Below are 56,925 nucleotides of genomic sequence, written 5' to 3'. Positions count from 1 at the left end.
AGGGCATGGTTTTTTAAAGTTTACTTGATTCTAGCCAGTGCACGATAGAGTTGTAAATTTATCTAATAGCAAAATCAACACACTGGATCATGATCGACAGGTAGACCAGCGCATCTTCGAGCTTGATGTCTTGGCGCACGCAAAACCGGGGAGTGTGATTGCCGTGGCAACACACGGGGCAGCGCCTGTCGCTGGAGCATACCCCCCGGACAAGCCGTATGGCCTTACTGGCCGAACGCCTACCGGTTATCCGCCAGGCCTCGATGGCCAGTGGTGTGCGGGCCTCGCGCCACGGCGCGCAGGGTGTTCGCCAGCATGTCTTCAGCGCTGCGCTCACCGTCGACTCGCAGGACGGGCGCTGTCTGCCTTGAAAGCCACGCCTCGTGCCGCACACGGCTTCGGCTGGAAAACGCCGGGTCGTCATACTGGGAAGCCCATTCGCGAAAGGCCAGGTGAATGGCATGCATGTCACCACCGGGCGCGATGCGATTGCCAAAGCGCTGCTGTTCTCGTGCTGCCAGTCGTTTCAGGCGAACAGGTGTCGGCGTGATCACGAACACGATCAGGTCGACATGCGCGATCAGCGCATCACCCCAGCCATCGAACGAGCCGGTCAGTACCCAGCCCTGATCACCGAGTGCCTGTTCGATCAGGCAGACGCGTTCGGCGGGTGGTCGCTTGGTAGTGAAGGGCGGGTTGGTGGGCAGCCAGTAGAAGTCATCGACATCGACATGCCGCAGGTTCAGCGAGCAGGCCAGGTTGTGACCCAGGGTGGTCACGCCGGCACAGGAGGCGCCGGTAATGTAGATACGCATTGTTCTGTTCATGCGCCATCCTACCCCGGCGGTCTGTCAGGGCGAAGCGCTCCGGCGCGTCAGCCCGGGTGGCGTTGGTGCGGGTCACGACACGGCGCATCCCTGCGCCACTTCACATCAGAAACTGTACTTGGCCGTGAGCATCATGTTGCGCGGTGTGCCGTAGGTGTCGCCGCCGTAGCTGGTCGAGTTGGAGATGGACGAGTAGTACTTGCGGTCGAACACGTTGTTGGCGTTCAGCTGCAGGTCCAGGTTGCGGGTCAGCCGGTAGCCGGCCATCAGATCGGTGACGGCGTAGCCACCCTGTTCCAGGCGATAGCTGCCACCGTTGGCCAGCGCCACGTCGTTGTACAGGCGGCTCTGCCACGACACGTTGCCACCCACGCGCAGTTTCTCCAGCGGGCCCTGGAAGCGGTAGGTGGTGGTCAGCTTGAACAGGTGCTCGGGCGTGTCGGTGTCAAAGCGCTGGTTGACGTTCTGCGGGTTGGCGGCGTCCTTGAGGGTGTGCACGCGGGCATAGGTGTAGCCACCGCCCACCTGCCAGTTCTCGGTCAGCGCACCCTGCAGCTCGAAGTCGATACCCTGGCTGCGGATCTCGCCCGAGGCCTCGTAGCATTCGGTCTGCGGGCAGTTCGGCACGAACACCTGCACCGCGCGGTTTTCCTGGTCGATGCGAAACAGCGCCAGGCTGGCGTTGAGCGCACCCTCGAAGTACTCGCCCTTGATGCCCACCTCGTAGTTCTTGCCCACGATCGGCTTGACCGGGGTGCCGGAGGTGCCCTTGCTGCTCTGCGGGGTGAAGATGTCGCTGTAGCTGACGTAGACCGAGTGATGCTCGTCCAGGTCGTAGACCAGCCCGGCATAGCGGGTGACGTTGCGGGTGACCTTGTAGTCGCCGTCGCCATCGCGGTTGTCGTAGTCATACCAGTCCAGGCGCCCGCCCAGGATCAGCTTGAGCGGGTCGGCCAGGCTCAGGCGGGTGGTCAGGTACACGCCATCCTGGGTGGTCACTTCGCGGCTGTTGCCGGTGTGGGTGAAGTTCGGCTTGCCGGCATTGATCGGCCAGTTGGGGTCGTAGGGGGCATAGTTGTGGGTGGTCATGTCGTAGATGCGCTTGCTGGCACCCACCACCAGTTCATGGGTGCGCCCCAGCGCCTCGAAGGGCCCGCTGACAAAGGCATCCACGCCGGCCTGGTTTTCATCGTGGGCCGACTGGTACACGGTGCGTGCCAGCGTGTTGTTGACCCAGCGCGACTGGTACGAGCCGGAGAACAGCGCGTTCTGCTCGGAATAGTTGGCGTTGACCTGCAGCTTCCAGTCGTTGGCCAGGCGCTGGCGTACCTCGGCAAAGACGGTGTTGATCTCCTGGTCCTTGTTCTCCCAGGGGGTACCTGGGTTGTACGAGCGCGGCAGGTTCAGGTGATGGCCGTCCAGGCCGATCATCGAGGCGCCCCAGAAGTAGTTGGTCTTGTCCTTCTGGTTGGAGAAGCCGAGGGTCAGGGTGGTGGCGTCGCTCAGGTCCGCCTCGGTGATGGCGTAGAACAGGCCGTGGGTCTCGTCCACGCCATCGACGAAGCTGTTGCTGTCGCGGTAGGACGTCACCACCCGACCGCGCAGGGTGCCGCTGTCGTTGAGCGGGCTGGAGGCATCGACCTCGCCGCGGTAGTCGTCCCAGCTGCCGGCCGCACCGGTGAGGGTGACCTTCTGTTCGGCCAGCGGGCGCTTGCGCACCAGGTTGATGGCAGCCGAAGGGTTGCCCGCACCGGTCACCAGCCCGGTGGCGCCGCGCACCACCTCCACCCGGTCGAACATCGCCAGGTTCGGCTGGGCGCCCACGGTCCAGCCCTGGTAGCCACTGGGGATGCCGTCGTACATCAGGTTGTCGATATCGAAACCGCGCGCCGAATACGTCTGCCGGCCAGGGCCGCTGGAGAAGTCGAGGAACAGCCCCGGGGTGGCCTTGACCACGTCGTTGATGCTGGTCATGGCCTGGTCGTCCATGCGCTGGCGGGTAATCACGGTAACGGCCTGGGGCGTTTCGCGCAGGGTCAGCGGCAGCTTGGTCGCCGTCGACATGGCGCCGGTGGTGTATGACTGGGTGCCTTCGGTGGTGCTGCCCAGTTGAGTGTTGACGATTTCGGTGGCGCCCAGCTCCAGGGTCGCAGCCTTGGCTGGCTGCGGTGTCGCAGAGCTGTCATCGGCCAGGGCGGGGGTCAGGGTGGCCATGCAGATGGCCATGGCCAACAGATTGCGGGGCAGGCCGGAGCAATGCGGCGGGGTAGGGCGCGACATGAAGGGTTCCAGTGGTAGTGATAAATATAATACATATGAGAATCGTTACCAAATGATGTGTCAAGGTGTGTCGCAATAAATAGCGGCGTTCTGGCCGATGCCGCGTCCTCTGCTAGGTTTCTAACCACCACCTTTTGTCACCCCACCCCCAGGCATACAGGCAAGGAAGCACCCGATGAACAAGACACCCCTGTTTTTCAGTGGATTGCTCGCTACCGCGGTACTGTTCGGTAGCGCAGCGGCCCAGGCACATACCCAGCCGGTAGTGCAGGTTTCCGGGCCCGAAGCGGATGTGAAGGTCACGGAAACCTACGTGCGGATGATGGCCAGGGAGGCGTACTTCTGGGGTTGGCCCATGGCCAACATCTTCAACCGCCGGCAGAAGTTCAAGGACCTGCCCGAGGCGGGGTTGATGGGCGGCATCGTGCCTGTGGCGCCGATCAACCACCTGTCGATGCTCACCGACTACATCTCGCCCGGGGAACGGCTCGTGGCCTGCCCCAACCAGGATGTGGTGTATGGCGCAGGCAGCATCGCCCTGGACATCGAACCCGTGGTGATCCAGGTACCGGACTTCGGTGACCGTTTCTGGGTGTACCAGATGGTGGACCTGCGCTCCGACAGCTTCGCCGAGCTGGGCAAGATGTACGGCACCAAGCCCGGCTTCTACCTGCTGGTGGGCCCGGACTGGAACGGCAAGGTGCCGCAGGGCATCACCCAGGTGTTCCGCGCCAGCACCAACACCGGGTTCGTGATTCCACGGGTGTTCCAGGACGATACCGACGACGATCGCAAGGCCATCCAGCACTATCTGTCGGGCATCGACATGTACCCCTTGTCCAAGTACGACGGCAAGCCCAAGCAGCGTGACTGGAGCCAGTCGCCGAAATTCCCGGCCGAGGCGGCGGGTGAAGAGGAAACCCGCTGGGTGTTCCCGGAAACCTTCTTCGACGAGCTGCCGGCGATTCTCAAGGATGCCAGGCCGCTGCCCGGCGAAGAGGCGCGCTATGCGCAACTGACGGTGCTGGCGCAGATCGCCCAGCGCGATCCCGAGCTGAAGAAAGCCATGATCGACGAGGCGCAGAAGGCTGACAGCGAGGTGGTCAAGCCGTTGCTGCAGTTTCGCAACTACGGCCAGCAGTTGCCCCACCACTGGAGCACCATCAGCAACGGCGCGGCGTTCGGCACCGATTATTTCCTGCGCACCGCGGTGGCCCGTTCGAACATCTTCGTCAACAAGCAGATCGAGACCAAGTACTTCTACCAAGACCTGGATGCCTCCGGCACCCGGCTCAACGGCGGCCAGCGCTACAGCGTGACCTTCCCCAAGGGCGCGCTGCCGCCGGTCAAGGGGTTCTGGTCGTTGACGCTGTACAACCAGCAGCACTTCTTCGCCGAAAACCCCTTGGGGCGCTACTCCCTGGGTACCAAGAACACGTCGCTCAAGACCAACCCCGATGGCTCGCTGACGCTCTACGTACAAAGCGATTCGCCCGGCGCGGACAAGGAAAGCAACTGGCTGCCCGCGCCCAAGGGGGCCGACTTCTCGCTCTACGTGCGGGCCTACTGGCCACAGGCGGCGGCGATGAACGGCCAGTGGACGCCGCCGGCAGTGGTCAAGGTCAACTGAACGGATTACCCCATCGCGCCACGAGGACACCTCATGAACCGTTTGAGCAGCACCGTGACGGCCCTGGCCGTAGCCATTTCCCTGAGCAGCGTGGCCAATGCCGCCACCCGTTACGAAGAACTGGCCAACCAGCCCTTCGAAAAGGGCTTCCCGACCGAAGCAACCGCACGCAGCCTCATCGACGAGCTGGTGTTCCAGCGCGCCGTGCAGTCGTACCTGTGGGCGTTGCCGGCGATCAACATCTGGTCGATGAAGGAGGCCTCCGAGAAGCACTTCGGCGCCGGCTACAACATCCTGCCCACCTGGAAGAAACGCATCAACGCCAAGACACTGGTGACCACGCCCAACTCCGACCTGGTCTACGCCATGAGCTACCTGGACCTGGCCAAGTACGGCCCGCTGGTGGTCGAAGCCCCGCCTGGGGTGCAGGGCATGTTCGACGACTTCTTCCAGCGCCCCATCGTCGGCCCGACCATCGACGGCAAGACCTGGCGCGGCGACGTGGGCCTGGCCGGCCCTGACAAGGGCAAGGGTGGCACCTACGTGCTGTTGCCGCCGGGCTACAATGGCCCGGAGCCGACCGAGGGTTACGTCTATCGCTCGCGCACCAACAACGTGTTCCTGTTCTGGCGCACCTTCTTCAAGGACCCCAACGACCTCAGCGTGCCGGTGGCCGAGGTCGAGCGCACCAGGATCTATCCGCTGGGCAAGAAGGACTCGGCACTGGCGATGCAGTTTCCCGATGCCACCGGCGCACCGATCAACATGCTGTTCCCCGAGGACGGTCGCTACTTCGACATGCTGTCGCGCTTCATCGACGCCGAAGCGGTGGACCCGGCCGACATGGACATGCGCGGGTTCCTGCACACCCTGGGCATCGAGAAGGGCAAGCCCTTCGCCCCGGATGCCGAACGGCGCAAATTGCTCGATGAAGCGGCGCGCACCGCGTTCAAGATGAGCAAGGTGGTCACCAGCCACCTGCTGCCCAAAGAGCCTGGCGGCCTGTACTACAAGGATCGCCAGTTCGTGAACACCTTTGCCGGGGAGAACACCGAGTTCCAGGCCAGTGGCACCTTCACCAACCTGGAGCAGCGCGTGGCGTTCTTCACCTCGGCCTATTCGGACAGCCCGGGCATGGTGATGAACCTGGTCGGCGCCGGTGCCAAATACCCGGCCACCACCCGCGATGCCGAGGGCAAGTTCCTCGACGGTGCCCACACCTACAAGCTCAACCTGCCGGCGAATGTGCCGGCGGCCTTGTTCTGGTCGGTTACCGCCTACGACAACCTCACGGCATCGGGCCTGGACAACGGCCAGCCGTTCCCGTCGCTCAACCAGATGGACAAGCCGACGCCCAACAGCGACGGCTCCACCGACATCTACTTCGGCCCCACCTCGCCGGGCGAGGGCAAGAACTGGATCAAGACCCTGCCAGACAAGGGCTTTCTGGTGATCGTGCGGTTGTATGGGCCCAAACAGGCGTTCTTCGACCAGAGCTGGAAGCCGAGCGACCTAGTCAAGCAGTGAGGGTAGTCCAGCCGGCCTGGAACAACTAGTACCTAGGGCTCTTCTTCTGAAGAGCCCTAGGTCGATTTCAAATACCGATATAACGTCTGGCGACTGATATCGAAATCACGCGCCAGCCGGGATTTACTTTCTCCCGCGCGGGCGCGCTCAATTAAACTTACAACCTGATTGTCGGACAGTTTCTTCTTTCGACCTCGGTAGGAACCCCGATTTCTTGCAGTTGCAATACCGGCGGCCTGTTTTTCGCGCAGTGCCGCGCGCTCGAACTCTGCAAGCAACTCCATGGCCGCGACGATGGGGCCCGCAACTTCACGGCCGTCATCTCGGAATGTCAGGTTTTCATCCACAAACTTGAGCGTGACCTGTTTTTCGATCAAGCGGCGAATGAAGTTGCACAACTGCTCGGTATTGGCCGAAAGCGAGGCCATGCTGTCCACGATCACGGTATCCCCGCACTGCAGGTAACGCAGCAGCTTTTCAAAGCCTGCGCGGTGGGTGGCCGTGTCTGCAGGGGCATCGTAAAACACCGCGTCGAAGGCATCGGGGCTGGCTGGGCTGGGTACGCTGGCATCGGGTTTCGGTGAGGCGAGCCGGCAATATCTGATGCGATGCAATCTCATGGTGCCTCCTTGGCAATACTTGTACGGCGTCGTTTTATAACTGTACAACCTGTAACTAAATTAAAAATCCTTACACGTAACTGTCACGCTGAACCCACCCAAAATACACAGTTGCAAAGACTTTTACTTGCCTTATCATTTTGAAGCTTGAAAGGATCTTAACAAGCTTCACGCAAACAGTCGATTTGCGTTTATATAATGCGCGCATGCATTCACCTACCCGTTGTATAGCCCGAACAATTGACGCGGCCGGTTTAACCTGGCGGGGGATTGTCCGACACAAACAGAGGATGAGGTATGAAAGTCTTGGAGGCAGAAATGGAACTTGAACGCCCCACTACCGATCAGCAAAAGATTGATCATGTTACCCGGCGTATTACCGAACATGGTAATTACCTGCGCCAGCGCTATCCGATCCTGCAACATCAGAATGCGCTGGGCGCAGGTGTCATGGCGGTGTCGCTGATCGGCATGGTGGTGAGTGGGGGGCTCTACCTGCAGGGGTCCATTCCTGCCTGGGGCTGCATTCTGATCAACGCGCTGCTGACCTCGTTCATTCATGAAATAGAACACGATCTGATTCATCGTCTTTATTTCAGAAAACAGCCGCTGGCGCACAATGCCATGATGTTTTTATGCTGGTTGGCTCGGCCGGGAATGCCCAGCCCCTGGTTAAGGCGAAGTTTGCACTTTCATCACCATAAAGAGTCAGGCACCGAGACGGATGTGGAAGCCTGGATCACCACCAGTGGCAGCCCCTGGGGTGTACTGCGGTTGTTGAAACTGGTGGACGGGTTCATCTTCGGTTTTCTCAATGCGGTATTTGCCCCAGGCTGGCGGGAGAAAGTCCGCTTGCTGGTCAAGATCGTCCGGCTCAATACACCCTTCGGGCTGTTGTACTGGGGTTGCTGGTATGTGTTTCTCGGCTACCACCTGTATGCCTGGCTTGGCGCGGTCAGCGGGCACGAGGTGCACAGTTCCGCGACCACACTGGCGGTGATGGACGTGGTCAACAGTGTGGTCGTGATTCTGGTCGCGCCCAACCTGATCCGGCAGTTCTGCCTGTTTTTCATCAGTTCGAACATGCACTATTACGGTGATGTGGCACCGCGCAATGCGCTGCAGCAAACTCAGGTCATGAACGCCTGGTGGCTATGGCCGTTTCAATTGTTCTGCTTCAACTTCGGCAGCACCCACAGTATTCACCACTTCGTTGTCAGGGACCCGTTCTACCTGCGCCAGATGACCGCGCCTTATGCGCATCAAGTCATGGCCGAGGCCGGTGTTCGGTTCAATGACTTCGGCACCTATAAACGCGCGAACCGTTATTCCCTGGCACACACGCACACGCGCTCGCGTGGATGAACGTTCCATCAACCTGTGTGTTTGAGGGGGCGCCCCAGGGGGCGCAGTCGGTAGTCAGGTTCACGAGCCAACAGTAATGCGTTCGGGTCTGTCAGGCGCCGAGACAATCATTGTCGCCTGGCAGGTCTGCTACGCAGCAACGTCGCTCGGTTACAGGGCAACACTTCAACGACGAGGAAGACGAGGCATGAAAGCGCAAGGGATATGTGCCCAGCCCTTCGAGGCGGTCCGGCAGGCCTTCGAAGCGATGTTCGATGATCCGCAGGAGCGGGGTGCCGGGCTCTGTGTGCAGGTGGACGGGGAGCGGGTCGTCGACCTGTGGGCCGGTGTGGCGGACCAGGAGGGCGGCAGGCCCTGGACGCACGACACGCTGGCCAACACCTTCTGTGTTGTAAAACCCTATGTGGCAGTGGCCATCCTGATGCTGGTCGAGGCGGGCCGGCTGGAACTGGATGCGCCGGTGGCCCGCTACTGGCCCGAGTTCGCCCGCAACGGCAAGGCCAGGGTCAGTGTGCGTCAGGTGATGAACCACACCGCCGGCCTGCCGGCGCTGCGAGGCCCCGACCATAACCCGATGATGTATGACTGGGAGCACATGGTGCGGGTGCTGGAAGACGAGCCGCTGTGGTGGGAACCGGGCACCGACCTGGGCTACGGCACCACCACCTTTGGCTGGATTCTGGGCGAGCTGATTCGTCGGGTGGACGGGCGCGACCCCTGCGCCTTCATCCATGAACAGATGCTGGACCCCCACGGCCTGGACGTGCACCTTGGCGTGGACGAGACGCAGTTTCACCGTATCGCTCGCTTCGACAGTGCCTCCGGGCGCGTTGGCGACCCCTACTCGCAAGCGCTGCGCACGGTGGTGAAGAGCGAGCCCTCGCATATCGCCACATTCGCCTTCACCAACCCCGGCATGGTGCCCCGGCGCACCAGTGACCCGCGCTGGTGGGCCTATCGGCAACCCGGGGTGTGTGGCCATGCCACTGCTCACGGCCTGGCCGGTTTCTACAGTGCGCTGCTGGCGGGCCACTTCATCGGCCCTGAACTGCTCGACGAATTCACCCGAGAGCACAGTCATGGCATGGATCGGGTATGGATGCGGCCGATGCGCTACGGGCTGGGCTGCATGCTGGAGCAGCAGGTCGACCCGGCGGCTACCCACGCCATGGGCCCGGACACCTTCGGCCACATCGGGCTTGGCGGCCCGATCAGCTTTGCCGACCCCGAGCGGCGCGTGAGTTTTGGTTTCGTCACCACGACCTCGGGCGGCCACAGCATGATCGATCCGCGCCCCGGCCGGCTGTCAGCCCTTGTCTATGCGGCGCTTTGAGCAAGGCGCCAGCGTGCAGCGGCAGTTGCGTGCGGGTGGCGTCGCTCACCTCGAGCCAGCCGGGATGTCCCGCAGCTGATCCACATCCCTGAGGACGCCCGCATCTTCCACCGGCACCTGGACGCAGGCGTCGTGCGCGCCGCGCACGATGTCCTTGCCGCCCTGATCGCCCTGCAGGCATGCCAGGGCCGGCCAGAACTGTCGACCGAAGATCACCGGATGCCCACGCACCCCGTGATGCAGCGGCAGCACGATCTGCCGGGCGTTGCACAGGGCCTTCAACTGCTTGAGCGTCTGCCCCTGCACCCAGGGCATATCGCCCAGCAACACCGCCACGGCCGGGGCCGGTGACTGTTCCAGCGCACGCACCCCGGCTGCCAGGCTGCTGCCCATGCCCTGGTCGGCCTGCTCGGCCCACAGGACCCGTACCCGCCCGTCAATTGCCAGGTTCGCGGGATCGTCCCCGGGCCTGAGTACCACCCGGACGTCGTCGAACGCCTCCAATGCCCGTGCCAGCGTGGCTGCCAGCAGCGTTTGCCCCGACGCCAGCCGTGCCAGGCGTTTGTCGCTGCCAAAGCGCCTGGCACGGCCTGCAGCTAGCACCAGGGCGATGCAGTCACCCTGGGTGCGCACAACACGATGCCTGAGTCAGTGGCGGGTGCTCCACCTGGGGCTGGGTCGGCCCCGCGCCGACAGCGCCGGGCAGGGGCACGCCGTTCTTCACCGCCAGCACCTCGGCCATCACGCTCACCGCAATCTCCCCTGGGGTCTTGCTGGCGATGTAGAGCCCGATGGGCCCATGCAGGCGCCGCAGCGATTCCGGCGTCTGGCCAAAATGCCCGATCAAGCGCTGGCGGCGGCTCTCGCTGTTGCGCCGCGAGCCAATCGCCCCGATGTACATCGCCGGCCCGCGCAGCGCTTCGATCAGCGCCAGGTCATCCAGCCTGGGGTCATGGCTCAGGGCAATCACGCAGGTGCGAACATCCACCGCAAACGCGCGCACCACGTCGTCCGGCATGCCCATCAGCTTCTCTACTCCGGCGACCGTCCACACGTCCATGTGCTCGGGCCGCGGATCACACACCGACACCTTGAACCCGTTGAACAGCGCCATCACCGCCACGTACTCGGCCAGCACACCGGCGCCGATCAGCAGCATCCGGTAAGCCGGCCCCAGCGGGTTGCTCATGCGCTGCCCATCGAAGCTGAACGGTGCATGGGGCTGGTCGGCCTGCACCGTCACCTCGCCCGAGGCCAGGTCAAGCTCGCGGCGCATCAGTACTCCCTCATCGAGCAGCGCCAGCAAACGGCCCAGCGCCTGCGCGCAGGGTGCGAACTCCAGCACCAGTTCCAGGGCGCCGCCACATGGCAGGCCGAACCGGTGCGCCTCGTCCGCACTCACGCCGTAGCGCACCACCTGTGGCGCGCCGCCGGGTATCCCCGGCCCGCCATGGAGGCTGCTGTACCGGTCAATCAGGTCGTCCTCGATGCACCCGCCCGACACACTGCCCACCGCGCGCCCGTCCTGCCTGAGCACCATCATCGAGCCCACCGGTCGCGGCGACGAGCCCCAGGTGCGCACCACGGTGGCCAGCAGGCAGCGCTCGCCGCCGGCAAGCCACTCCCGGGCAGTTCGCAGCACCAGCAGGTCAATGCTTTCCATGGGGTGTCCTCGACAGGCGTTGCAATGGCATGGGGGCTTCCTGGTGGTGATGCTCAACGCATCTGCAAGATGATCGGGTTGCTGCTGGCCGGCCCGGTGTGCTCGCGCAGCTTGCCCACCGCCTTGGCCTCTACCGCGCCACCATGATTGCCCCAGGTGCTGCGCACAAAACTCAGCACCTCGGCAATTTCCCGGTCCGACAGCTGTTCGCGAAATGCCGGCATGCGGTAGGCGTCCGGCACGCCCGCGGCGACGATGCGCTGCGAGCCGTTCAGGGTGATGTTGATGGCCGATGCGTCCTCCCCGGCCAGTGCCGAGGTGGCGCCGGCCAGGGGTGGCATCCACTCGGCCTGGCCGCGCCCGTCCAGGCCATGGCAGGTCGCGCAGCGGCTCACGTAGGTATGCGCGCCGGGGGCCGTGGATGCGGCCGACAGCTCGCTCGCCTGGTACTGCCATGCCGGCCCGTCGCGGCTGGGGTCGCCGGGCAGCGACTTGAGGTAGTGCGCGATCGCGCCCAGGTCTTCGTCGCTCATGAACTGCGTGGAGTTGTTGAACGCCTCGGTCATCGAGCCGTACACCACCGCGTGCCGGTTGCGCCCGTGCTTGAGGAAGCTGACGATATCCGCCTCGTTCCAGCGCCCAAGCCCGGTGTTGGGGTCGTTGCGCAGGCTCGGCGCATACCAGCCATCCAGCAGCCCGCCGGCCAGGTACGTCTTGCTGGCCTCGTTCAGGCCCTTCTCGTTGAAGGCCAGGCCGCGCGGCGTATGGCAACTGCCGCAGTGGCCCGGCCCCTGCACGATGTAGGCGCCGCGGTTCCACTGCGCGTCCTGGTCCGGCTTGGCCGGGTAGGGCGCGGGGTCGGTGAACAGGCCGTTCCACAGCGCAATCGGCCAGCGCAGGTTCAGTGGCCAGGGGATTTCGCTGGGCTTGTTGGCCTGCGCCGCCGGGCTCACCCCGTGCATGAAGAAGGCATACAGCGCGCGGATATCGTCGTCACTGAGCTTGGCGTACGAGGGGTAGGGCATGGCCGGGTACAGCCGGCGACCGTCCGGGGTCACCCCATGGCGCACGGCGCGGTCGAAGTCGGCCAGGCTGTAGGCGCCGATGCCGGTGGCGCGGTCGGCCGTGATGTTGGTGGCGTAGATCGCGCCCAGCGGGGTGGCCATCTTCAGCCCGCCGGTAAACGGCGCCGCCTCTGGCAGGCTGTGGCAGGCCACGCAGTCGCCCAGCCGCGCCACGTACTCGCCGCGTTGCACCAGGGCCGGGTCTGGCGGTGCGGCACTGGCCTGGGCTGCAAAGGGCGAGGCCGGTGTGCGGGTGACGTACCAGGCCATTGCGGCGGCCACCACTAGGCACAGCAGCGCGAAACAGCCCAGCGTTGTTGCGAGTCGACTCTTGGTCATGTGCGCGGTGTCCCTGATCGAGGCCTAGCTGAAGGTGTAGCGCGACAGCGGCATGCTGCGGATGCGCTGGCCGGTCAGGTGCGCCACCGCATTGGCCACCGCCGGGGCCACCGCCGGCAATGGCGGCTCGCCGATACCGCCCATCTTCGCGCCGCTCTCGACGATGCGTACATGCACCCGCGCCATACGCTGCGCCGACAGGATCGGGTACAGGTCATAGTTGCGCGCGCGCGGCTGGCCGTTCACGTACACCGCTTCCTCCACCAGTGCCTGCGACAGCCCCAGCGACACCGCGCCATTGACCTGCGCCTCGATGATCGCCGGGTTGACGATGCTGCCGGGGTCGATGGCCTCCCAGATATCGTGCACCTTCACCTGGCCCTGCTCGATGGACACCTCGGCGATCACCGCCGCCTCCGAGCCGAACGGCGAGGCCATGGCCACACCCCGAGCGCGCCGCGAGCCGTCCTCGGCGGTGAACGGGCCACGCTTCCAGCCACCGGACAGATCGCCCACCGCCTGCAGCAGGTTGGTCAGGCGCTGGTTGTCGCGCAGCAGGTGCAGGCGCAGTTCGAACGGGTCCTGCTTGCCCTTGTCGGCCAGCTCATCGAGGAACGCCTCATAGAAGAAGTCATTCAGCGAGTTGCCCACCGAACGCCAGTAACCGAGCATCGCCGGGCCTTTCACATAGACCTGGGCGATACGTTTGCTGGGGATGGCGTAGGCCTTGCCCGACAGCCCTTCGAGTGCCGTGGGGTCGATTTTCTCGCCCTGCTTGCCGGCGATGGCTTCGGTGGGGCCTTCGGTGGCGCTGACTGCCTCGATGGCCACCGGCAGGCCCTGGGCGTCGAGTGCGGCGCGGAACTTGACCACGGCCATGGGGCGCAGCGCGTCACGCAGAAACTCCTCTTCGCGGCTCCAGATCAGCTTGACCGGGCGCCCGACTGCCTTGGCCAGCAGGATCGCCTGCGGGTAGGGGTTGGCGCTGTCGTACAGGAAGTGGCGGCCGAAAAAGCCGCCCAGCAGCGGCGAGTGCAGGGTGATCTGTGACGGGTCCAGGCCGGTGCGCTTGGCCATGTCGGCGCGGAACATGTCGGGCGCCTGGTTGGGCAGCCACACCTCCAGCGTGCCGTCGGGGTTGAAGCGCGCCAGGGCCGAAGGCGGCTCCAGCTGTGCATGGTTGAGGAACTGGTTGTGGTAGGTGGCCTCCACCTGGGTGGCGGCGTCGGCAAAGGCTTTGCCGAAGTCGCCTTCATTCTCTTCGTCGCGGGCCGGGCCGGTGGCCGCGGCCAACTGGTCGCGAAAGGCGTCACTGGAAAAGTCCGCAGGCATCTGGCGCACCTTCGCGTCGGCCGATGCCTCCAGCCACTGCACCTGCACGGCCTCCACCGCGCGCTTGGCGTGCCACCAGCGCTCGGCCACCACGGCCACCGCACCGGGCAGCCGATGCACCGAATGCACGCCCTTCATGGCTTTCACCTGCGCCTCGTTGCGCAGCTCGCCCACGCGCATGCCCAGGCGTGGTGCATGCTGCACCGCGGCATGCAGCATGCCATCGACCTTCACGTCGATGCTGTACACGGCCTTGCCGGTGGACTTGTCATAGGCGTCCACCCGTTGCACCGGCTTGCCGATCCAGCGGAACTGGCTGGGGTCGCGCAGCGTCACGCTGGCAGGGTCTGGCACGGGCAGGTCCATGGCCTGGGCTGCCAGTTCGCCATAGCCCAGCGTGCGCCCCGACGCGGCGTGTATCACCCGGCCGGGCTCGGTGCTCAGGTCGCCCACCGGCACACCCAGGCGCTCGGCAGCGGCCTGCAGCAGCATGGCGCGGGCCAGGGCGCCGAGGCGGCGCATGGTCGGGTAGCTGGTGCGCACCGACATGCTGCCGCCGGTGATACGCATGCCGTTGTCCATCACCACGTACTGCTCGCCGGGCGGTGCGCTGTCGATCAAAAAGGTGGCGGGGTCGGCATCGAGCTCTTCGCCCACGATCTGCGCCATGGCCGTGAAGATGCCCTGGCCGCCCTCCATGAACGGGCTGAGCAGGCGGATGCGGCCGTCCGGGCGGATCTCCAGGAAGGCCGGCACCTGAGTGCCGGGCGCCGCTGCGTTGCCCGTGGCGGCCTGCACACGGCTCAGGCCCAGGGGCAGGCCGAAGCCCAGCACCAGTGCGCCCACTGCCGTGCCGGCGCTTGCCAGCAGAAAGCTGCGGCGCGAGATATTGACCGGCTCGCCCACAGGGAAGGGCTGGGCCACGCCGGTAACGCGCAGGCTGTCGTTCATCAGGCGTTCTCCTGCGCGGCGGCCACGTCGTGCACGGCGGCATGGATGGCGTTGTAGGTGCCGCAACGGCACAGGTTGACCATTGCGGCAGCAATCTGGGCATCGCTCGGGTGCGGGGTGTGCTTGAGCAGGGCGGTGGCCGCCATCACCTGGCCCGACTGGCAGTAACCGCACTGGGCCACTTGGTGCTTGACCCAGGCGCTGACCACGCGCTTGCCCACGGCGTCGGCCTCCACGGCTTCGATGGTGGTGATTTCGCGCCCCACCACGCCGGCCACCGGGGTCACGCAGGCACGCACCACGGCGCCGTCCACCAGCACCGAGCAGGCGCCGCACTGGGCCAGGCCGCAGCCGTACTTGGTACCGGTCAGGCCCAGGTCATCGCGGATTACCCACAGCAGGGGCGTGTCCGCGTCAGCATCGACCTCGTAGGTCGTCTGGTTGATTCGCAGTTGCATGGCTCACCCGTCATCAGTCGGTCAGGTCTTGATTTCTTATGGGCGTGGCCGTGCGCAAGGCGCAGGCCACCCATAGACGCTAGCACACGGGGCGGCGGGGGCCGTTGAAGGGGCGGGTCAGGTGACGATCAGCAGGGGCTGGCCAGGTCCAGCTTGGCCACGATGGCGCCGGTGAAGAAGTCCACCAACTCGCCACGATGGCTCAGCACGTGGTCGCCAAACCAGTCAGCGGCCAGTCGCGCCTTGGGCATGATGGTGGTCTCGGTATGGCCGGTGGCGGTTGCGATGATGAGATTGCCGGCGAGCGTGGAGCTGTCGGTGGGCGAGGTCGGCAGGCACAGGTGGCTGCCGGATTCGTTGAACAGGATCCGGCCCGAGCCGACATGGCCATACGCACTGACGTCCTTGGTCCAAACCGTTGCGCCCTCGCGGTCGCAGCACAGCAGCCGGTTGTTTTCCCCGGTCACGAACAGGTACTGCCCGTCGCGGGAAAAGCGCAGGCTGCGCACCTTTGCCTCCAGCGGCACGCTGACCCTGCCGATTTCGCCGCTGGCGCAATCGACCGTCAATACGCCATTGCGGGCACGCTCGTCGGGGGCCCAGAGCCTGCCCTGCAGCGGGTCGATGCTGCCGAACCTGGCGTCCACGTCACGCTCCACAGGGTCGCTGTGTTCACCGCTGTCCAGGTCGATGATCACCGGGCGTTTCTTGCCATTGGCCACGCTGACCAGCGCGTAGCGGGCGCTGGGGTCGAAGCGTGCCCAGTACGACAGCAGGTTCTGGGTTGCATGCAGCGGCGCGCCGTCGTGCACAAGGTTCAGCCGCGAGCGACTTGCCCCGCGCACCACCAGCCACTTGACCCCGCTCAGCGCGATGCGGCGTTGGTCGCGTGCGATGTCCCACACGCTGTCGTCGGGCTGGGCGAAAGTCGGCCGGCTCAGGGTGCCGGTGTCGGGATGGTACTGCACGAGGCAGGGCGGGCGAACGGTGTCGTCCTTGTCGAAGAACACCAGGCGGCGCGGTACATCGATGTACATTGGAACTCCCAGGGCCAGCGTGCGAAACGATGCAGGATAAAGCCTGATTGCGCTGGGCAAAAGCACTTGCTCATGACAGTTCTGCCAGGCAGCGCTCCAGGATATCCAGCCCACGCTCCAGCACGTCTGCCTCGGCGGTCAATGGCGCCAGCAACCTGATGATGTGCCGCGCCTTGCCCGCCGGCATCAGCAGCAGCCCGGCCGCGCGTGCCTTCTCCAGCACCTCGGCCAGCTGCGCGGTGGCCGGCTTGCCTTGTGGCGTGACCAGCTCGATGCCGCGCATGGCGCCCACACCGGTCAGGCGCCCGAGGTACGGCGTCAACCCGCGGGCCTTCCACGCTTCATACCGCCCGACGATGGCGCGCTCCTGCAGCTCGCCCCAGGTCGCCAGGTTGGCATCGCTCATCAGTTCCAGGGTCGCCAACCCTGCCGCACAGGCCAGCGGGTTGCCCGAATAGGTGCCGCCCAGGCCACCCTTGGGCAGGCTGGCCATCAGCTCGCGCCGGCCTACCACCGCTCCCAGCGGCACGCCGCCGGCAATGCTCTTGCCCAACAGCAGCAGGTCCGGCTCGATGCCCAGCCGCGGGAAGCCGAAGCGCTGGCCGGTGCGGCCAAAGCCCGACTGGATCTCGTCGATGATGATCAGGATGCCGTGTGCATCGCAGAACGTGCGCAGGGCCTGGGCAAAGGTGGGGTCCATTGCCAGGAAGCCGGCTTCGCCCTGCACCGGCTCAAAGATGAAGCAGGCCACTTCGTTGACGTCGATCTCGACGCTGAACAGGCGCTCCAGCGCCTGCATCGCCTGCTCGCCGGTCACGCCGTTGTCGGCGCTGGGGTAGGGCAGGTGGAACACCGGGCCGGGCAGCACGCCGACCTTCTGCTTGTAGGGTGCCACCTTGCCATTGAGGTTGAGCGTGGCCAGGGTACGTCCGTGGAAGCCGCCATCGAAGGCCACCACCGCCGTGCGCCCGGTGGCGGCGCGGGCCACTTTCAAGGCGTTCTCCGCCGCCTCGGCGCCACTGTTGGTGAGCATGCCTGCCATCGGGTAGCTCAGTGGCACGAACGCTTCCAGGCGTTGCATGAACTGCACATAGGGCCCGTGCGGGACGGCGTTGAACGCCGCATGGGTCAGTTGCGTGGCCTGGTGCTGGATGGCGCTGACGATCGCCGGGTTGCAATGCCCCAGGTTGAGTACGCCGATACCGCCCACGAAGTCGATGTAGTGCTTGCCATCGGTATCCCACACCTGGGCATTGCGCCCGTGTGAAAGTGTAATGGGATGCACAATGGAAAGAGATCGGCTGATTGTTTCGTGCGTCATGGGCAAGTACCTGGGTGACGGAAGTTTTTATATATCTAAGCCAACATCCGGCAAACGCCACAAGCGAAATAAAGTCGAGCAATCATTCCGTCAAATCGTGATCCTGCCCTGTATCCACTCGACGAACGCCTTCACCTTCGGCACCTGCGCCGCATGCTCGGCATGGGCGATGAAGTGCGCGCCCTCGCTGGGCATGGTGTGCGCCCAGGCCACCACCAGCTTGCCCTCGGCCAGTTCTTCGGCCACCAGGTAGCGTGGCACCAGGGCGATGCCGCAGCCGGCCTGGGCCGCGCGGATGCACAGGTAGAAGGTGTCGAAGCGCGGCCCGTGGTAGCTGTGCTGGGACTGCAGGTCCTGCTGCAGGAACCACTCGTGCCAGGCCTCCGGGCGCGAGGTGCATTGCAGCAAGGGGTGGCGGGCGAGGTCTTCGGCGCTGCGTGGCAGCGCTGCCGCGATCAGCTCGGGGTGACACACCGGCACCACCTCTTCATGGAACAGCTCGATGCAGGTGGCCCCCGGCCAAGTGCCCTGGCCGAAGAAAAACGCGATGTCGGCCTTGTTGTTGAGCAGGTCGAAGGGTTCCAGCTCGCTCTTGATGTCCAGATGGATGTTCGGGTGCTGCCGGCTGAAACCGTGCAGGTTGGGCACCAGCCAGCGTGCGCCGAAGGTGGGCTGGGTGGCCACGGTCAGCACCTGGGTCTCGCCGCCGTAGGTCAGGATGTAGCGGCTGGAGATGTCCAGCTGGGTGAGGATCTTGTTCACCTCGGCCAGGTACAGCGAGCCTGCAGGGGTCAGGTGCAGGCGCCGGCGCACGCGCTGGAACAGGTTGTGGCAGAGCATCTCCTCGAGTTGCGCCACCTGCTTGCTCACCGCGCTCTGGGTCAGGTGCAGCTCCTGCGCGGCGCGGGTGAAGCTCAGGTGGCGGGCCGCCGCTTCGAAGCATTGCAGGGTGGTGGTGGAGGGCATCAAACGCTTGGACATCGAGGGCACCGGGCAGATGAAAAGGACTGAGTTCATTCCATGGAGGAATCATGTGGTGATAAAAGGTCGTTTGTAAGCAGCCTGTTCGCAGATTAATACTGACCTGCGTCAATCATTTCAACTGCTAGTTTCGATGCCCCGAGGGACCGGGAAAAGTGCGTCCGAAACTTATCGAAAAGAGGCCGATCAGTACCCGTTACATTACGTTCGATGCCCAAAAAACAATAACGGCTCCTTACATTTCTGCTGCCGCACACTTTCCATGAAGACCTTGGCCTGACCTGCGCGGTCATCGCGCAACCAGGTGCAGCAGGCATTGGCCAGAGAGGCAACCATGTCGTCCCTACAAGAAAAACCGCAACGCTCGCTCAAGCACGGCCTGACCTCGCGTCAGGTCTCGATGATCTCCATCGCCGGCATCATCGGCGCCGGGTTGTTCATCGGTTCGTCCAACGCCATCGCCAAGGCCGGTCCGGCCATCCTCATCTCCTACATGATTACCGGCCTGCTGGTGCTGCTGGTGATGCGCATGCTCGGCGAAATGGCCATCGCCGACCCCAACAGCGGCTCGTTCTCCACCTACGCCGGGCGGGCCATCGGGCCATGGGCAGGCTTCACCATCGGCTGGCTGTACTGGTGGTTCTGGGTACTGATCATTCCGGTCGAGGCAATCGCCGGTGCCGACATCCTGCACGCCTGGTACCCCGACGTGCCGTCCTGGGCCTTTGCCTTCCTGATCATGATCGTGCTGTCGTGCAGCAACCTGATCAGCGTGAAGAACTTCGGCAAGTTCGAGTACTGGTTCGCCCTGGTCAAGGTGGTGGCGATCATCGGCTTTTTGGTGGTGTGCCTGATGGGGGTGAGCGGTGTATGGCCGCTGGCGCAGACCTCGGGCGTCGAGAACCTGTGGTCCAATGGCGGCTTCATGCCCAACGGCTTCGGCGCCGTGCTGGCCGGCGTGCTGGTGACCATCTTCTCGTTCTTCGGTGCCGAGATCGTCACCATTGCCGCCGACGAAACCGCCAACCCGAAAGACAAGATCCGCCGCGCCACCAACCTGGTGGTGTACCGCATCGCGATCTTCTACGTGTTCTCGATCTTCTTCATCGTCGCGCTGGTGCCGTGGAATGACCCGCGCCTGCTGCAGGTGGGTTCGTTCCAGCGCGCGCTGGAAATCCTCAACGTGCCGGGCGCCAAGTTCCTGATCGATGTGGTGGTGCTGGTGGCGGTCACCAGCTGCATGAACTCGGGGCTGTATACCGCTTCGCGCATGCTCTATTCGCTGGGCGCGCGCGGTGAGGCGCACCCGCTGACCAAGCGTATTTCCGGTAGTGGCGTGCCCACCGTGGCGGTGCTGCTGTCGACCCTGGCCGGGTTTGTCGGTTGCTTCGTGAACTTCGCCTTCCCGGGCAAGGTGTTCGGCTTCCTGCTGTCGACCACCGGGGCCATCGCGCTGCTGGTGTACCTGGTGATTGCCGTGTCGCAACTGCGCATGCGTGCCATCGTCGAGCGCGAGGGCACCGAGCTGGCGTTCAAGATGTGGCTGTTCCCGTGGCTGACCTGGCTGGTGATCGTGGTGATTTCGCTGGTGCTGGGCTACATGCTGTTCAGCCCCGACTACCGCTACGAGACCTTGATGACGGCGGCGGTGACGGCGTTGATCCTGGGCATCGCGTTCTACCGCAAGCGGGCGCGTATCGAGCATCAGCCGCAGGCGATGACCGAGCAGGGTTAGCGAGCGCTGCGCACTCGATCGCCGGCAAGGCCGGCTCCTGCAGGATCATCGTGACTCCTGCAGGCGCCGGCGAAGACGTCGCTACAGGCCTCAGCCGAAAATGTCGCGCACGCTGCTGCGATAGAACTCGAACGCCGCCAGCGCCCCATCCACCGCCTGGCGCTCCTGTTCCTCACTCAGCACCAGTGCATCGATCAACCCCACGAACTGGCGCCACTGCAGCGCACGCCCGTCCGGGTGCGGCGCCAGATGCCGGGCGCCACGCTGCGCGCCCAGCCCCAGTTGCTGGGTCTGCCTGAACAGAAACGCCGCCCCCAGGTTCGAGCCCTCGCTGCAGTACAGCCAGCCCATTGCTTCAGCTGGCGCAGACAGCTGCACAGGTGCCGGTACACCGGGCACCGGCAGGCCAAGGTCGCGCAGGTCGGCCTGCACTGCCTCGAACCGCGACAGCGCCGCCAGCCCGGGCAATGTGCGGTTCAACTGCACATCGCCATACAAGGCTTGAAGGCTGCCATGAAAGCGGTGCTGCACTTGCAGAAACAATGCATAGCGCTCGCGGCTCTCGAACGGTCGAACGCCCAGCACCAGCGTATCGACACTGTCGTGCTCGCGGCGGCTGGCGGCCTTGAGGCGTTGGCAGCGGCCGGGTTCGGGCGCAGGGGAGGCGGGGGCATTCATGGTCGGGGTCTCATGTCGGCAGTGAGCAGGCATTGGTAATGCCAATGCCTAGACTCTCTCGCGCCATCGTCGTTCCGTGCAGCACCCGGCCTGCCAGGCGAGCGTCTTCAATGCGTGGATCTGCAATGGCATCTTCATCCCGGGGCATTCGTCTCTGAACTGCATTCGTGGGCGTCATGGCCGGCGGATGCTTGCATGCGCTCCAGGTACGGTCAAGCGCCGCGCAGGGCGGGTAGATGCGGGGTTGAGCAGGGATGTCGAGCAGGCCCCTGCACCCGCAGCGCGGGCGCAGGGGCTGGCAGGTTCATGCCGGTGCGGCGGCTGTCTTGACTGCCCGCGGCTTGCGCAGCTGTTCCAGGCGTGAACCGCTGTAGGTGGTCTCGCGGAAGAACTTCCAGCGCCCGAACAGGCAGTACACGTGCGCCACGCGCCCCTGTTCGTGATAACCCATGCGCAGGTGCAGCTTCATGGCCGGTACGTTGTGCGTCTCGACCACGTCCACCACCTTGTTGCAGCCCTGGGCCTGCATGGCCGCCCACAGGTTGACCTGGGCATCCACCGACAGGCTGGTGCCGAAGTACGACGGGGTCATCTCGCCGCCGAACTCGAAGAACTCGCCCTCCTTGACCGGGAAGGTGCAGCCGTAATAGTGACGGTCCAGGTAGTCGCGCTTGCTGCCCCAGATGAACGCCACCGCATTGTCGGCATCGTCCAGGTACATGTGCCCGGTGTGGCCTTCGCGGGCAAGCTCGGCCATGGTTTGCACACGGTCGCCGAAGTGGCGGGCAAAGGCGACGGCGTTGTCCTCGGTGATGGTCACCAGTCGCACCGGCTTGTGCGGTCGCAGGTTGTGCGGCGGTACCGCACTGACCAGGTCGCGCTCCATCCACAGCAGTTCCCAGTGATAGAACACATGGCGTTCCCAGAGGGTTCTGGCGACGCGGCGAAGGCCTTTTCTTCTGATCTTGTCGCGCACGTTCTGCAAAGCACCCATGGTGCCTCCTTGCCGGATAGGGCGGATGAAACGGTGGGTTTGATGAAATCTTTTTCATGGTATAGCCCAGCGTTTTGACGGCGTGTCAAAAAGCCATCGCAGCGGTTGTTTCAAAATATGTGTAACAAGGGTGAACCGCTCTACACCGGAGGTTACCGGCATAGAGCAGTTGATCGGAAAGGTCTGACGCTTTTTTGACGATTTAATGGCGCCTGAATCAAGGCGCGGTTCTGCTCAGGCGATGAAGGTGTCAGGGGCCCGTGGCCGGGCCCGCGGCGCCAGGTGAGCGAGGCGCTTGCCGCTGTAGTGGGTGGTGCGCGAGAACCGCCAGCAACCGAACACTCTGTAGGCGTGGGTGATGCGACCCTGTTCCTGATAATCCAGCTGCAGGTGCATCTTCACCGCCTGCACGTTGTCCAGCGCCACCACATTGACGATGCGCGTACACCCCTTGGCCAGCATGGCGGACCACAGGTCGAGCTGGGCCTGGGTCGACAGGCCTGTACCGAAGTAGGCGCGGTCGACTTCCCCGGCAAACTGGAAGTATTCGCCTGGCTGCACCGGGAAGGTGCAGCCGTAGTAATGGCGGTCGTGGTAATCGCGGGTGCTGGCCCACACCATCGCCACCGCGTTGCCGTGGCTGTCCACGTACATGTGGCCGGTGTGGCCCTGTTCGGCGAGGTCGGTCATGGCCTGCACCTGGCCAGGGAAGTAACGGCTGAAGGCCTCGGTATTGTGGGGTGTTATCGCTACCAGGTGCACTGGCGGGCAGGTGCGCCTGCGTTGCGCGGCGACGGGCGCAAGGGGGCTGCGCTGCAACCACACCAGTTGCCAGTGCGAGAAGATGTAGCGGCGCCACAGCGGGCGAAGCGCACGCAGCAAGCCTTTTTGTCTGATGCGCTGGTGGGCGATTTCGATCAATTGCATGAGAACTCCGACAGGTTTTATTCCAGGAGCTCCGATTAGGCGTCCACCGGCAGTTGCATGCCATCGGCCTTCTCTACAGCCCTGGTAAGCTGAAGGTCATGCGCGCTGCATGACCTTGCAACCCGGGGCGTAGGCGCTCAGGCGTCGGTGTCGTGCAGCTGCGGCGCCGGCTCGCTGTCGGCCTTGCGTCTGGCCCGCGGGGCCAGGTGGGCCAGGCGCGAGCCGCTGTAGTGGGTCACGCGGGAGAAGTACCAGCGCCCGAAGAACCTGTACGCGTGGGTGATGCGACCCTGTTCGTGGTAGTCCAGGTGCAGATGCATCTTGACTGCCTGTGCGTTGTCCAGCGCCACCACCACCACGATGCGCGTGCAGCCTTTGGCGAGCATGGCCTCCCACAGCTCGGTCTGTACCCGCGTGGACAGGCCGGTGCCGAAGTAGGCGCGCTCGACTTCGCCGGCGAACTGGAAGTATTCGCCGGGCTGTACCGGGAAGGTGCAGCCGTAGTAGTGCCGGTCGTGATAGTCACGGGTGCTGGCCCACACCATCGCCACCGCGTCACCGGCTTCGTCCAGGTACATGTGGCCGGTGTGGCCTTCGCGTGCAAGGTCGTTCATGGCCTGCAACTGGCCGGGGAAATGGCGCGCGAACGCGTCGGTATTGCTCGGGGTGATCTGGACGAGCCGCACGGGAGGGCAGGGGCGGGTGCGTTGTCGAGGCACCCTGGCCAACGGGTCGCGGTCCAGCCACACCAGTTGCCAGTGCTGGAACACGTGGCGTTGCCACAGCGGGCGCAAGGCGCGACGCAGGCCTTTTTGTCTGAGACGTTGGAGCAGTTGCGAAACTAGGCGCATACGGCCTCCTGGCAGATCCGGTACTCAAGGGACCCCGATTAGGCGTGTGTCGGTAAACCCTGACCATCGGACAATGCTGCAGCCCTTGTCAGGCTTTGCACTACTACGGGCTCATGACAAAGACACTGCATGTCCGTGGCAAGTTTCATCGGTGGGGCCGGCGCGGCGCGGCGAGCGTTATTGTCGCCCCCCCGACGCATGACGTACCATCGGGCCTGCGACCCGCACCTACCTATAACAACCTTCTGCAGCGCAACACCCAGGCCGCCGGCCCAGGGGTGGCTTTTGCCTGCGCGCCTTTTGCCGCGCAGGTTTCATTGAACCCAGGGTCGCGTCTGACGCGCCCGCCCCGGAGCCTTGCCCCGTCCGATGAACAACCCCGCAGATACCCGTAATGGCAGCTGGCTCAGCGTTTTCGCGCTGGCCCTGGCTGCATTCATCTTCAACACCACCGAGTTCGTGCCGGTGGCCCTGCTCAGCGATATCGGCCGCAGCTTCGACATGCCCACCGCCCAGGTCGGGCTGATGCTGACCATCTATGCCTGGGTGGTGTCGCTGGCCTCGCTGCCGATGATGCTGATGACCCGCAACATCGAGCGACGCAAGCTGCTGGCGTTCCTGTTCGTGCTGTTCATTGCCAGCCATGTGCTGTCGAGCATGGCCACCAGCTTCGGCATGCTGCTGTTCAGCCGCATCGGTATCGCACTGGCCCACGCGGTGTTCTGGGCCATCACCGCGTCGCTGGCGGTGCGGGTGGCGCCGCCGGGCAAGCAGGCCAAGGCCCTCGGGGTGCTGGCCACCGGCACCACCCTGGCCATGGTGCTGGGCATTCCGCTGGGGCGAGTGGTGGGCGAGGCGCTGGGCTGGCGCACCACCTTCATGGGCATCGCCGGGGTCTCGGTACTGACGTTGCTTTGGCTGATGCGCTCGCTGCCGCGCCTGCCCAGCCAGAACTCCGGTTCGCTGCGCAGCCTGCCGATGCTGCTCAAGCGGCCGGCGCTGCTCTCGGTGTATGCGTTGGTGGTGCTGGGCATCACCGCGCAGTTCACCGCCTACAGCTACATCGAGCCGTTCAGCCAGCAGGTCGCGGCGATGAGCGGCGAGATGACCACCATCCTACTGTTGCTGTATGGCGGGGCGGGCATCTTCGGCTCGATCCTGTTCAGTCGCTACAGCGAGCGTTTCCCGCGGGGGTTCGCGATTGGCGCCATCGGCGCCATCGCCCTGAGCCTGTTGCTGCTGGCCCCGCTGGCAGTCAACCCGACCCTGCTCTGCGCGCTGAGCATGGTGTGGGGCATGGCGATCATGTGTTTCAGCCTGGCCCTGCAATCGAAGGTGCTGGTGCTGGCTTCCGATGCCACCGACGTGGCCATGGCCATGTTCTCGGGGCTGTACAACGTGGGCATCGGTGGCGGGGCGTTGCTGGGCAGCCTGGTCAGCACCCACATGGGCCTTGGCGACATCGGCCTGGTGGGCGGCGCGGTCGCGGTCAGCGGCCTGGTGCTGTGTTGCGTGACCACCTACCGCTATGCCGGGGTGCTGGGCGCCGACAAACCGGCGTAAGCACCTCACCAGGGGCGCAGGCCCCGCTCGCTGAAGTAGCGCTCCACGGCGGCGGTGGAGGCCGAGGGTTCGGCCAGCGCCACGTAGCTGTCGGGGCGCAGCAGGTACAGCGCGTTGCGTGCCAGGCCGGCGGCCGTGCAGGCGGCCGACCAGGGGTAAACCTGCAGTGGCAGCTGGCGTGCGGCGCACCAGGCGCTCAGTTCCTTGCTGGCCAGGCCGTACACGTGCACCTGCCAGCCCAGGTGCGACAGCGCGCTGAAATTGTCGTGTTCCTGCGTCACCACCCAGGGCAGGCGGTCGCCGCCCTGCACATGGCCGGCGCTGCCGAAGCTCAGCGGCATCAGGCGGTAGTTCAGGCCCAGTTGCGAGACCGTGCGAAACAGCAGGCTGCGCGCCTTGGCGAATGCCGCCATGCGCGGTATCAGCACCGGTGCCAGGCGCGTACGCAACAGGTTGGCGATGCTGCCATCGGCGGTAGCGAAGGTGAACACCTGGTCGGTGGTGGCCACCAGGCGCCGGGCGAAGGCCATGCGCTCGACCGGGTAGCTGTCGAGCAGGTCGTCGTGGGCCTTGCCCTTGAGTACGCTGCACAGCTTCCAGGCCAGGTTGATTGCATCGCCGATGCCGGTGTTCATGCCCTGGCCGCCGGCCGGGCTGTGCACGTGCGCGGCGTCGCCGAGCAGGAAGGCGCGCTGCTGGCGGAAATGCCCGGCCACGCGATGGTGTACGCGGTAGGTGGAAAACCAGTTGACCTTGAGCACCTGCAAGTGCAGGTGCTCGATGGCACGTTGGCTGACATCCTCGAAACGCAGTTGCTCGGGGTGTTCGGCGCGTGCGTCGCGCACCGTGCCGATCAACCGCGCGCGGCCTGCGCCGGCCAGCGGGAACACCGCCAGAAAGTCCGCCTCGTCCAGGTCCACGTGCAGCTCGCCGTTCATGGGCGGGCCGCTGGCATCCACGTCGGCCACGTAGAACAACTGCTGGTAGGTGCCGCCGGGGAAGTCGACATGCAGGCCGTTGCGCACGGCCGAATGGGCGCCGTCGCAGCCGGCCAGGTAATGCGCCTCGCAGTCTTGCTCGCTGCCGTCGGGCAGGCGCAGGCGTGCGCTGACGGTGGTGTCGTGCTGGGTGAAACCGAGCAGTTCGGTGCTGCGTTCGACCTCCACGCCAAGGCCGCGCAGGCGCTCGATCAGCAGGTTCTCGTGCTGGTCCTGCGGGTAGATTTCGAGAAAGGGGTAGGGCGTGAGGTTGGCGCCGATGCTGTCCAAAGGCAGGCGTGCGGCGGGCTCGCCCTTGACCCAGAGGTTGGCGGCGGGCACCTGGTGGCCGGCGCCAACGACCGCGTCGGCCAGGTCCAGCTGGCGGTACAGCTCCAGGGTGCGGGCTTGCACGGCGAGCGCGCGGGAGGTGGTGCCGGCGGCGCTGGTCCTGTCGAGGATGCGTACCGAGATGCCCAGCTTGCTCAGCCACAGGGCCAGGACCAGGCCGGTGGGCCCGGCGCCGATGATCACGACGTCAGAGTGGGGCATGGCGCGGTCCTCCGGGAAGGTGCGGTGGCACTGACAAGTGTAGATGCAGGTGGCCACACCCCTCATCCAATTCGGTGTACCTTTGCATCCCCCCAACGCCCAGAGCACACCCATGATCGACTGGCTCAGCAACCACCCACACCACAGCGATACCCTGGCCCGCTGGCTGCACGAGCAGTTCGCCTACGAATACGCCGATGTACCGCTGGCCCAATGGCAACAGGAATTCGCCCATGGCCAGACTGACGGCAGCCTGTACAGCCTGTTGGCGCTGGATGACGACAACCTGCTGGGCAGCGCTTCACTGGCGCGCGACGACCTGCCCCTGCGGCCCGACCTGAGCCCCTGGCTGGCCTGCGTGTTCGTCAGCCCGCAAGCCCGCGGCCAAGGCCTGGCCGAAAAGCTGATCGAGGGCATCTGCACCAAGGCCAGGGCCCTGGGGCACACGCACCTCTACCTGCACACCCACGACCGCGCCGAGTACTACCACAAGCGGGGGTGGCAGTACCTCGAGCAGTTCCAGGCCTGGGGCAAATCACACTGGCTGATGCAGTACCCGCTCTAGCCCGGGAACAGAAACGGGTTCACGCCGCTGCGATCGAACCCCTGGCGCTCCACCTCGGCATCCAGCGCGATCGAGGCCAGGTCATCGGCCACCAGCTCAAGGTCGCGCTCGTGCTCGGGGTAGAACACCTTCAGGTAGCTGTGGCAGTCGTCGCAGCTCTCGGCCTTGATCGCGGTTTCATGGGTATCCAGCGACCAGTAGTCCAGGCTGCCGGTCTCTTCGCAGTTGCTGCACTTGAGCCGCACCATGTGCCAGCGGCTCTCGCACAACCCGCAGTGCAGGTAGCGCAGCCCGGCCTGGGCACCGGTCATGATCACGCTGGCCACCGGCGCCCCGGTGCACACCGGGCAATGCTGGCGCTGCTCGCCCACGCCGGCATTGCCGATGGCGGGCAGGTGCGCCGCCAGCTGGGTGAAGTACAGCGACAGGGCCGCCCACAGGAACAGCGCCTGACCGCTGTCGATCTCGCTGAAGCGGCCTGCCAGCAATGCATCGGCCGCCACGTCCAGGGCGGCCTCGCCCTGCGCGCACAGGCCCTGCAGGGTGGCGTGTTCGATGTGTTCGCCAAGCCCGCGCAACAGTTGCTGCCAGTAGGCATCGCGCGGCAGGCTGGCCCAGGCCAGCGGCGCCTTGCCGGCGGCTACCCGCCCGGCCAGGCTGCTCACCAGCGTTGCCGGCAGCGGCAGGCGTTCGAGCAATTGCTGCTGGGCATCGACCACCTGTGCCACGAACCGCAGGTAGTCGGCCATCGGGTGCCCCTCGGCCAGCTGACGCAGGCGCGTGGCGCGCTGGCGGTAGCGCTCGCCCAGGGTCGGCAGCAGCACGGCAGGTATTTCGCCAACGCCGGCGCTACGCTGCTCGGCAGGGGTCATCTGGATGCTGTTCATTGCTGCTTGCCACTCCCGCTCTGCTTGTTGCTGATCTGCCGGTACCAGCGGTCATGGTGGGTCTTGGCCCAGCTGCGGCTCACATACCCGGTGACCATGCCGCGAATCGAACCCTTGACCCAGAACGCCAGGTACGCATGGCCGATGATCAGCAGGATCAGGCAGATGCCGGCAATGGCGTGTACCAGCAGGCCGATGCGAATCGACGGGATGCTGAACCACGGCGCGAAGTACGGCCGCCAGATCACCACGCCACTGACCAGCAGCACGCTGATCAGGCCCATGATTCCCCAGAACAGGATCTTCTGCCCGGCGTTGTACTTGCCGATCTGCAGCGCCGGCTCGTGCTCGCCGGCCAGCACCTGGCGCACGTTCCTGAACCACGCGAGGTCTTCACGCTCGGGCAGGTTGTACTTGACGAAGCGCACGAACAGGAACGCCAGCAGCAGGAACACCACCACCCCGAAGAACGGGTGCAGGATGCGCGCCAGCTGCGGGGTGCCGAACACGGCGTTGAGCCCGTTGAGCGACGGGAAGAACCACGACAGCCCCGACAGGGCCACGGCAAGGAAGCACAGCACCATTACCCAGTGGCTGGCACGCTCGATGAAGCGGGTGCGCAGGATCAGTTTGTCCTTGTTCATGCGTGGGTGTCCTCCTCGTGTTTCTCGTCGGCTTCCTCGACCTCGTTCGGCCCCACGCCCACGTAGTGGAACAGGGTGCCGGCCAGGGTAGCGAAGAAGGCCACGGCCGCCACCGGCTTGAGCCAGCCCTTCCAGCCATGGATGGCGCTGCTGATGCGCGGGTCGGTGGGCAGCTTGTGGTACAGGTGCGGCTTGTCGGCGTGCTGCAGCACGTACACCACGTGGGTGCCGCCCACGCCCTGCGGGTCGTAGATGCCGGCGCCGGCAAAGCCGCGGCCCTGCAGCTCGGTCACGCGCTCGCTGGCCTGGTGCAGCATGTCCTGCTTGCTGCCGAAGTTGATCGCCCCGGTGGGGCAGGTCTTGACGCAGGCCGGCTCCTGGCCGACCGACACGCGGTCCACGCACAGGGTGCACTTGTAGGCCTTGTTGTCCTTCTTGCTGATGCGCGGCACATCGAACGGGCAGCCGGCGATGCAGTAGCCGCAGCCGATGCAGTAGTCGGACTGGAAGTCGACGATGCCGTTGGCGTACTGGATGATCGCCCCCGGTTGCGGGCAGGCCTTCAGGCAGCCCGGGTCGGCGCAGTGCATGCAGCCGTCCTTGCGGATCAGCCACTCGAGCTTGCCGCTTTCATCTTCGACTTCATCGAAGCGCATCAGCGTCCAGGTTTCGGCCGACAGGTCGGCCGGGTTGTCGTACACGCCGACGTTGTGGCCGACCTCGTCGCGCAGGTCGTTCCACTCGTTGCAGGCCACCTGGCAGGCCTTGCAGCCGATGCAGATGCTCACGTCGATCAGCTTGGCCACTTCGGCCTGGTGGTCGCGCGCACGCGGCGCCGGGGTCAGCACGTTGGTGGCCGAGCGCTTGATGATGTCTTGGGATTGCATGGACATGAAGTTCGCTCCCTCAGGCCTTTTCGATGTTCACGAGAAACGCCTTGTATTCCGGCGTGTGGGTATTGGAATCGCCCACCCCCGGGGTCAGGGTATTGGCCAGAAAGCCCTTGCGCGTGGTGCCTTCATAGCCCCAGTGGCAGGGGATGCCGATGGTGTCGACGTCCTGCCCGTCGATGGCCAGGCGGCGGATGCGCTTGGTCACCACGGCCTTGGCCTTGATGTAGCCACGCTGGGTGCTGACGCGCACCAGGTCGCCCTGCACGATGCCCTTGTCGGCGGCCAGCTTCTCGCCGATCTCGATGAACTGCTCGGGCTGCACGATGGCGTTGAGCCGCGCATGCTTGGTCCAGTGGCGGAACAGCTCGGTGATCGAGTAGGTGGTGGCCACATACGGGAACTGCTCGCGGCTGCCCATGCGCTTGCGATCGCTTTCGTACACCCGCGCGGTGGGGCTGTAGGTCACGTTCGGGTGCAGCGGGTTGTTCGCCAGCGGGCTTTCGGTGGGCTCGTAGTGTTCGGGGAACGGCCCGTCGTTCATCGCGCCCACCGAGAACAGCCGGCCCAGGCCTTCAGGCAGCATGATGAACGGGTTGGTGTTGCTGCCCGGTGCAGCGGTGACGGCGAAGTCCGGCACGTCCACGCCGCTCCAGCGCGCCCCGTCCCAGCCGATCAGCTTGCGCTTGGGGTCCCACGGCTTGCCCTGGGGGTCGGCCGAGGCGCGGTTGTAGAGAATGCGCCGGTTCTGCGGCCACGCCCAGGCCCAGCCCGGGGTGCAACCCAGGCCGCTGTCGGCGTTGTCGCGCCGTGCCATCTGGTTGCCCTTTTCGGTCCAGGAGCCGGCGAAGATCCAGTTGAAGCTGGCAGTGGTGCCGTCGTCGCGCAGCTGCGAGAAGTCGTCGAGCAACTGGCCCTTGCGCAGAATCAGGTTGCCCTGTTCGTCGTGCAGGTCGGCCAGGGCGCGGCCGTTGGATTCCTTGGCCACTTCCTCGGGCTTGGGGTCGAACGGGTCGGCGTAGTCCCAGGCCATGTTGAGAATCGGCGCGGGGTTGGCACCGCCTTCCTTCTCGTACAGCTCGCGTATCTTCAGGAACAGGTGGCCGAGGATCTTGCCGTCGTGCCAGGCCTCGCCGGGCGGCGCAGCGCCGGCCCAGTGCCATTGCAGCCAGCGCCCGGAGTTGACGATCGAGCCGTCTTCCTCGGCAAAGCAGGAGGAGGGCAGGCGGAACACTTCGGTCTGGATCGCCGCGGTGTCCACGTCGTGCTCCTCGCCGTGGTTCTGCCAGAAGCTCGAGGTCTCGGTGGCCAGCGGGTCGATGATCACCAGGAACTTGAGCTTCTCCAGCGCGGCCTGGGCCTTGTTCTTGTCCGGGAACGCCGCCACCGGGTTGAAGCCCTGGGCGATGTAGCCGTTGACCTTGCCCTCGTACATGCGGTTGCTGTAGTTGAGCACGTCGTAGCTGTCGTCCCACTTGGGCAGCCAGTCGAAGCCCCAGTCGTTGTCCTTGGTGGCCTTGTCGCCCCACAGGCTCTTCATCAGGCTGACGAAGAACTTGGGGGTGTGCTTGTAGTAGTTGACCTGGTCGGGCAGCACCGCGCTGGGCGTGGTCTGCTTGAGGTAGGTGGCCAGGTCGGTCTGCGCATCCGATGGCAGGTTCATGTAGCCGGGCAGGCGCAGCGAGAGCAGGCCCAGGTCGGTGTAGCCCTGGATGTTGGAGTGGCCGCGCAGGGCGTTGACCCCGCCACCGGCCATGCCGATGTTGCCCAGCAGCAGCTGGATCATGCCCGAGCCTCTGATCATCTGCGCGCCGTTGGTGTGGTGGGTCCAGCCCAGGGCGTAGAGGAAGGTGGCGGTCTTGTCCGGGGCACTGGTGGTGCCGAGGATCTCGCAGATCTGCAGGAAGTCGGCCTTGGGCGTGCCGCAGATGTTGGTGACCATGTCCGGGGTGTAGCGGCTGACGTGGGCCTTGAGCAGGTTCCACACGCAGCGCGGGTGGCTCAGGGTCATGTCGCGCCTGGCGAAGCCGTCGGCGTCCAGCTCGTAGGTCCAGGAGCTGCGGTCGTAGCTGCGCTTGGCCGGGTCGTAGCCGCTGAACAGGCCGTCGTCGAAGCTGTAGTCCTCGCGCACGATCAGGCTGGCGTTGGTGTAGGCGCGCACGTAGTCGTGCTGGATCTTGTCGTGGGTGATCAGGTAGTTGACCACGCCCATCAGGAAGGTCACGTCGGAGCCGGCGCGAATCGGCGAGTAGATGTCGGCCACGGCGGCGCTGCGGTTGAAGCGCGGGTCCACCACGATGACCTTGGCGCCATTGCGGATCTTGGCCTCGATCACCCACTTGAAGCCCACCGGGTGCGCCTCGGCGGGATTGCCACCCATGATCAGCACCACGTTGGCGTTCTTGATGTCGACCCAGTTGTTGGTCATGGCGCCGCGCCCGAAGGTCGGCGCCAGGGCCGAGACGGTAGGGGCGTGGCACACACGGGCCTGGCTGTCGGTGCCCAGGATGCCCAGGGCGCGGGTGAAGCGCTGGTCCAGCGAGCCGGTTTCGCTGCTGGCGGCCGAGCTGCACAGCATGCCGGTGCTCAGCCAGCGGTTGACCGTGGTGCCCTTGTCGTTCTTCTCGATGAAGTTGGCGTCACGGTCGTCCTTCATCAGGCGTGCGATGCGCTCGATGGCGTGATCCCAGCTGATGCGCTGCCATTTGTCCGAGCCAGGGGCGCGGTATTCGGGGTAGAGCAGGCGTTGTTCGCTGTGGATGTAGTCCACCAGGCCCGCGCCCTTGGGGCACAGCGAGCCGCGGCTGACTGGGTGATCGGGGTCGCCTTCGATGTGGAAGATACGCGCCTTGGCGTTCTTGGCGCCGTCGCCCAGGCTGTACATCAGCACGCCGCAACCCACCGAGCAGTAGGTGCAGTTGTTGCGGGTTTCCTTGGCGCGCAGCAGCTTGTACTGGCGTGATTGGGTGGCCTGGGCCATGCCCGGGGCGAAGCCCAGGCTGGCCGCAGTGGCGGTGGCAGCGCCGACGGTGCACAGCTTGAAGAACTGTCTTCTGCCCAGTCCCATGGTTATCTCCTTGTACAAACGAGCTCCAGAATCGGCCGCGCACGCGCAGGCCCGCCGAGATCAGCGTCAGGATCGGTAAGTGGTATGCAGGCTAGTCACAGAGGGTGCGCGCCAAGACCCTTTCTATCGTGGGTGTATTGCGCGCAATCGGGGGCAGTTTATGCCCTTACTTAATTTGTGACTAATCGACCTTGTCGATGAACCTATAGAGGGATTCGATTGTTTGGCACTCAGCGCGAGAGGTCGGCGGGGATCATCGCGGTATCGATCACGATATCCACGGGCGCGGTGACGATAAACGCCAGCGGGCACACGATCAGCGGCCAGCAGAACTGCGCCGAGGTGGCGCTGAACAGGAACGAGAAGTTGTTGCGCACGCCCCGGTACATGCCTGGGGATGCACATTCGGCGCAGTACCCACCGCGCATCATGGTGCCGCAGCTGGTGAGGGCGAGGGTAGAGACGATGAGGGCGAGCGAGAGGATTCGGATGGTGCTGTTCCTTGGCACAGGGGGGGAGGGTCCGTTTTTCTGCGCGGCATTCTCTCACCGGGGGCTGGGGCAATGCTACAGTCGCTCCTTTTTCAATCAGCAGGCCAGGCCTCTTCGCTGGCAAGGCCAGCTTCTGCAGGGCCAGCGAAGAGCCCGGTACTGCCGACACACAACCAACGGGAGAGACAACCATGCGCGCAGCAATGCTATTGGGTACGGCACTGGTGCTGGCCGGATGCGCCTCGTCGACGATGAACCAGGCTCGCCTGGGCGCACCGCACAAGACCTTCACCTCGGCCAAGGCCGAGCCGCTGGTGGCCGAGTGCATCCAGTTCGGTTGGCAGGACGAAGCCGTCTTCGGCGTGGATGCCAGCGGCTACCTCGACGCCGGCCCCAACGGCGGGGCCACGGTGTCGACACGCGATGCCGAATACTTCGCCGATGTGCGCGCCGAAGCCGGCGGCACGGTGGTCAAGTTCTACACCCTCAAGGACGATGCATTGGCCCAGCGGCGCATGGCGGCATTGGCCACCTGCCTCTAGCCACGCCCCTCGAAACGCCCGGTGATGCGCTCGCGCCAGCTCAGCGGGCGCGCAACGTGTTCATGCGCGCCGATCTCAACCAGGGTGAAGGCGCAGCGCACGATATCGCTCACTTCCTGATCGGCCAACCGTGCGCAGGCTTCGCGGTGCGCCTGTGCCTGATCGCGACCTGCCAGGCTGTGCACCTCGAAGCCAAGGTTGCGTTTGGTGATATGCCAGTGGTGAAACACAGCGACAAAGCGGCTCATGTGCGCCCCGCAGTCAGATCAGGGATGGGGTCATGCATGCAGCTTGCCCGTGATGCGCTCCAGCCAGCTCAGGCGCCGGGGCGCCTGGGCAGTGCTGGCAATCTCGATCACGGTGAAGTCGCAGGTCTGATCGTCCTGGTAGCCCTGTTCATTGCGTATGTCGCCCGCTTCAAGGTGCGCATCGGCATGATTGTCGCTGTGTAGCGCGTGCACCTTGAAGCCCCTGTCCACGGCATGCCGGCTTCGCAAGTGAAACACCCCCACGAAGCGGCTCATGCCTGCGAAGCCCCGCGCTGTGCTTCAAGCGCCTCGATACGTGCCTGCAGGCGTTCGCGTTCCTGGCGTTCGGCGCCGATGTCCTCGAACACGCTGATCAGATGCTGCGGCTGGCCGTCCTGGCGGCGCTGCAGGGCGGTACGTGCACGTACCCAGATGTAGTGGCCCTGCTTGTGGCGTACGCGCTTTTCCACTTCGTAGCGCTCGATCTCGCCGGCCAGCAGGCGCTGCAGCAACTGCAGGTTGGCGGCCAGGTCGTCGGGGTGGGTCAGTTGCTGGAAGGTCATGCCGTACAGCGTTTCGGCGCTGTAGCCCAGCAGCTCGCAGAAGCTGCCGTTGACCCGCTGCCAGGTGCCGTCCGGGTCGATGTAGGCCAGCGCGCCCCAGGCCAGTTCGAAGATGGCGCGAAAACGTTCCTCGCTGTTGCGCAGTTGCTCTTCGGCGACCTTGCGCTCGGTGTTGTCCATGCTGATGCCGACCATCTTCACCGCGCGCCCGGCGCTGTCGCGCACCACCGTGGCGCGGGAGGCGATCCAGCGCATCTCGCCGTCGGGGCGATAGATGCGAAAGTCGCACTCGCAGCCTTCGCCTTCGAGCAGGGTCTTGCTGTACAGCGCCTGCAGCATCTCGACGTCTTCGGGGGGCAGGTGCACCCAGAAGTCTTCGTTGCGGATCACCTGCCAGCCGTACACGGCCTCGACGTTGGGCGAGTAGGTGAGTTCGTCGCTGATCAGGTTCCATTCCCAGGTCACGATGCGGGCGCCTTCCTGGGCCAGCTTCATGCGGGTTTCGCTCTCCATGATCTCGGCGGTGTAGCGCCGGCGCAGGTCGGTCATCGGCAGCTCCACCACCTGGGTCTGCTGCACGTCCTGCAGGGCTTCTTCGCCGTAGCGCAGCCAGATCCAGTTGACCTTGAGAAAGTCGGCCAGCTTGCGCAGGTTGGCGTAGTCGATCTCGCCGCCGCGGGTCCATTTGTGCACGGCGGTGCGCGAGATCCCCAGGGCCGTGCCTACCGCCTGCAGCGTCAGCTTGTGGTGTTCGAGCAGTTCCTTGAGGCGAAAGGCGAAGCTGTTTTCGGTCATGCGCTGGGGTGTCCTTGGCGAGGGCATGGCCGGCCAGTATACATAAGCTGTCAACCTCAGGTTGACGGGGGTATGCGTGTCGCATCGCGGGCCTGACCCGCGATGCATTCAGCGCCGCTCACCAGCGCACACGCACCCCCAGGTTGCCGATCAACCCGTTCAAGTCGTTGTCGTCCACGTCGCTGCTGTAATCGGCACTGACAAACAGCGCCACCTTGGGCGTCACCCGTGCCACCAGGCCCAGGCCCACCTCCACGGTGGTGGCGTTGCGTGCGCTGCTGATCTTGTCGACCTTGTCCAGGCTCACCGTGTCGGCGTTCGAGAAGTCGTACCACACGTTGGTGCGCACATAGGGTTCGATGGGCATGCCACGCACCTCGTAGCGGGCCGACAGCTTCGCCCCCACCCGGCCGGTCCAGCTCGGCTGGCTGTCATAGGCCTGCAGGGTCTGGGCCTGGGCGTCGTTGCCGGGGTAGTACTGCTGGTTGATCAACTGCGCCTGGGGCTCGATCACCCAGTGCTTGCCCAGGCCGATGGGGAAGCCGCCCTCCACCGAGAAGGTCAGCGCGTGGCCGTTGCCATCGAGCCGTTCGCCGTCGCTGCCGCGCCCGCTGGCGTCGAAACGGGTGCCCATGGCCACCGCATCCACATGCCAGCCCTGGTCATGCTGCAGGCTCCAGTACATGCCCAGGCTTTGCCCTTCCAGGCGCACGGCGTTCTGCTTGTCGCCCAGCTGTGGCCGGCGATTGTCCAGGCCGCCCTGCAGGTTGCTGTGGCCCATGAAGATCCCGGCGCGGTGGGTGTTGCCGCCGGCGGTTTCCCGCACGAACAGGTCGGGGGCGATCTGCAGGTTCTGGTTGGGGGCATCCAGGCGTTGCGGGGCAGTCCTGACCGGCGTGGGAAAGAACTGCGCCCACTGGCTGGCAATGCCTTCGTCGCCGAACACCGCCGTGCGCTCTGCCAGGCGTTCGGAAAACGCCCCCAGCGTACCCAGGCTCAGCCCCGACACGCTGGCCGGGACCAGCGACGGCAGCGCCAGGCCGTGTGCCGGGTTGAACATCGGGTCGTCGTCTTCCAGCCCCGCCGCCAGGCTTTCCAGCGGGGTTGCCAGCAGCAGCGACGTCGACAGTGCGTAGAAAACATACTCGAGCCCCGAAGGGCAGGGTGCGCTTTTCATGGCCGATCTCCTCTGTGTGTTACAGCCAAAGGTCTGGCCTGATGTCACGGGCTGTAAGGCAGGAACAGAGAGCGACCCAAACCAGCAAACCTGCCCCATGGCGCGCGCAAAGCCGCGTGCCAGAGGCCCGGAATGAAGTTGAACACGGTGGTTCTAGGTGTAGCTAAGGAGAGTCGCAGGCAGGCGTCAAGATAGTGTGATTATTTTGTGATGGCTGTGTTGGAGGGGGTAAGCGGTTGAAAAATAGCGGTTACTGAATGGGCATAGCCGCGTTGCGAATGACAACGCGGCTGGCTATTTCGAATGATTGCTAAAGCGTCAGGCGTCCTCGTCCCGTTGCAGTTCCAACAGCAGCAACGAGCGTCCGGTGACGTTGAACACGCTGCCGAATTCCAGGCGCTGGGCCTTGCGCAGCTGCGGCCGGTCGGTGTCGATCAGGCAGTTCCAGTACTCGCCCTCGGGCACGTCGGGCAGGGTGAAGTCCACGCCGTCGTGGTGCGCGTTGACGATCAGCAGCAAGGTGGCGTCTGCCCCCGGGCGCAGGATGCCGCTGACCTGCGCGCGCCCGTCCATGAGCATGCCCAGGCAACGCCCTTGCGGGTCTTCCCACTGTTCCACGCTCATCTCGCTGGCGTCCGGCGCCAGCCAGGTCACGTCCTTGACCCCGATCGCCTCGTTGTAGTCGCCCACCAGGAAGCGGCTGCGGCGCAGGATCGGGTAGGCCAGGCGCAGCTTGGTCAGGCGCTTGACGAACTTGAGCAGGGCGCTGCCTTGCTCGTCCAGGTCCCAGTTGATCCAGCCGATCTCGCTGTCCTGGCAGTAGGCGTTGTTGTTGCCGTGCTGGGTGCGGCTGAACTCGTCGCCGGCCACGATCATCGGCGTGCCCTGGGCCAGCAGCAGGGTGGCGAAGAAGTTGCGCATCTGGCGCTGGCGCAGGCTGTTGATCTCGGGGTCGTCGGTGGGCCCCTCGACCCCGTGGTTCCAGGAGATGTTGTTGTTGCTGCCGTCCTGGTTGTTCTCGTCGTTGTCCTCGTTGTGCTTGTCGTTGTACGACACCAGGTCGCGCAGGGTGAAGCCGTCGTGGGCGGTGATGAAGTTGACCGAGGCATAGGGGCGCCGGCCGCGGCGGTTGAACAGCTCGCCGGAGGCGGTCATGCGCGCTGCAAAGTCGGCCAGCTGGCCTTCGTCGCCTTTCCAGAAGGCGCGCACGGTGTCGCGAAAGCGGTCGTTCCATTCGGCCCAGCCCGGCGCGAAGTTGCCCACCTGGTAGCCACCGGGGCCGCAGTCCCAGGGTTCGGCAATCAGCTTGACCTGGCTCAGCAGCGGGTCCTGGCGACAGGCCACCAGAAAGCTGTGCCGCTCGTCGAAGCCTTCGTGGTAGCGGCCCAGGATGGTCGCCAGGTCGAAGCGAAAGCCATCAACGTGCATCTCGCCTGCCCAGTAGCGCAGCGAGTCGGTGACCAGTTGCAGTACGCAGGGGTGGCTCAGGTCCAGGGTGTTGCCGGTGCCCGAGTCGTTGATGTAGTAGCGCTTGTCGTCGGGCATCAGGCGGTAGTACGAGGCGTTGTCGATACCGCGCATCGACAGCGTGGGGCCCTGCTCGTTGCCTTCGGCGGTGTGGTTGTAGACCACGTCCAGAATCACCTCCAGGCCGGCGTCGTGCAGGTGCGCGACCATCTCCTTGAACTCGGCGATCTTGCCGTTGGCCAGGTAGCGCGGGTGGGGCGCGAAGAAGGCGATGCTGTTGTAGCCCCAGTAGTTGTTCAGGCCCTTTTGCAGCAGGTGCTGGTCGTTGACGAAGGCGTGGATCGGCAGCAGCTCGATGGAGCTGACGCCCAGGCCTTTGATGTGCCCCAGCAGCTCGTCGTTCATCAGCCCGGCGAAGGTACCGCGCGCCGCTTCCGGCACCGCCGGGTGACGCATGCTGATGCCGCGCACGTGCGCTTCGTAGAACACGGTACGGTCCCACGGCACGCCCACGCGCTGGTCGCGGCCCCAGGTGTAGGCCGGGTCGATGACCTTGCACTTGGGCACGAACGGCGCACTGTCGCGCTCGTCGAAACTGAGGTCGCCATCGGGGTGGCCGATGGTGTAGCCGAACAACGCCTCGGACCAGCGCAGCTCGCCGACCAGCTGCTTGGCATACGGGTCGATCAGCAGCTTGTTGGGGTTGAAACGGTGCCCGTTCTGCGGCTCGTAGGGGCCGTACACGCGATAGCCGTAGATCTGCCCCGGGTGCGCGTCGGGCAGGTAGCCGTGGTAGATCTCGTCGGTGTACTCGGGCAGTTCGATGCGCTCGAGCTCATGTTCGCCGCTGGCGTCGAACAGGCACAGTTCGACCTTGGTGGCGTTGGCCGAAAACAGTGCGAAGTTCACACCCAGGCCGTCCCAGGTGGCGCCCAGGGGGAAGGGCAGGCCCTCGCGGATGCGCGAAGGTTCAATGGCGTCGGGCTGGGTGTTGTGTTTGGACTTGGGCTGGGTCATGGCAATCCTTGTAGCGATCCTTGGGGGGCGAAAGGCGACGCACTGGGCGCCGGGGCAGCGTTGCGCTGCCCCGGGGCGGTAGTGACGCAAGGTACGGCGGCGTCAGGGCGTGGCGGGCTTCTTCGCGGTACGCGGCTTCTTTGCCGGGTCGGGCTTGGCCGCAGGGGCCGGTGGCTTGGCCTTGGACGCGGCGGCGCCGGGCTTTGGCTTGGCGCCAGGGGCTACCGGCGGTGCGCCTGGCGGGGTGGTACGGGGCTTGCGCGGGGCGGCCTTGGGCGCAATGGCCTCGGCTTCGGCCAACTTGCGCGCCATCTCCCAGTGGCGCTCCTCCTGGCCTTCGGGTTTACCTTCCGACTCCCAGATCTGGTAGGCGAATTCGCGGATACGTTTTTCCTCAGCACTCATCTCGACGCTCCTGATGACTCAGTCTGTTCTATGAAGAGATTGACGGGGAAGGCTTTGAGCGCAGTGCTCAGCCACAGCTCGTTAGAGGGTGTGACTGCGCCCTGGGCGAAAAGTCCCGTGCAATTGGCAGCGCACAAGGCGAACGGTAAAAGCACACGGGTATCGTCCCAGTTCTGTGCCGGGATCAAGGGTTGCGTGGCGTTGCCCAGCAGGCCCGAGGCCAGCCGCGGCACCACCACCACCGCGCGTTGCGCCTCGCCGATACGGGCAAAGGCGAGCACCCGCTCGGCGTGTTTGCCGCGTACCTCCAGGGGTTGGTAGCGGCCGTGGCGAAACAGCTCTGGGTAGGCCCGGCGCTGCTCCAGCACCTGGGCGATCAGGGCCTGCTTGACCCGCCCGTCCTGCCAGTGCCCGAGCAGTTCGGCGGGGGGCAGGCTGTCGTCCAAGGCCTGGCGGCGCGCGGCGTAGTCCACCGCGCGGCGGTTGTCCGGGTCGACCAGGCTCAGGTCCCAGAATTCGTTGCCCTGGTACAGGTCGGGCACCCCCGGCACGGTCATGCGCAGCAGGCTCTGCACCAGGCTGTTGAGCGCGCCCGGGCAGGCCAGGGCCTGCGCCGCCTCGGCCACCGACTGGCGCAGCTGCTGGCATTGCGGCTCCAGCAGCAGGGCGTCGATGAAGCGTGCGCAGGCCTGCTCGTAGGCCTCGTTGGGGGCGCTCCAGCTGCTGCGCAGCTTGGCCTCGCGCAGGGCTTTGCGCTGCCATTGGCGCAGGCGTTCGGCGTAGCCGCGCAAGGCCTGGGTGTCATCGCAGCGCAGCGTCATCGGCCAACTGCCGAGCAGGGTCTGGTACAGCAGCAGTTCATCGCCGGCACTCGGTGCCACGCCATCGGCCAGTTGTGTGCGCAGGGGCGAGGCCAGTTCACGCCACAGCTCCACGCGCTGGCAGAACCAGTGGCTGCGTTCGCTGATCACCGCCAGGCGTGCGCGGCAATCTTCGCCACGCTTGTGGTCATGGGTGGCGGTGGCCAGCAGGTTGTCGGGGAAGTGCGCCAGGCGTTGCTGGCAGCTGGCATGGAAGGCCTCGGCCGGCGCGCTGAAGCGCTCGGCGTCGAAGCCCACGTCGTTGCGCGACAACAGCACCGCCGAGCGATAGAAGGCGGTGTCTTCGACGGCCTTGGCAGCGGTGGGCGAGGTCAGCTGCTGGAAGCGCACGCAGGCGTGGCGCAACTGCTTGCGCGCCCGCCCCGGGCCCAGCTCGCGCCAGGGCTGGCCGCCCAGCCAGCGCTGCAGGTGGTCCAGCAGCGGCCAGTCGGCTTCGCCCAGGCTCGAACGCGCATCGGCCAGGGCCTGCTGGAAGAACCCCTCGTCCATCGCCGGGCGCCCGCAGGCATTGATGTAGGTGCGGTACACCGGGTAGTGCTCCACCAGCGCCTGCAACGCGCGGCGGATGGCGCCCAGGGTCAGGTCGCGGCTCATGATGTCGTTGCGCGCCACCTGCAGCAGGGCCTGGGCCACCGATTCGAAGTCGCCGGCCAGGCTGGCATTGAGCACCAGCTGGCGGGCCAGGCGCAGTTCCTCGACGAACGCCGGGCGCTCGCTCAGGTCGTGCCACAGCGCGGTCAGTTCGGCTTCGCCCTGCGGGTCATGCTGCAGCAGCGAGACCTGGTTCATGAATTCGTAGCCGGTGCTGCCGTCCACCCGCCAGTCGTCGTGCAGGCGCTCGCCGGGGCCGAGGATCTTCTCCACGTAGATCGGAAAGTGCTCGAGCGCAGCGCTCAGCGGCCGGCGTGGGAGCAGGCCGTCGACGCGTCGGCGCAGCTTGCGGCAGTAACCGCGTGGGTCGGCCAGGCCGTCGATGTGGTCGATGCGCAGGCCGTCGACCAGGCCGCGCTCGATCAGCTCGAACACCTTGGCATGGGTGGCCTCGAACACCGCCGGGCGCTCCACGCGCAGGCCGCCCAGCTCGTTGACGTCGAAAAAGCGCCGCCAGTTGATGTCGTCACCGGCGGTGCGCCAGCTGGCCAGGCGGTAGTGCTGCTGTTCGAGCAGTTGATGCAGGTGCTCGAAACCGCTGGGGGTGCGCCCGTCGAAGGCGGCCAGCACCTGTTCGATGGCCTGGCCGATGCGCGGCTCGCGGGCCAGTTCGGCCAGGGCCTGGTGCACCGCCTCGACGTTGGCCGGGGCGTGGCGCTGGCCCTCGAAGGCGGCAAAGCGTGCCCCCAGCTCGCTCAGCTCGGGGTGGCCGCTGACGCACAGGATGCGCGCATAGTCCGGCGGGCTGATCGGGAAGCGGTGTTCGTGGTGCTCGATGTGAAAGCGCCCGTGGCGGGCGTCGAAACGCAGCGGGATTTCCCCGGCCTGCAGCACTGCGCCATAGTCGCTGGCCAGGAACGGCAACAGCAACTGGCCTTTGAGCAACGGGTCGGGCGAATGCCACTGGATGTCGAAGAACTCGGCGTAGGGGCTGCGCCGGCCCCAGGCCAGCAGGTCCTGCCACCAGGGGTTGTGTGCGCCGCCCACGGCCATGTGGTTGGACACGATGTCCAGGATCAGGCCCATGCCGTGCTGGCGCAGCGCGGCCACCAGGCGTTCCAGCGCCGCCTCGCCACCCAGTTCGGGGCTGACCCGGGTCGGGTCGACCACGTCGTAGCCGTGGCGCGAACCGGGCCGCGCCTGCAACAGGGGCGAGGCGTACAGGTGGCTGATGCCCAGCCGGGCGAAGTAGGGCACCAGCGGCACCGCATCGTCGAGGCTGAAGTCGGCATGAAATTGCAGGCGCAGTGTGGCGGTGAGGCTGTTCATCGGTCACGCTCGAAGGCTTGTTCACGGGCCTGGGCCAGCAGCTCGAGGCGTCGCGCCGCATCGCTGTCGTCCAGCAGCTGTGCGGCGGGCAACGCGAAACGGCGGCGCCAGTTGGGGTGGGTGTCGACGGTGCCGGGCAGGTTGGGTTGTTCGTCCACGCCCAGCAGGTCTTCCAGCGGTACCAGCACCAGCGGCGCGCGGGTATGCCCGAGCAGGCGCAGGCTGGCGTCGATCAGGGTGTCGGCTTCGCTGCTGGTGTCGCCGTAGCTGCTGTGCAGCAGGCGACGCAGGCCCTGGATTTCATGCTGGCGGCTGTCGCGCCAGTCGCGCTCGGTGATCGCGTCGATCGCCCCCAGGCGCTGGCCCCAGTCGATGTCGCGGGCCTGCAGCCAGCCTGCCAGCGGGGGCAGGTCGTGGGTGCTGGTGGTGGCCAGGGCGTTGTCGGGCCAGTCGAGGATGGGGGTGAACTGCCCGGGCGGGTCCTGCTCGAACAGCAGCACACGCATGCCCAGGATCGCGCGGGCCGCGAGCTTTTCGCGCAGGCCTTCGGGCACCGTGCCCAGGTCTTCGCCGAGCACGATGGCCTTGTGGCGCACCGACTCCAGGGCCAGCAGGCGCAGCAGGTCGTCCAGTGGGTAGTGCAGGTAGGCGCCTTCGCTGGGGGCGGCGCCCTGGGGGATCAGCCACAGGCGCTGCAGGCCCATCACATGGTCGATGCGCAGGCCCCCGGCGTGGGCGAAGTTGGCCCGCAGCATCTCGATGAAGGCGCGGTAGCCGTTGCGGCGCAGGCCCTCGGGGGAGAACGCGCAGATGCCCCAGCTTTGCCCCGATCGGTTGAGGATGTCGGGCGGGGCGCCGACGTGCAGCTCGGCCAGCAGCTCGTCCTGGCGGCTCCAGGCCTGGCTGCCGGTGCCGTCGGCCCCCACCGCCAGGTCGGCGATCAGGCCCACCGCCATGCCGCTGCCGCGCGCCGCTTCCTGGGCACGCTCCAGGCTGCGCGCGATCAGCCACTGGCAGAAGGCATAGAAGCCGATCTGCTCGACGTGGTCGGCGGCAAACGCGGCAATCTCGGCGCTGCGCGGGTCGAGCCAGGCGGCCGGCCACTGGCGCCAGTCCTGGCTTTCGCCGCGTTCGGCGGCGGCATCGAGCAGCGCTTCGAAGCGGCAGTGGTCTTCCAGCGCCTGGCCGCCGGCGTGGCGAAAGCTGTCGAAGTCGGCGCGCTGCGGTTGCTCGCCCTTGATAAAGCCCTGGTACAGCGCCTGCAGTATCTGCTGGCGTGCCCCGGCCGCCCGTGGCCAGTCGATCAACGGCAGGCCTTCGAGCTGTTCGAGCTGGGCCTCAAGGCCCAGGGCCTGGACCGTGATACGCACCGTGCGCTCGTCGATCACTGCCTGGGGGCTGGCATACAGGCTGTTCAGAAACAGCCGGCTGGATGGCGAATACGGGCTGTAGCTGGGGTGGTTGCGGGTGAACATGGCGTGCACCGGGCTGATGGCCAGGGCCGTGGCGCCACGCTCGGCGGCGCTGCGTGCCAGGCCCTCCAGTGCCAGGCAGTCGCCCAGCCCGCCGTCGCCCGGGCGGCGCAGGCTGTACAGCTGGGCACTCAGGCCCCAGCACCGTGGGTGCGGGGTGCCCAGCGCATCGGCCAGGCTGTAGCACTGCGCCGGGGCCACGGCCAGGGTGAAGGTGGTGGCGTCGATATGCAGCTGGTGATACCCCAGTGGCAGCCCTGGCGGCAGCAGGGCCTGGGCATCCAGCTGCAGCTGCTGGCGGGTGCCGTCCTCGTGCTGCACCTCGCAGCGGCTGTTGGCCGCGAAGTAGCGCGACAGGTCCAGCGGCTGGTGCTGGTCGACCGTCAGCAGTGGCGGCAGGTGACGGGAATCGTGGGCTTTTTCCAGGGCCTTGAGGCTGTTGGCGATGGCGATGTCGTCGGCGGCCGGGTGGCCAAGGGCGGCCAGGATGCGCCGCAGGACCGGTTCGCTGACACGCTGGGCGCGCCCGTTGGCGTCGATCCAGTCCACCGCCAGGCCAGCGCGTTCGGCCAGTTGCAGCAAGGGTAGGTCAGGCATGCACAGGCTCCGTGGGGCAGGAAGGGGTCAGGCTCACCACGCAGCTCAACGGCGGCAGGCAGGGTGGGCCCGGGGGCAGTTCGCAACTTTCGAACAGGTGCCGCTCGCGGGCCGGCAGGTCCAGGGCCAGTGGCTGCTGGCCGAGGTTGAGGTCGATGCGCAGCTCGCTGCCATCGCCCAGTTGCCAGCGGGCGCTCACGCCCTGGCCGTCGACCACCTGGGCGCCCAGGGCGCGGGTGCCCGGCAGGCGCGGGATGATGTGCTGGTGGCGCAGGTACAGCAGGCGACGGTACAGCGCCACCCATTGCTCGCTGTCCTCGCCCCATTGCGGTTGCGAGTCGAGGAAGGTCTGGGCGGCGTTCGGGTCGGGGATGCGCGCCCGTTGCTCGGGGTCGGCGAAGGCCTTGAACCCCTTGAACTCGGCGCGTCGGCCTTCGCGCACGGCGGTGGCAAGGTCGTCGTGGTGATCGGTGAAGAACAGGAAGGGCTGGCGGCACCCCCAGTCATCGCCCATGAACAGCAGCGGGATCATCGGTGCCAGCAACAGCAGCCCGGTGGCGGCGCGCAGGGCCTGGGGCGGGCACAGGCGCTCGAGCCGCTCGCCCAGCGCGCGGTTGCCGATCTGGTCATGGTTCTGCAGAAACAGCACGAAGGCACTGGGCGGCAGGTGGCCGCTGGCTTCGCCACGCGGTTCACCGTTGCGGTCCGGCTGGCCCTGGAACACGAACCCCTGGCTCAGGCAGCGCGCCAGCTTGTTCAGCGGCGCCTCGCGGTAATCGACGTAGTAGCCTTCCTGCTCGCCTGTCAGCAGCACGTGCAGGGCGTTGTGGCCATCGTCGTTCCACTGCGCGTCGTAGCCCTCCTGGAGCAGGTGCGCCTGGTTGCGCTCGTTCTCGAGGGTGAGCCACACCTGCCGGCCCGGTGCGGTGCTGGCGCGCACGCGGCGGGCCAGCTCATGCAGAAAGTCAGGGTCGTCGATGGCGTGCACCGCATCCAGGCGCAGGCCGTCGAAGCGGTAGTCGTGCAGCCACATCAGGGCGTTCTCGATGAAGAAGTCGCGCACCTGGCGGCGACGAAAATCGATGGCCGCGCCCCAGGGCGTATGCCGGTCTTCGCGAAAGAAGCCCTGGGCATAACGGTGCAGGTAATTGCCGTCGGGGCCGAAGTGGTTGTACACCACATCCAGCAGCACCATCAGCCCCAGCGCGTGGGCCTGGTCGATCAGCGCCTTGAGTTGCTGCGCAGTGCCATAGCTCGCTTGCGGGGCGAACGGCAGCACGCCGTCATAGCCCCAGTTGCGCTGGCCGGGAAACTGCCCGATGGGCATCAGTTCGATGGCGGTCACGCCCAGTGCGGCCAGGCGCGGCAGGTGCCTGGCCACGCCGGCGTAACCGCCCAGCAGGCCCACGTGCACTTCATAGATGACTGCCTCGTGCCAGGGGCGGCCCTGCCAGTCGGGGTGTTGCCAGGCATATTCGGTGCCCAGCACCTGGCTGGGGCCGTGCACGCCGTCGGGCTGGGCACGGCTGGCCGGGTCGGCGACCGACAGGTCGCCGTCGATACGGTAGCGATAGCGCGTACCGGCCGGGCAGGGCAGGCGCAGCACGAACCAGCCGTCGTCACTGCGCTGCATGGGTTGCGGGGCGGCGTTTTCACATTCCACCTCCACCTGCCGGGCATCGGGCGCCCAGAGGGCGAAGCGGGTGGTGTGGCTGTCCAGCATCACGGCCCCGTGGGTCGCGTGTTCCTGTGACCTGAAGGGCATACGGCAGTTCTCCTCAGCCTGCGTTGAGCGTGGCGCGCGTCACCAGTTCCTCGTACAGGTGGGCATAGGGTTCCACGGCCTGACACCAGTTGAATGGCTGGGTCATGGCCAGGCAGCGCATGGCATTGAGCAGGTGTTTCTTGCCGTATACGTAGAAGGCCCGCGAGAGTGCTTCGCGGTAGCTCTCCACGTTCGATTCGTCGAACAGAAAGCCGGTGACGCCATTCTCGATGGTGTCGGCCAGGCCGCCGGTGTTGCGCGCCACCGGCAGCGAGCCGAAGCGCTGCGCGTACATCTGGCTCAGGCCGCAGGGCTCGTAGCGCGAGGGCATCAGCAGAAAGTCGCTGCCGGCGAACATGCGCCGTGCGTCGGTCTCGTTGAAGCCGATGCGCACCCCCACGCGGCCCGGGAAGCGGCTGGCCAGCTCGCGCATGGCTTGCTCTTCCTCCGGTTCGCCGCGGCCGATGATGGCGATCTGGCCGCCCTGTTCGACGATGTACTCGGCCACCCCCAGGGTCAGGTCCAGGCCCTTCTGGTACACCAGGCGCGAGACCACGGCGAAAAGCGGGCCGGTGGAGGGCTCCAGCTCGAACAGCTCGCGCACCTGGCTGCTGTTGGCCGCCTTGCCTTCCCAGTCGTTGATGCTGAAGCGGTGGGTCAGGTGGGTGTCGGTGGCCGAATCCCAGCTTTCGTCGATGCCGTTGGGGATGCCGCTGAGCAGGCCCTGCTGCGCCTTGCTGCCAAGAAAACCGTCGAGCCCGCAGCCGAAGGCCGGGGTGGTGATTTCCCGGGCATAGGTGGCGCTGACCGTGGTGATGTGGCTGGAGTAGGCCAGGCCGGCCTTGAGAAACGACAGCTTGCCGTAGAACTCCATGCCTTCCTGTTGCAGGGCGTGTTCGGGAATCGCCAGTTCCGGGCAGCAGCCGCGGCTGACCACACCCTGGTAGGCCAGGTTGTGGATGGTGAACAGGGTGGGGGTGTTCAGGCCGCGCCAGTGCATGTAGGCCGGGGCCAGGCCGGCAGGCCAGTCGTGGGCGTGCACCAGATCGGGCTTCCAGTGCACCATGCCCTCGCCCGCGGCGATTTCGGCGGCGGCCAGGCCCAGGCGGGCGAAACGGATATGGTTGTCGGGCCAGTCACGGCCATTGTTGGCGCCGTAGGGGGTGCCTTCGCGCTGGTACAGCTCGGGGCAGATCAGTACATAGATGACCAGGCCGTCGGCCAGGTCCATGCGCCCGATCTTGCACGGGGGCAGTGCGGCATGGCCGCCCAGCTCGCCCACCAGGTGGATCGGGTTGTCGCTTTCGAGTACCTGCGGGTAGCCGGGGATCAGCACGCGTACATCGTGCAGGTGGCGCATGGCGCGGGGCAGGGCGGCGGAGACGTCGCCCAGGCCGCCGGTCTTGACCAGGTCGGCGATTTCCGAGGTCACGAACAGCACCTTGCGCTTGTTCGGGTTGCGCCGGGTATCGAGGGCAGGGGCCTTGGCTGTCGTGACGATCTGGGCAGCACGCACCTGCGCGCTGGTATCCGGGTTGAAATGCTCTGCATGAGGTTCGACAGCGGCGCTGATCATACTTGTCTCCGTCCCTTGTTCTGCGGGCGTATCCCACCCGCTGCATGTCTGTACTGTTGTTCTCGCTATGTCATGTGATGCGGTGAAACGCCCCGGACACACGTGCAAGCGCTACGCCAGGCGGCGCTCCTGCCGATGGCGTGCTGACGAGTGGGGGGTGGGCTGCGCCTGGGTAACCAGAGTCGTTGGCCTACTTAGTTGCTGACCTACCGGGTTTGCAGAAGTTTCGACTATTTTCGATCGAGTTTTCCGGACGGTATCAGGTCGATTGAACAGTGTAGGAGAGGGGCGGGATAAATGTGACCCGTTGGTCATGTTTTGTGAATTGGCCGGCTCAGGGGTGCACCGACAGCGAGCGTGCACCGCTCGAAGGTGACTCCCGATGGTGCACGTGCCAGCCTGGCTGGCGAAACCGGCGCGGTGGGTGGCTTCAGCCGCTCATCTGCGCAATCAGTTGCCACAGGCGCTCATCGTCGAAGTTCCTCACCACCAGCTGCGCACCGGCCTCCAGCAGCACCTGCGGCGCCTGGCTGGTCGACAGGCCCACGGTAAGGATCCCCGCGCGGCTCGCTGCCGTCACGCCCGGCACCGAATCCTCGAACGCCAACGCATGGTCTGCCCTGGCCCCCAGGCGTTCCAGGCCGGTGAGGTAGGGCAGGGGATCGGGCTTGGCCCGTGCCAGTTCCTCGGCCACCAGCACATGCTCGAAGCGCTCGGCCAGGCCCATGGCTGCCAGCATGTGCTGCGCATTGGCCCGTGGCGCATTGGTGACCACGGCCATGCCGATGCCGCGGCGCTCGGCATGCACCAGCAGGCGTTCGAGGCCGGCAGTGGGCTGCAAGGTCGGCGACAGCGCACGAAAGCGCGCCTCCTTGCGGTCGGCGAATGCCTCATGCTCGGCCACCGGGCGCCCGGGGAACAGGTAGCGGCACATGTCGGCGTTGGCCCGGCCACTGACGTGGGTGTCGAACTCGGCCTCGCTCAGTTCGCGACCCTGCTCACGCAGCAACTGCTGCAGTGCCTGCAAATGCAGGGTATCGGTGTCGGTCAGGGTGCCATCGAGGTCGAACAGCAGGGCTTCAAGCATGGGGCGCGGTTTCCATTGCACGGCGGGCCATCATAACCATTTTGCCGTGGCGATCAGCGGGGCTGGTCAGATAAACCCGAAAAGAGTACAAATGTGCTCCATGAACAGACTATCGCCCAAACGTGCCGCCATCCTGACCTTCATCCGCGACCGCATCGCGCAGCAAGGGCAGCCCCCGAGCCTGGCCGACATCGCCCAGGCCTTCGGTTTTGCCTCGCGCAGCGTGGCGCGCAAGCACATCCAGGCGCTGTGCGAGGCCGGCTTCATCGAGGTCACCCCCAACCAGGCGCGCAGCATCCGCCTGGCCGGTGCGCTGCGCCGCCCCGAGGTGCTGGAGATCCCGGTACTGGGCCAGGTGGCCGCCGGCCGCCCGATCGGGCCCGACGTGGACATCCACGAACAGCTGATGCTCGATGCGCACCTGTTCAGCCGTACCCCCACCTACCTGCTGAAGGTGCGCGGCGACTCGATGATCGACGACGGTATCTTCGACGGCGACCTGGTGGGCATTCACCAGCAGCCCGATGCCCGCGACGGGCAGATCGTGGTGGCCCGGCTCGATGGCGAGGTCACCATCAAGCGCTTCCAGCGCGCAGGCACGCACTACCGCCTGCTGCCGCGCAACCCGGCCTATGCACCGATAGACGTGGGGCCAGAACGCGACTTCGTGATCGAAGGGGTGTTCTGCGGCCTGTTGAGGCGCGACTGATGGGCGCGGTGGTCAGCCTCGACGGGCTGCTCGACGAGCGGCGGGTCTGGAAGGGGCGCCCGCTGGCCCAGCCCCGGGGCCTGCAACCCACCGGGCATGCCGCGCTGGACGCGGTGCTGCCCGGCGGCGGCTGGCCACCGGGTGCGCTCAGCGAACTGCTGCTGGCTGCCGAGGGCGCCGGCGAGCTGCACCTGCTCTGGCCGAGCCTGGCGCGCCTGACTGCCAGCGGCGAACGGGTGGTGCTGGTGGCGCCGCCGTTCATTCCGTACCCGCCCGCCTGGCTGGCAGCCGGTGTCGACCTGCGCTGGCTGTCGCTGATCCAGGCCTCCCGCGTCGAGGCCCTGTGGGCCGCCGAGCAGTGCCTGCGCTCGGGCAGTTGCGGCGCGGTGCTGTGCTGGCCGCAGCAGGTCGACGACCGCGCCTTGCGCCGCCTGCAGGTGGCTGCCGAAACCGGCCAGACCCTGGCCTTTGCCTGCCGCCCGCAGCAGGCGGCACTCAACCCGTCGCCGGCCGCGCTGCGCATTGCCGTCGACCTGCACCCGGCGCAGTGGCGGGTGCTCAAGTGCCGTGGCGGGCTGGCCCCGGCCACCCCGATCGCCATGGCTGGGCGAGGGTGATGGGCGATGCTGTGGGCCTGCATCCTGCTGCCGCAACTGGCACTCGACAGCGTGCTGCGCGGTCGCGACGACCCCCAGGCGCCGCTGGTGCTGCTCAGCGGCCCGGCGCAGCGGCGCGTGTTGCAGGCGGTCAACCCGGCGGCCCGGGCCCTGGGGCTGCGCGCCGGGCAGAGCCTGAGCACCGCGCAGGCGCTGGCCAGCAGTTTTACCTGCGTCGAGCATGACCCGGCGGCGGTCGAGCAGTTGCAGCAATTGCTGGCCGCCTGGGCCTACCAGTTCAGTTCGCAGGTCAGCCTGCATTACCCACGCACCGTGTTGCTCGAAGTCGAATCCAGCCTGGGCCTGTTCGGGCCCTGGCCGCTGTTCGAGGCCCGCCTGCGCAAGGAGCTGGGCGAGCTGGGGCTGCGTCATCGCATCGTGCTGGCCAGCAACCCGGTGGCGGCGCGCATGCTGGCCAACGCCCATGACGGGCTGGCACTGAACGACCCCCAGGCCACCCGCGCCGCCCTTGCGCAGATGCCCGTGGACCGCATCGGCCTGCCGGTGGAGGCCGCCACGGCCTTGTCGCGCATGGGCCTGCGCGACCTTGGGCAGGTGCTGGGGTTGCCGCGCGACACCCTGGCCAGGCGTTTTGCCGCCAGCGTGCAGGTGCACCTGGATCGCCTGCTGGGCCTGCGCCCCATGGCGCTGGCGTGCTACCGGCCGCCGGACCGGTTCGAGGCGCGCCTGGAACTCAACTTCGATGTGGAGTCGCACCAGGCGCTGTTGTTTCCGTTGCGCCGGCTGATTGCCGACCTGGCGGCGTTCCTGGCCAGCCGTGACGGCGGCGTGCAGCGTTTTACCCTGCACCTGGAACATGCCCGGGGCGTCGCCACGCCGGTGGTGGTCGGCCTGCTGGCCGCCGAACGCGAGGCGGGCATGCTGTTCGAGCTGGCACGCGGGCGCCTGGAGCAGTTGAGCCTGCCCGCACCGGTGCGCAGCGTGCGCCTGGTGGCCGACGACCTGCCGGCGTTCGTGCCGCAACCGGGCGAGCTGTTCAATGCGCGGCCCCAGCAGCAACAGGGCTGGGAGCAGTTGCGCGAGCGTTTGCGTGCACGCCTGGGCGATGAGAGCGTGCGGGCTGTGCAGGCTTTTGCCGACCACCGCCCCGAGTGCGCCTGGCAGGCGGCAGGCGGCGCCCCGCCGCTGGCCCGTGCGCCGGGTGGGCCGCCGCGCCCGGGCTGGCTGCTGGCCGAGCCGCAGGCCTTGGCGCCCGAGGGCCTGCGCCTGCTGGCCGGGCCCGAGCGCATCGAATCCGGCTGGTGGGATGGCGGCGATGTACGGCGTGACTACTACCTGGTCGAAACCCCGGCCGGCCAGCGCGGCTGGGCCTACCGGCCACTGGGCGAAGGCGGGCCGTTGTGGCTGCAGGGCTGGTTCGCATGAGCGTGGGCTATGCCGAGCTGCACTGCCTGTCGAACTTCACTTTCCAGCGCGGGGCCTCGAGTGCCCGCGAGCTGTTCGAGCGGGCGCACCAGCAGGGCTACCAGGCCCTGGCGATCACCGACGAATGCACCCTGGCCGGTATCGTGCGCGCCTGGCAGGCGGCCAGGGAGACGGGCCTCAAGCTGATCGTCGGCAGCGAGGTGCGGGTGCACGACGGCCCCAGGCTGGTGCTGCTGGTCGAAAACCTGAGCGGCTACCAGCACCTGTGCCGGCTCATCACCCTGGCGCGGCGCCGGGCGAAAAAGGGCGAATACCAGCTGCTACGCGAAGACTTCGCCGGCCCGCTGCACGGCCTGCTGGCGCTGTGGGTCCCGGACGAGCCGTTGCAGGCCGGCCCCGGCCTGTGGCTGCGCGAGGTGTTCGGCGAGCGCCTGTGGCTGGCGGTGCAACTGCATCGCGGTGCCGACGACCATCAGCGCCTGCAACAACTGCAGGGGGTGGCCGCGAGCCTGAACCTGCGCACCGTGGCCTGTGGCGACGTGCACATGCATGCGCGTGGGCGGCGCGCGTTGCAGGACTGCATGAGCGCGCTGCGCCATCACAGCACCGTGGCCGGTGCCGGGCAGCACCTGTTCGCCAATGGCGAGCGGCACCTGCGGCCCCTGGCGCAACTGGCCGAGCTGTACCCGGCCCACCTGCTTGAGGCCACCCTGGAGATTGCCCGGCGCTGCACCTTCGACCTCGGCCAGTTGCGCTACCAGTACCCGCGCGAAGTGGTGCCCGAGGGGTACACGCCGACCGGCTGGCTGCGCACGCTGTGCGAACGCCAGGTGCCGTGGCGCTGGCCGGGGGGAATCGAGCCGGCCGTGCGCCAGACCCTCGAACACGAACTGGCACTGATCGCCGAGCTGGGTTACGAGAGCTACTTCCTGACCGTCTACGACATCGTTCATTTTGCCCGTGGCCAGGGCATCCTGTGCCAGGGCCGGGGCTCGGCAGCCAACTCGGTGGTGTGCTTCGTGCTGGGCATCACCGAGCTGGACCCGACCCGCACGCACCTGCTGTTCGAGCGTTTTTTATCGCGTGAACGCGACGAGCCGCCGGACATCGACGTGGACTTCGAGCACGAACGGCGCGAAGAGGTGCTGCAATACGTGTTCAACCGCTATGGCCGCCACCGCGCCGCCCTGACGGCCGTGGCCAGCACCTACCATGCCGCCGGGGCGGTGCGCGACATTGCCCGGGTGCTGGGGCTGCCGCCCGACCAGATCAACGCCCTGGCCGATTGCTGCGGGCGCTGGACCGACCGCATCCCGCCGCCGGAGCGGTTGCGCGAAGCCGGTTTCGACCCCGACAGCCCGCTGCTGCACCGGGTGCTGACCTTGACCGGCGAGCTGATCGGCTTCCCCCGGCACCTGTCGCAGCACCCTGGTGGCTTCGTGATTTCCGAGCAGCCACTGGACACCCTGGTGCCGGTGGAAAACGCCGCCATGGACGAACGCACGGTGATCCAGTGGGACAAGGACGACCTGGACATGGTCGGCCTGCTCAAGGTCGATATCCTGGCCCTGGGCATGCTCAGCGCCTTGCGCCGCTGCTTCGACCTGGTGCGCTACCACCGCGGGCGCGAGCTGACCATCGCGACCCTGCCGCCGGACGATGTCCCCACCTACGACATGATCGGCCGTGCCGATACCGTGGGGGTGTTCCAGATCGAGTCACGGGCGCAGATGGCCATGCTGCCGCGGCTCAAGCCACGCGAGTTCTACGACCTGGTGATCGAGGTGGCCATCGTGCGCCCCGGGCCGATCCAGGGCGACATGGTGCACCCGTACCTGCGCCGGCGTAACAAGCAGGAGCAGGTGACCTACCCGTCGGATGCGCTGAAGAAGGTGTTCGAGCGCACCCTGGGTGTGCCGCTGTTTCAGGAACAGGTGATGGAGCTGGCCATGGTGGCCGCCGACTATACGGCGGGCGAGGCCGACCAGTTGCGCCGTTCGATGGCCGCCTGGAAACGTCACGGCGGGCTGGAGCCACATCGCGAGCGGCTGACCCGGGGCATGCTGAACAACGGCTACAGCGTCGAGTTCGCCGAGCGCATCTTCGAGCAGATCAAGGGCTTTGGCAGCTACGGGTTCCCCGAGTCCCACGCGGCCAGCTTTGCCTTGCTGACCTACGCCAGTTGCTGGCTCAAGTGCCACGAGCCGGCGATCTTCGCCTGTGCGCTGATCAACAGCTGGCCGATGGGCTTCTACAGCCCGGACCAGATCCTGCAGGACGCGCGCCGCCACCGCATCCAGATTCGCCCAGTGGATGTGCAGCACAGCCAGTGGGACTGCAGCCTGGAGCCGGTGGGCGGCGATGAACTGGCGCTGCGCCTTGGCCTGCGCCAGGTGCGCGGCTTTCGCCAGGACGATGCCCTGCGCCTGGCACAGGCCAGGGCGCAGCGGGCGTTCGGCGATGTGGCCGACCTGTGCCTGCGTGCCGGCCTGGATGCGCGGGCGCGGGCGCTGCTGGCCGATGCCGGGGCCCTGGGCGCCCTGGCCGGGCACCGTTATCAGGCGCGCTGGGAAGTGGCGGCGGTGCAGGCGCAACTGCCGCTGTTCGCCGGGGTGGAGCCGCCCCGTGAAGCGCCGGTGAACCTGCCGGTGCCCAGCGTGGGCGAGGACCTGTTTGCCGACTATGCCAGCGTCGGCACCACATTGGGCCCGCACCCGCTGAGCCTGCTGCGCCGACGCCTGAATGGCCTGGGCTGTCGCAGTTCGCAGGCCCTGGAGGGGGCCGAACACGGCGATGCGGTGAGCGTGGCGGGGCTGGTCACCGGGCGCCAGCGGCCAGGCACTGCCAGCGGCGTGACCTTCGTGACCCTGGAGGATGAATTCGGCATGGTCAACGTGGTGGTGTGGCGCGAGCTGGCCGAGCGTCAGCGCCGGGTGCTGGTGGGCTCGCAGCTGCTGCGGGTGATGGGTACGCTCGAATGCGCCGACGGCGTGCGCCACCTGATCGCGAAGCGCCTGGAAGACCTCAGCCCGCTGTTGCACGGGCTGGATGTGCGCAGCCGCGACTTTCGCTGATCACACCATCGCCAGGCGCTGCTTGCGGGTGGGCGGCGGGAAGGCGCGGTCGATGGCGCGCAGGTCTTCGCTGCTCAAGGTCAGGCTGGCCGCGGCGGCATTGAGCTGCACATGGCGCTTGTCCACCGCCTTGGGGATCGCGATCACGCCGTCTTCACGGGTTACCCAGGCCAGCGCCACCTGGGCCGCGGTGGCGCCATGGCGTTCGGCGATCTGGTTGAGGGTCGCGTTTTTGAGCAGGCGTCCGGCCTGGGCCAGCGGGCAGTAGGCCATGGTTGGCAAGTGGCGCTTGTGGCTGTAGGGCAGCAGGTCGAACTCGATGCCGCGCTGCTCGGGGTTGTACAGCACCTGGTTGGTGGCGCAGGCCGGGTTGTCCAGCTCGCGCAGGTCATCGGTATCGAAGTTGGACACGCCCCAGCGCCGGATCTTGCCGGCCTCGCGCAGGCGCTCGAAGGCTTCGACGGTTTCCTCCAGCGGGTACTGGCCGCGCCAGTGCAGCAGGTACAGGTCGATATGGTCGGTGCCCAGGCGCTGCAGGCTGCGCTCGCAGGCGGCGGGGATGCTGCTGCGGCTGGCGTTGTGCGGGTACACCTTGCTGACCACGCAGACCTGCTCGCGACGCCCCTGGATGGCCTGGCCCACCACCCGCTCGGCGCCGCCCTCGGCATACATTTCGGCGGTGTCGATCAACGTCAGGCCCAGGTCGATGCCGTGCTGCAGGGCGGCGACCTCGGCTTTCTGCTGGCCGGGGTCTTCGCCCATGTACCAGGTGCCCTGGCCGATGACGGGTACGGTGGAGTCGCCGAGTTCGAGCGTACGCATGGAAGGCTCCTGCAAAGTGGGGAGGGTGGTCTACTGTCCTTTAGGGTTTTGTGGCGGGTCAAGCCTACCCGCGTCGACATTGATTTGAATAACCAATCAATCCATCAAAAAAACAAAATTAACAAATGAGTGGCCAAGGGCGAAGATGGCCCCAGACGCTCTCCGACGACCCTCGTCGGTTCTACAACTACAAAAGGCGAATCAGCATGGCCGGACTGGACAAGCGCGTAGCGACCTATGAAGAGGCCCTCGAAGGCCTTGCCGACAACATGACCGTACTGGCAGGCGGCTTCGGCCTGTGCGGCATCCCTGAAAACCTCATTGCCGAGATCAAGCGCCGTGGCGTGCGCGGCCTGACCGTGGTGTCCAACAACTGCGGCGTCGACGGCTTCGGCCTGGGCGTGCTGCTCGAAGACCACCAGATCCGCAAGATGGTCGCCTCGTATGTGGGCGAAAACGCCGAGTTCGAGCGTCAGCTGCTCAGCGGCGAACTGGAAGTGGAACTTACCCCGCAAGGCACCCTGGCCGAGAAGATGCGCGCCGGCGGCGCCGGCATCCCGGCCTTCTTCACCGCCACCGGCTACGGCACCCCGGTGGCCGAAGGCAAGGAAGTGCGCGAATTCAACGGGCGCAAGTACATCCTCGAAGAAGCCATCACCGGTGACTTCGCCATCGTCAAGGGCTGGAAGGCCGACCACTACGGCAACGTGGTGTACCGCAACACCGCGCAGAACTTCAACCCGCTGGCCGCCACCGCCGGCAAGATCACCGTGGTGGAGGTCGAGGAGATCGTCGAGCCAGGCGTGCTGCTGCCTACCGAGATCCATACCCCGGGCATCTACGTCGACCGGGTCATCGTCGGCACGTTCGAGAAGCGTATCGAAAAACGCACCGTCAAAGCCTGACCCGACCCCGCGCAGAACAACAAAGAGAACCTGAGCATGGCACTTACCCGCGAACAAATGGCACAACGTGTAGCCCGTGAACTCAAGGACGGCTACTACGTCAACCTTGGCATCGGCATCCCGACCCTGGTGGCCAACTACGTCCCGGCGGATATGGACGTGATGCTGCAATCGGAGAACGGCCTGCTGGGCATGGGGGAATTCCCCACCGAAGCGCAGCTGGACGCCGACATGATCAACGCCGGCAAGCAGACCGTGACCGCCCGCACCGGCGCGTCGATCTTCAACTCGGCCGAGTCCTTCGCGATGATC

Annotated in this window: 47 protein-coding genes (1 of these 47 cut by a window edge); 14 read left to right on the top strand and 33 right to left on the bottom strand. The window is 66.2% G+C overall.

The window, feature by feature from the left end:
* Positions 1–239: 239 nt before the first annotated feature.
* Together MF6396_RS09645 and MF6396_RS09640 are read right to left on the bottom strand one after the other, a co-directional pair.
* The gene (locus MF6396_RS09645; protein WP_078480186.1) at positions 240–815 is read right to left on the bottom strand and encodes an ATP-binding protein; all 576 of its coding nucleotides are present in this window, start codon (positions 813–815) and stop codon (positions 240–242) included.
* A gap of 117 nt (positions 816–932) precedes the next feature.
* Entirely contained in the window at positions 933–3,107 is a 2,175-nt protein-coding gene (locus MF6396_RS09640) for a TonB-dependent siderophore receptor (RefSeq protein ID WP_078480185.1), read from the bottom strand.
* 175 nt (positions 3,108–3,282) lie between these two features.
* Between MF6396_RS09640 and MF6396_RS09635 the strand changes: the two genes are divergently transcribed.
* Together MF6396_RS09635 and MF6396_RS09630 are read left to right on the top strand one after the other, a co-directional pair.
* Entirely contained in the window at positions 3,283–4,737 is a 1,455-nt protein-coding gene (locus tag MF6396_RS09635; RefSeq protein ID WP_078480184.1) for a DUF1254 domain-containing protein, read from the top strand.
* Between the two features lie 33 nt (positions 4,738–4,770).
* Positions 4,771–6,264: a DUF1254 domain-containing protein gene (locus tag MF6396_RS09630; RefSeq protein ID WP_043862979.1), complete on the top strand. Its 1,494-nt coding sequence runs from the start codon at positions 4,771–4,773 to the stop codon at positions 6,262–6,264.
* Between the two features lie 56 nt (positions 6,265–6,320).
* On the opposite strand, the gene MF6396_RS09625 is transcribed toward MF6396_RS09630, so the two are convergent.
* On the bottom strand, positions 6,321–6,884 hold the full coding sequence (locus tag MF6396_RS09625; protein ID WP_043862978.1) for a recombinase family protein: 564 nt from the start codon (positions 6,882–6,884) through the stop codon (positions 6,321–6,323).
* A gap of 297 nt (positions 6,885–7,181) precedes the next feature.
* On the opposite strand from MF6396_RS09625, the gene MF6396_RS09620 reads away from it, so the two are divergent.
* Together MF6396_RS09620 and MF6396_RS09615 are read left to right on the top strand one after the other, a co-directional pair.
* Positions 7,182–8,249: a fatty acid desaturase gene (locus tag MF6396_RS09620; RefSeq protein WP_078480183.1), complete on the top strand. Its 1,068-nt coding sequence runs from the start codon at positions 7,182–7,184 to the stop codon at positions 8,247–8,249.
* 187 nt (positions 8,250–8,436) lie between these two features.
* Positions 8,437–9,582, top strand: a complete 1,146-nt coding sequence (locus MF6396_RS09615) for a serine hydrolase domain-containing protein (protein WP_078480182.1) — start codon at positions 8,437–8,439, stop codon at positions 9,580–9,582.
* A 45-nt stretch (positions 9,583–9,627) separates the two neighbouring features.
* Here MF6396_RS09615 and MF6396_RS09610 read toward each other — a convergent pair whose 3' ends face one another.
* The 8 genes from MF6396_RS09610 to gcvA form a co-directional block, all read right to left on the bottom strand.
* Positions 9,628–10,215: a nucleotidyltransferase family protein gene (locus MF6396_RS09610; RefSeq protein ID WP_238596427.1), complete on the bottom strand. Its 588-nt coding sequence runs from the start codon at positions 10,213–10,215 to the stop codon at positions 9,628–9,630.
* Positions 10,199–11,245, bottom strand: coding sequence for an XdhC family protein (locus MF6396_RS09605; protein ID WP_078480181.1), 1,047 nt, complete (start codon positions 11,243–11,245; stop codon positions 10,199–10,201). Before MF6396_RS09605 ends, MF6396_RS09610 begins: the two co-directional genes overlap by 17 nt.
* A 53-nt stretch (positions 11,246–11,298) precedes the next feature.
* Positions 11,299–12,648: a c-type cytochrome gene (locus tag MF6396_RS09600; protein ID WP_078480180.1), complete on the bottom strand. Its 1,350-nt coding sequence runs from the start codon at positions 12,646–12,648 to the stop codon at positions 11,299–11,301.
* 24 nt (positions 12,649–12,672) lie between these two features.
* Positions 12,673–14,931 carry a xanthine dehydrogenase family protein molybdopterin-binding subunit gene (locus MF6396_RS09595; protein ID WP_078480179.1) on the bottom strand — a complete coding sequence of 753 codons (2,259 nt, stop codon included), beginning with the start codon at positions 14,929–14,931 and terminating at the stop codon, positions 12,673–12,675.
* Complete coding sequence (locus MF6396_RS09590) at positions 14,931–15,389, bottom strand: (2Fe-2S)-binding protein (protein WP_043862972.1); 459 nt, start codon at positions 15,387–15,389, stop codon at positions 14,931–14,933. The genes MF6396_RS09595 and MF6396_RS09590 overlap by 1 nt, the downstream gene beginning before the upstream one ends.
* A 128-nt stretch (positions 15,390–15,517) precedes the next feature.
* Entirely contained in the window at positions 15,518–16,426 is a 909-nt protein-coding gene (locus MF6396_RS09585; RefSeq protein ID WP_078480178.1) for a YncE family protein, read from the bottom strand.
* Between the two features lie 70 nt (positions 16,427–16,496).
* Positions 16,497–17,747: a 2-aminoadipate transaminase gene (locus tag MF6396_RS09580; RefSeq protein WP_054915403.1), complete on the bottom strand. Its 1,251-nt coding sequence runs from the start codon at positions 17,745–17,747 to the stop codon at positions 16,497–16,499.
* A gap of 90 nt (positions 17,748–17,837) precedes the next feature.
* Entirely contained in the window at positions 17,838–18,728 is an 891-nt protein-coding gene (gcvA, locus tag MF6396_RS09575; RefSeq protein ID WP_043862969.1) for a transcriptional regulator GcvA, read from the bottom strand.
* Between the two features lie 334 nt (positions 18,729–19,062).
* Between gcvA and MF6396_RS09570 the strand changes: the two genes are divergently transcribed.
* Positions 19,063–20,463, top strand: coding sequence for an amino acid permease (locus MF6396_RS09570; protein ID WP_054915402.1), 1,401 nt, complete (start codon positions 19,063–19,065; stop codon positions 20,461–20,463).
* Between the two features lie 90 nt (positions 20,464–20,553).
* Here MF6396_RS09570 and MF6396_RS09565 read toward each other — a convergent pair whose 3' ends face one another.
* The 4 genes from MF6396_RS09565 to MF6396_RS09550 form a co-directional block, all read right to left on the bottom strand.
* Positions 20,554–21,141: a biliverdin-producing heme oxygenase gene (locus MF6396_RS09565; RefSeq protein ID WP_078480177.1), complete on the bottom strand. Its 588-nt coding sequence runs from the start codon at positions 21,139–21,141 to the stop codon at positions 20,554–20,556.
* A 304-nt stretch (positions 21,142–21,445) separates the two neighbouring features.
* Positions 21,446–22,135, bottom strand: a complete 690-nt coding sequence (locus MF6396_RS09560) for a hypothetical protein (protein ID WP_054915400.1) — start codon at positions 22,133–22,135, stop codon at positions 21,446–21,448.
* Positions 22,136–22,369: 234 nt separating this feature from the next.
* Complete coding sequence (locus MF6396_RS09555) at positions 22,370–23,062, bottom strand: hypothetical protein (RefSeq protein WP_054915399.1); 693 nt, start codon at positions 23,060–23,062, stop codon at positions 22,370–22,372.
* A 137-nt stretch (positions 23,063–23,199) separates the two neighbouring features.
* On the bottom strand, positions 23,200–23,913 hold the full coding sequence (locus MF6396_RS09550; RefSeq protein ID WP_229589264.1) for a GNAT family N-acetyltransferase: 714 nt from the start codon (positions 23,911–23,913) through the stop codon (positions 23,200–23,202).
* Positions 23,914–24,282: 369 nt separating this feature from the next.
* On the opposite strand from MF6396_RS09550, the gene MF6396_RS09545 reads away from it, so the two are divergent.
* Positions 24,283–25,476 carry a sugar transporter gene (locus MF6396_RS09545; protein ID WP_043862964.1) on the top strand — a complete coding sequence of 398 codons (1,194 nt, stop codon included), beginning with the start codon at positions 24,283–24,285 and terminating at the stop codon, positions 25,474–25,476.
* Positions 25,477–25,481: 5 nt separating this feature from the next.
* On the opposite strand, the gene MF6396_RS09540 is transcribed toward MF6396_RS09545, so the two are convergent.
* Complete coding sequence (locus MF6396_RS09540) at positions 25,482–27,005, bottom strand: FAD-dependent oxidoreductase (protein ID WP_078480176.1); 1,524 nt, start codon at positions 27,003–27,005, stop codon at positions 25,482–25,484.
* Positions 27,006–27,117: 112 nt separating this feature from the next.
* On the opposite strand from MF6396_RS09540, the gene MF6396_RS09535 reads away from it, so the two are divergent.
* Complete coding sequence (locus tag MF6396_RS09535) at positions 27,118–27,570, top strand: GNAT family N-acetyltransferase (RefSeq protein ID WP_078480175.1); 453 nt, start codon at positions 27,118–27,120, stop codon at positions 27,568–27,570.
* On the opposite strand, the gene fdhE is transcribed toward MF6396_RS09535, so the two are convergent.
* The 5 genes from fdhE to MF6396_RS09510 form a co-directional block, all read right to left on the bottom strand.
* Complete coding sequence (gene fdhE / locus MF6396_RS09530; RefSeq protein ID WP_078480174.1) at positions 27,567–28,457, bottom strand: formate dehydrogenase accessory protein FdhE; 891 nt, start codon at positions 28,455–28,457, stop codon at positions 27,567–27,569. The two genes, MF6396_RS09535 and fdhE, sit on opposite strands and share 4 nt — an antisense overlap.
* Positions 28,454–29,101, bottom strand: coding sequence for a formate dehydrogenase subunit gamma (locus MF6396_RS09525; protein ID WP_043862960.1), 648 nt, complete (start codon positions 29,099–29,101; stop codon positions 28,454–28,456). The genes fdhE and MF6396_RS09525 overlap by 4 nt, the downstream gene beginning before the upstream one ends.
* Positions 29,098–29,988, bottom strand: coding sequence for a formate dehydrogenase subunit beta (gene fdxH / locus MF6396_RS09520; protein WP_274521382.1), 891 nt, complete (start codon positions 29,986–29,988; stop codon positions 29,098–29,100). Before fdxH ends, MF6396_RS09525 begins: the two co-directional genes overlap by 4 nt.
* A 19-nt stretch (positions 29,989–30,007) precedes the next feature.
* Positions 30,008–33,058, bottom strand: coding sequence for a formate dehydrogenase-N subunit alpha (gene fdnG, locus MF6396_RS09515; protein ID WP_078480172.1), 3,051 nt, complete (start codon positions 33,056–33,058; stop codon positions 30,008–30,010).
* Positions 33,059–33,288: 230 nt separating this feature from the next.
* Positions 33,289–33,567: a YceK/YidQ family lipoprotein gene (locus MF6396_RS09510; RefSeq protein ID WP_116054465.1), complete on the bottom strand. Its 279-nt coding sequence runs from the start codon at positions 33,565–33,567 to the stop codon at positions 33,289–33,291.
* A gap of 173 nt (positions 33,568–33,740) precedes the next feature.
* Here MF6396_RS09510 and MF6396_RS09505 point away from each other — a divergent pair, with 173 nt between their 5' ends.
* Complete coding sequence (locus MF6396_RS09505) at positions 33,741–34,091, top strand: hypothetical protein (protein ID WP_043862958.1); 351 nt, start codon at positions 33,741–33,743, stop codon at positions 34,089–34,091.
* Here the strand turns inward: MF6396_RS09505 and MF6396_RS09500 are convergent.
* The 11 genes from MF6396_RS09500 to MF6396_RS09450 all read right to left on the bottom strand — a co-directional run bounded on the left by MF6396_RS09500 (position 34,088) and on the right by MF6396_RS09450 (position 49,061).
* Complete coding sequence (locus MF6396_RS09500) at positions 34,088–34,339, bottom strand: hypothetical protein (protein WP_043862957.1); 252 nt, start codon at positions 34,337–34,339, stop codon at positions 34,088–34,090. The two genes, MF6396_RS09505 and MF6396_RS09500, sit on opposite strands and share 4 nt — an antisense overlap.
* Before the next feature lie 30 nt (positions 34,340–34,369).
* Positions 34,370–34,615: a hypothetical protein gene (locus tag MF6396_RS09495; RefSeq protein ID WP_043862956.1), complete on the bottom strand. Its 246-nt coding sequence runs from the start codon at positions 34,613–34,615 to the stop codon at positions 34,370–34,372.
* The gene (locus MF6396_RS09490) at positions 34,612–35,697 is read right to left on the bottom strand and encodes a helix-turn-helix domain-containing protein (protein WP_043862955.1); all 1,086 of its coding nucleotides are present in this window, start codon (positions 35,695–35,697) and stop codon (positions 34,612–34,614) included. The genes MF6396_RS09495 and MF6396_RS09490 overlap by 4 nt, the downstream gene beginning before the upstream one ends.
* Before the next feature lie 118 nt (positions 35,698–35,815).
* Positions 35,816–36,874 (bottom strand): autotransporter outer membrane beta-barrel domain-containing protein, encoded by a 1,059-nt coding sequence (locus MF6396_RS09485; protein WP_078480170.1) that lies wholly within the window; start codon positions 36,872–36,874, stop codon positions 35,816–35,818.
* A 318-nt stretch (positions 36,875–37,192) separates the two neighbouring features.
* A complete protein-coding gene (gene glgX, locus MF6396_RS09480) occupies positions 37,193–39,358 on the bottom strand; it encodes a glycogen debranching protein GlgX (protein ID WP_043862953.1) in 2,166 nt (721 codons plus the stop codon).
* A gap of 102 nt (positions 39,359–39,460) precedes the next feature.
* Positions 39,461–39,763 carry a DUF2934 domain-containing protein gene (locus MF6396_RS09475; RefSeq protein WP_043862952.1) on the bottom strand — a complete coding sequence of 101 codons (303 nt, stop codon included), beginning with the start codon at positions 39,761–39,763 and terminating at the stop codon, positions 39,461–39,463.
* Positions 39,760–42,564, bottom strand: coding sequence for a malto-oligosyltrehalose synthase (locus MF6396_RS09470; RefSeq protein ID WP_078480169.1), 2,805 nt, complete (start codon positions 42,562–42,564; stop codon positions 39,760–39,762). The genes MF6396_RS09475 and MF6396_RS09470 overlap by 4 nt, the downstream gene beginning before the upstream one ends.
* Positions 42,561–44,633, bottom strand: a complete 2,073-nt coding sequence (gene malQ / locus MF6396_RS09465; RefSeq protein WP_054915393.1) for a 4-alpha-glucanotransferase — start codon at positions 44,631–44,633, stop codon at positions 42,561–42,563. The genes MF6396_RS09470 and malQ overlap by 4 nt, the downstream gene beginning before the upstream one ends.
* Entirely contained in the window at positions 44,626–46,398 is a 1,773-nt protein-coding gene (treZ, locus tag MF6396_RS09460) for a malto-oligosyltrehalose trehalohydrolase (RefSeq protein ID WP_043862949.1), read from the bottom strand. Before treZ ends, malQ begins: the two co-directional genes overlap by 8 nt.
* Positions 46,399–46,411: 13 nt before the next feature.
* Positions 46,412–47,974, bottom strand: a complete 1,563-nt coding sequence (gene glgA, locus MF6396_RS09455; RefSeq protein ID WP_078480167.1) for a glycogen synthase GlgA — start codon at positions 47,972–47,974, stop codon at positions 46,412–46,414.
* Positions 47,975–48,404: 430 nt separating this feature from the next.
* Positions 48,405–49,061 (bottom strand): HAD family hydrolase, encoded by a 657-nt coding sequence (locus MF6396_RS09450; protein ID WP_078480166.1) that lies wholly within the window; start codon positions 49,059–49,061, stop codon positions 48,405–48,407.
* A gap of 91 nt (positions 49,062–49,152) precedes the next feature.
* Between MF6396_RS09450 and lexA the strand changes: the two genes are divergently transcribed.
* The 4 genes from lexA to MF6396_RS09430 are packed head-to-tail and all read left to right on the top strand — an operon-like array spanning position 49,153 to position 54,886.
* Complete coding sequence (gene lexA, locus MF6396_RS09445) at positions 49,153–49,770, top strand: transcriptional repressor LexA (protein WP_054915390.1); 618 nt, start codon at positions 49,153–49,155, stop codon at positions 49,768–49,770.
* Entirely contained in the window at positions 49,770–50,387 is a 618-nt protein-coding gene (gene imuA, locus MF6396_RS09440; RefSeq protein ID WP_043862945.1) for a translesion DNA synthesis-associated protein ImuA, read from the top strand. The genes lexA and imuA overlap by 1 nt, the downstream gene beginning before the upstream one ends.
* Positions 50,388–50,393: 6 nt before the next feature.
* Entirely contained in the window at positions 50,394–51,812 is a 1,419-nt protein-coding gene (locus tag MF6396_RS09435; protein WP_078480165.1) for a Y-family DNA polymerase, read from the top strand.
* A complete protein-coding gene (locus tag MF6396_RS09430) occupies positions 51,788–54,886 on the top strand; it encodes an error-prone DNA polymerase (RefSeq protein ID WP_202971259.1) in 3,099 nt (1,032 codons plus the stop codon). Before MF6396_RS09435 ends, MF6396_RS09430 begins: the two co-directional genes overlap by 25 nt.
* Here the strand turns inward: MF6396_RS09430 and MF6396_RS09425 are convergent, their stop codons facing one another.
* On the bottom strand, positions 54,887–55,708 hold the full coding sequence (locus MF6396_RS09425; protein ID WP_078480163.1) for an aldo/keto reductase: 822 nt from the start codon (positions 55,706–55,708) through the stop codon (positions 54,887–54,889). It abuts the gene before it with no gap.
* Between the two features lie 206 nt (positions 55,709–55,914).
* Between MF6396_RS09425 and MF6396_RS09420 the strand changes: the two genes are divergently transcribed.
* Together MF6396_RS09420 and MF6396_RS09415 are read left to right on the top strand one after the other, a co-directional pair.
* Positions 55,915–56,613: a CoA transferase subunit A gene (locus MF6396_RS09420; protein WP_043862941.1), complete on the top strand. Its 699-nt coding sequence runs from the start codon at positions 55,915–55,917 to the stop codon at positions 56,611–56,613.
* A gap of 36 nt (positions 56,614–56,649) precedes the next feature.
* A protein-coding gene (locus MF6396_RS09415) for a CoA transferase subunit B (protein WP_054915387.1) crosses the window boundary here: on the top strand, positions 56,650–56,925 show its 5' end (the start). It continues 381 nt past the right edge of the window; only the first 276 of its 657 coding nucleotides appear in the window; it begins with the start codon at positions 56,650–56,652; the stop codon falls past the right edge of the window.

The sequence above is a fragment of the Pseudomonas sp. MF6396 genome (genome assembly GCF_002018915.1).
In the GTDB taxonomy this organism is placed as follows: domain Bacteria; phylum Pseudomonadota; class Gammaproteobacteria; order Pseudomonadales; family Pseudomonadaceae; genus Aquipseudomonas; species Aquipseudomonas palmensis.
Note: the sequence above shows the minus strand (reverse complement) of the source record. Positions and strands in the feature narration are given on the sequence as shown.

Bases quoted from the DNA above. Each gene is read 5' to 3' on its own strand.
- MF6396_RS09645 (WP_078480186.1), bottom strand. From the start codon at position 815: ATGCGTATCTACATTACCGGCGCCTCCTGTGCCGGCGTGACCACCCTG.
- MF6396_RS09640 (WP_078480185.1), bottom strand. From the start codon at position 3,107: ATGTCGCGCCCTACCCCGCCGCATTGCTCCGGCCTGCCCCGCAATCTG.
- MF6396_RS09635 (WP_078480184.1), top strand. From the start codon at position 3,283: ATGAACAAGACACCCCTGTTTTTCAGTGGATTGCTCGCTACCGCGGTA.
- MF6396_RS09630 (WP_043862979.1), top strand. From the start codon at position 4,771: ATGAACCGTTTGAGCAGCACCGTGACGGCCCTGGCCGTAGCCATTTCC.
- MF6396_RS09625 (WP_043862978.1), bottom strand. From the start codon at position 6,884: ATGAGATTGCATCGCATCAGATATTGCCGGCTCGCCTCACCGAAACCC.
- MF6396_RS09620 (WP_078480183.1), top strand. From the start codon at position 7,182: ATGAAAGTCTTGGAGGCAGAAATGGAACTTGAACGCCCCACTACCGAT.
- MF6396_RS09615 (WP_078480182.1), top strand. From the start codon at position 8,437: ATGAAAGCGCAAGGGATATGTGCCCAGCCCTTCGAGGCGGTCCGGCAG.
- MF6396_RS09605 (WP_078480181.1), bottom strand. From the start codon at position 11,245: ATGGAAAGCATTGACCTGCTGGTGCTGCGAACTGCCCGGGAGTGGCTT.
- MF6396_RS09600 (WP_078480180.1), bottom strand. From the start codon at position 12,648: ATGACCAAGAGTCGACTCGCAACAACGCTGGGCTGTTTCGCGCTGCTG.
- MF6396_RS09595 (WP_078480179.1), bottom strand. From the start codon at position 14,931: ATGAACGACAGCCTGCGCGTTACCGGCGTGGCCCAGCCCTTCCCTGTG.
- MF6396_RS09590 (WP_043862972.1), bottom strand. From the start codon at position 15,389: ATGCAACTGCGAATCAACCAGACGACCTACGAGGTCGATGCTGACGCG.
- MF6396_RS09585 (WP_078480178.1), bottom strand. From the start codon at position 16,426: ATGTACATCGATGTACCGCGCCGCCTGGTGTTCTTCGACAAGGACGAC.
- MF6396_RS09580 (WP_054915403.1), bottom strand. From the start codon at position 17,747: ATGACGCACGAAACAATCAGCCGATCTCTTTCCATTGTGCATCCCATT.
- gcvA (WP_043862969.1), bottom strand. From the start codon at position 18,728: ATGTCCAAGCGTTTGATGCCCTCCACCACCACCCTGCAATGCTTCGAA.
- MF6396_RS09570 (WP_054915402.1), top strand. From the start codon at position 19,063: ATGTCGTCCCTACAAGAAAAACCGCAACGCTCGCTCAAGCACGGCCTG.
- MF6396_RS09565 (WP_078480177.1), bottom strand. From the start codon at position 21,141: ATGAATGCCCCCGCCTCCCCTGCGCCCGAACCCGGCCGCTGCCAACGC.
- MF6396_RS09560 (WP_054915400.1), bottom strand. From the start codon at position 22,135: ATGGGTGCTTTGCAGAACGTGCGCGACAAGATCAGAAGAAAAGGCCTT.
- MF6396_RS09555 (WP_054915399.1), bottom strand. From the start codon at position 23,062: ATGCAATTGATCGAAATCGCCCACCAGCGCATCAGACAAAAAGGCTTG.
- MF6396_RS09550 (WP_229589264.1), bottom strand. From the start codon at position 23,913: ATGCGCCTAGTTTCGCAACTGCTCCAACGTCTCAGACAAAAAGGCCTG.
- MF6396_RS09545 (WP_043862964.1), top strand. From the start codon at position 24,283: ATGAACAACCCCGCAGATACCCGTAATGGCAGCTGGCTCAGCGTTTTC.
- MF6396_RS09540 (WP_078480176.1), bottom strand. From the start codon at position 27,005: ATGCCCCACTCTGACGTCGTGATCATCGGCGCCGGGCCCACCGGCCTG.
- MF6396_RS09535 (WP_078480175.1), top strand. From the start codon at position 27,118: ATGATCGACTGGCTCAGCAACCACCCACACCACAGCGATACCCTGGCC.
- fdhE (WP_078480174.1), bottom strand. From the start codon at position 28,457: ATGAACAGCATCCAGATGACCCCTGCCGAGCAGCGTAGCGCCGGCGTT.
- MF6396_RS09525 (WP_043862960.1), bottom strand. From the start codon at position 29,101: ATGAACAAGGACAAACTGATCCTGCGCACCCGCTTCATCGAGCGTGCC.
- fdxH (WP_274521382.1), bottom strand. From the start codon at position 29,988: ATGCAATCCCAAGACATCATCAAGCGCTCGGCCACCAACGTGCTGACC.
- fdnG (WP_078480172.1), bottom strand. From the start codon at position 33,058: ATGGGACTGGGCAGAAGACAGTTCTTCAAGCTGTGCACCGTCGGCGCT.
- MF6396_RS09505 (WP_043862958.1), top strand. From the start codon at position 33,741: ATGCGCGCAGCAATGCTATTGGGTACGGCACTGGTGCTGGCCGGATGC.
- MF6396_RS09500 (WP_043862957.1), bottom strand. From the start codon at position 34,339: ATGAGCCGCTTTGTCGCTGTGTTTCACCACTGGCATATCACCAAACGC.
- MF6396_RS09495 (WP_043862956.1), bottom strand. From the start codon at position 34,615: ATGAGCCGCTTCGTGGGGGTGTTTCACTTGCGAAGCCGGCATGCCGTG.
- MF6396_RS09490 (WP_043862955.1), bottom strand. From the start codon at position 35,697: ATGACCGAAAACAGCTTCGCCTTTCGCCTCAAGGAACTGCTCGAACAC.
- MF6396_RS09485 (WP_078480170.1), bottom strand. From the start codon at position 36,874: ATGAAAAGCGCACCCTGCCCTTCGGGGCTCGAGTATGTTTTCTACGCA.
- glgX (WP_043862953.1), bottom strand. From the start codon at position 39,358: ATGACCCAGCCCAAGTCCAAACACAACACCCAGCCCGACGCCATTGAA.
- MF6396_RS09475 (WP_043862952.1), bottom strand. From the start codon at position 39,763: ATGAGTGCTGAGGAAAAACGTATCCGCGAATTCGCCTACCAGATCTGG.
- MF6396_RS09470 (WP_078480169.1), bottom strand. From the start codon at position 42,564: ATGAACAGCCTCACCGCCACACTGCGCCTGCAATTTCATGCCGACTTC.
- malQ (WP_054915393.1), bottom strand. From the start codon at position 44,633: ATGCCTGACCTACCCTTGCTGCAACTGGCCGAACGCGCTGGCCTGGCG.
- treZ (WP_043862949.1), bottom strand. From the start codon at position 46,398: ATGCCCTTCAGGTCACAGGAACACGCGACCCACGGGGCCGTGATGCTG.
- glgA (WP_078480167.1), bottom strand. From the start codon at position 47,974: ATGATCAGCGCCGCTGTCGAACCTCATGCAGAGCATTTCAACCCGGAT.
- MF6396_RS09450 (WP_078480166.1), bottom strand. From the start codon at position 49,061: ATGCTTGAAGCCCTGCTGTTCGACCTCGATGGCACCCTGACCGACACC.
- lexA (WP_054915390.1), top strand. From the start codon at position 49,153: ATGTGCTCCATGAACAGACTATCGCCCAAACGTGCCGCCATCCTGACC.
- imuA (WP_043862945.1), top strand. From the start codon at position 49,770: ATGGGCGCGGTGGTCAGCCTCGACGGGCTGCTCGACGAGCGGCGGGTC.
- MF6396_RS09435 (WP_078480165.1), top strand. From the start codon at position 50,394: ATGCTGTGGGCCTGCATCCTGCTGCCGCAACTGGCACTCGACAGCGTG.
- MF6396_RS09425 (WP_078480163.1), bottom strand. From the start codon at position 55,708: ATGCGTACGCTCGAACTCGGCGACTCCACCGTACCCGTCATCGGCCAG.
- MF6396_RS09420 (WP_043862941.1), top strand. From the start codon at position 55,915: ATGGCCGGACTGGACAAGCGCGTAGCGACCTATGAAGAGGCCCTCGAA.